Source organism: Streptomyces sp. NPDC052036, from assembly GCF_040680495.1.
Lineage (GTDB): Bacteria > Actinomycetota > Actinomycetes > Streptomycetales > Streptomycetaceae > Streptomyces.
On the sequence record NZ_JBFAWW010000044.1, the window covers coordinates 1 to 57,671 of the forward strand.

General features: G+C 70.5%; 36 protein-coding genes and 2 pseudogenes (1 of these 38 running past the window's edge). 29 read left to right on the top strand and 9 right to left on the bottom strand.

Features of this window, described 5'->3' with window-relative positions:
- The 13 genes and pseudogenes from AB0L95_RS36040 to AB0L95_RS36100 all read left to right on the top strand — a co-directional run.
- On the top strand, positions 1-999 hold a 999-nt coding region (locus AB0L95_RS36040; RefSeq protein WP_365169527.1), incomplete at its 5' end, for a KR domain-containing protein.
- A 62-nt stretch (positions 1,000-1,061) separates the two neighbouring features.
- Entirely contained in the window at positions 1,062-10,430 is a 9,369-nt protein-coding gene (locus AB0L95_RS36045) for an SDR family NAD(P)-dependent oxidoreductase (protein WP_365169530.1), read from the top strand.
- Positions 10,427-14,422, top strand: coding sequence for an acyltransferase domain-containing protein (locus tag AB0L95_RS36050; RefSeq protein WP_365169533.1), 3,996 nt, complete (start codon positions 10,427-10,429; stop codon positions 14,420-14,422). The genes AB0L95_RS36045 and AB0L95_RS36050 overlap by 4 nt, the downstream gene beginning before the upstream one ends.
- A complete protein-coding gene (locus tag AB0L95_RS36055) occupies positions 14,419-15,180 on the top strand; it encodes an alpha/beta fold hydrolase (protein WP_365169536.1) in 762 nt (253 codons plus the stop codon). Before AB0L95_RS36050 ends, AB0L95_RS36055 begins: the two co-directional genes overlap by 4 nt.
- 60 nt (positions 15,181-15,240) lie before the next feature.
- Positions 15,241-16,671: an MFS transporter gene (locus AB0L95_RS36060; protein WP_365169539.1), complete on the top strand. Its 1,431-nt coding sequence runs from the start codon at positions 15,241-15,243 to the stop codon at positions 16,669-16,671.
- Positions 16,672-16,699: 28 nt separating this feature from the next.
- Positions 16,700-17,893 carry a cytochrome P450 gene (locus tag AB0L95_RS36065; RefSeq protein WP_365169542.1) on the top strand — a complete coding sequence of 398 codons (1,194 nt, stop codon included), beginning with the start codon at positions 16,700-16,702 and terminating at the stop codon, positions 17,891-17,893.
- Between the two features lie 75 nt (positions 17,894-17,968).
- Positions 17,969-19,312, top strand: coding sequence for a crotonyl-CoA carboxylase/reductase (ccrA, locus tag AB0L95_RS36070; RefSeq protein WP_365169545.1), 1,344 nt, complete (start codon positions 17,969-17,971; stop codon positions 19,310-19,312).
- 76 nt (positions 19,313-19,388) lie between these two features.
- Positions 19,389-20,600: a cytochrome P450 gene (locus AB0L95_RS36075; RefSeq protein WP_365169548.1), complete on the top strand. Its 1,212-nt coding sequence runs from the start codon at positions 19,389-19,391 to the stop codon at positions 20,598-20,600.
- Between the two features lie 286 nt (positions 20,601-20,886).
- A complete protein-coding gene (locus AB0L95_RS36080; protein WP_365169551.1) occupies positions 20,887-21,972 on the top strand; it encodes an S-(hydroxymethyl)mycothiol dehydrogenase in 1,086 nt (361 codons plus the stop codon).
- Positions 21,969-22,108 (top strand): annotated as a pseudogene (locus tag AB0L95_RS36085) (MBL fold metallo-hydrolase); the annotation flags it as partial. The gene AB0L95_RS36080 and the pseudogene AB0L95_RS36085, both read left to right, overlap by 4 nt.
- Before the next feature lie 308 nt (positions 22,109-22,416).
- A complete protein-coding gene (locus AB0L95_RS36090) occupies positions 22,417-22,779 on the top strand; it encodes a bifunctional 3-phenylpropionate/cinnamic acid dioxygenase ferredoxin subunit (protein WP_365169554.1) in 363 nt (120 codons plus the stop codon).
- Positions 22,776-23,939 (top strand): FAD-dependent oxidoreductase, encoded by a 1,164-nt coding sequence (locus AB0L95_RS36095; protein ID WP_365169557.1) that lies wholly within the window; start codon positions 22,776-22,778, stop codon positions 23,937-23,939. Before AB0L95_RS36090 ends, AB0L95_RS36095 begins: the two co-directional genes overlap by 4 nt.
- A 131-nt stretch (positions 23,940-24,070) precedes the next feature.
- Positions 24,071-25,204, top strand: coding sequence for an aromatic ring-hydroxylating dioxygenase subunit alpha (locus tag AB0L95_RS36100; RefSeq protein ID WP_365169560.1), 1,134 nt, complete (start codon positions 24,071-24,073; stop codon positions 25,202-25,204).
- Positions 25,205-25,273: 69 nt separating this feature from the next.
- Here AB0L95_RS36100 and AB0L95_RS36105 read toward each other — a convergent pair whose 3' ends face one another.
- Positions 25,274-26,071: an IclR family transcriptional regulator gene (locus AB0L95_RS36105; protein WP_365169563.1), complete on the bottom strand. Its 798-nt coding sequence runs from the start codon at positions 26,069-26,071 to the stop codon at positions 25,274-25,276.
- Positions 26,072-26,222: 151 nt separating this feature from the next.
- On the opposite strand from AB0L95_RS36105, the gene betA reads away from it, so the two are divergent.
- The 7 genes from betA (at position 26,223) to AB0L95_RS36140 (ending at position 37,075) form a co-directional block, all read left to right on the top strand.
- A complete protein-coding gene (gene betA, locus AB0L95_RS36110) occupies positions 26,223-27,893 on the top strand; it encodes a choline dehydrogenase (RefSeq protein WP_365169566.1) in 1,671 nt (556 codons plus the stop codon).
- Positions 27,894-27,896: 3 nt separating this feature from the next.
- Positions 27,897-28,733, top strand: coding sequence for a methylenetetrahydrofolate reductase (locus tag AB0L95_RS36115; protein WP_365169569.1), 837 nt, complete (start codon positions 27,897-27,899; stop codon positions 28,731-28,733).
- A 140-nt stretch (positions 28,734-28,873) separates the two neighbouring features.
- The gene (locus AB0L95_RS36120; RefSeq protein WP_365169572.1) at positions 28,874-30,343 is read left to right on the top strand and encodes an aldehyde dehydrogenase family protein; all 1,470 of its coding nucleotides are present in this window, start codon (positions 28,874-28,876) and stop codon (positions 30,341-30,343) included.
- 20 nt (positions 30,344-30,363) lie between these two features.
- Entirely contained in the window at positions 30,364-31,455 is a 1,092-nt protein-coding gene (locus AB0L95_RS36125) for a glycine betaine/L-proline ABC transporter ATP-binding protein (protein WP_365169575.1), read from the top strand.
- Positions 31,455-33,431: an ABC transporter permease subunit gene (locus tag AB0L95_RS36130; RefSeq protein ID WP_365169578.1), complete on the top strand. Its 1,977-nt coding sequence runs from the start codon at positions 31,455-31,457 to the stop codon at positions 33,429-33,431. The genes AB0L95_RS36125 and AB0L95_RS36130 overlap by 1 nt, the downstream gene beginning before the upstream one ends.
- Positions 33,432-33,444: 13 nt before the next feature.
- The gene (locus tag AB0L95_RS36135; RefSeq protein ID WP_365169581.1) at positions 33,445-34,410 is read left to right on the top strand and encodes an ABC transporter substrate-binding protein; all 966 of its coding nucleotides are present in this window, start codon (positions 33,445-33,447) and stop codon (positions 34,408-34,410) included.
- A 226-nt stretch (positions 34,411-34,636) separates the two neighbouring features.
- Complete coding sequence (locus AB0L95_RS36140) at positions 34,637-37,075, top strand: FAD-dependent oxidoreductase (protein ID WP_365169584.1); 2,439 nt, start codon at positions 34,637-34,639, stop codon at positions 37,073-37,075.
- Between the two features lie 396 nt (positions 37,076-37,471).
- On the opposite strand, the pseudogene AB0L95_RS36145 reads toward AB0L95_RS36140, so the two are convergent.
- Positions 37,472-37,777, bottom strand: a pseudogene (locus AB0L95_RS36145) (pyridoxamine 5'-phosphate oxidase family protein); the annotation flags it as partial.
- Between the two features lie 221 nt (positions 37,778-37,998).
- On the opposite strand from AB0L95_RS36145, the gene AB0L95_RS36150 reads away from it, so the two are divergent.
- Positions 37,999-38,460: a GNAT family N-acetyltransferase gene (locus AB0L95_RS36150; RefSeq protein ID WP_365169630.1), complete on the top strand. Its 462-nt coding sequence runs from the start codon at positions 37,999-38,001 to the stop codon at positions 38,458-38,460.
- A gap of 154 nt (positions 38,461-38,614) precedes the next feature.
- On the opposite strand, the gene atpF is transcribed toward AB0L95_RS36150, so the two are convergent.
- The 3 genes from atpF to AB0L95_RS36165 form a co-directional block, all read right to left on the bottom strand.
- Positions 38,615-39,127, bottom strand: a complete 513-nt coding sequence (gene atpF / locus AB0L95_RS36155; RefSeq protein ID WP_365169586.1) for a F0F1 ATP synthase subunit B — start codon at positions 39,125-39,127, stop codon at positions 38,615-38,617.
- A gap of 202 nt (positions 39,128-39,329) precedes the next feature.
- On the bottom strand, positions 39,330-40,325 hold the full coding sequence (locus AB0L95_RS36160; RefSeq protein WP_365169589.1) for an SGNH/GDSL hydrolase family protein: 996 nt from the start codon (positions 40,323-40,325) through the stop codon (positions 39,330-39,332).
- A 267-nt stretch (positions 40,326-40,592) separates the two neighbouring features.
- Positions 40,593-41,639, bottom strand: coding sequence for a LacI family DNA-binding transcriptional regulator (locus AB0L95_RS36165; RefSeq protein ID WP_365169592.1), 1,047 nt, complete (start codon positions 41,637-41,639; stop codon positions 40,593-40,595).
- 110 nt (positions 41,640-41,749) lie between these two features.
- Between AB0L95_RS36165 and AB0L95_RS36170 the strand changes: the two genes are divergently transcribed.
- The 4 genes from AB0L95_RS36170 to AB0L95_RS36185 are packed head-to-tail and all read left to right on the top strand — an operon-like array spanning position 41,750 to position 45,759.
- Positions 41,750-42,958 carry a phytanoyl-CoA dioxygenase family protein gene (locus AB0L95_RS36170; protein ID WP_365169595.1) on the top strand — a complete coding sequence of 403 codons (1,209 nt, stop codon included), beginning with the start codon at positions 41,750-41,752 and terminating at the stop codon, positions 42,956-42,958.
- Complete coding sequence (locus AB0L95_RS36175; RefSeq protein WP_365169598.1) at positions 42,945-43,706, top strand: SDR family oxidoreductase; 762 nt, start codon at positions 42,945-42,947, stop codon at positions 43,704-43,706. The genes AB0L95_RS36170 and AB0L95_RS36175 overlap by 14 nt, the downstream gene beginning before the upstream one ends.
- Before the next feature lie 32 nt (positions 43,707-43,738).
- Positions 43,739-44,743, top strand: a complete 1,005-nt coding sequence (locus tag AB0L95_RS36180) for a Gfo/Idh/MocA family oxidoreductase (RefSeq protein WP_365169601.1) — start codon at positions 43,739-43,741, stop codon at positions 44,741-44,743.
- A complete protein-coding gene (locus AB0L95_RS36185; protein WP_365169603.1) occupies positions 44,740-45,759 on the top strand; it encodes a Gfo/Idh/MocA family oxidoreductase in 1,020 nt (339 codons plus the stop codon). The genes AB0L95_RS36180 and AB0L95_RS36185 overlap by 4 nt, the downstream gene beginning before the upstream one ends.
- Positions 45,760-45,903: 144 nt before the next feature.
- On the opposite strand, the gene AB0L95_RS36190 is transcribed toward AB0L95_RS36185, so the two are convergent.
- A complete protein-coding gene (locus AB0L95_RS36190; protein WP_365169606.1) occupies positions 45,904-46,647 on the bottom strand; it encodes a TetR/AcrR family transcriptional regulator in 744 nt (247 codons plus the stop codon).
- 828 nt (positions 46,648-47,475) lie between these two features.
- On the opposite strand from AB0L95_RS36190, the gene AB0L95_RS36195 reads away from it, so the two are divergent.
- Both AB0L95_RS36195 and AB0L95_RS36200 read left to right on the top strand, forming a co-directional pair.
- Positions 47,476-48,222: an AfsR/SARP family transcriptional regulator gene (locus AB0L95_RS36195; RefSeq protein ID WP_365169609.1), complete on the top strand. Its 747-nt coding sequence runs from the start codon at positions 47,476-47,478 to the stop codon at positions 48,220-48,222.
- On the top strand, positions 48,219-51,032 hold the full coding sequence (locus tag AB0L95_RS36200; RefSeq protein ID WP_365169612.1) for a BTAD domain-containing putative transcriptional regulator: 2,814 nt from the start codon (positions 48,219-48,221) through the stop codon (positions 51,030-51,032). The genes AB0L95_RS36195 and AB0L95_RS36200 overlap by 4 nt, the downstream gene beginning before the upstream one ends.
- Positions 51,033-51,346: 314 nt before the next feature.
- On the opposite strand, the gene AB0L95_RS36205 is transcribed toward AB0L95_RS36200, so the two are convergent.
- Positions 51,347-51,979: an NAD(P)H-dependent oxidoreductase gene (locus tag AB0L95_RS36205; protein ID WP_365169615.1), complete on the bottom strand. Its 633-nt coding sequence runs from the start codon at positions 51,977-51,979 to the stop codon at positions 51,347-51,349.
- A 265-nt stretch (positions 51,980-52,244) separates the two neighbouring features.
- Here AB0L95_RS36205 and AB0L95_RS36210 point away from each other — a divergent pair, with 265 nt between their 5' ends.
- Positions 52,245-53,429 (top strand): acyl-CoA dehydrogenase family protein, encoded by a 1,185-nt coding sequence (locus AB0L95_RS36210; protein WP_365169618.1) that lies wholly within the window; start codon positions 52,245-52,247, stop codon positions 53,427-53,429.
- Between the two features lie 60 nt (positions 53,430-53,489).
- Here AB0L95_RS36210 and AB0L95_RS36215 read toward each other — a convergent pair whose 3' ends face one another.
- Together AB0L95_RS36215 and ccrA (AB0L95_RS36220) are read right to left on the bottom strand one after the other, a co-directional pair.
- On the bottom strand, positions 53,490-55,574 hold the full coding sequence (locus AB0L95_RS36215) for an aminotransferase class III-fold pyridoxal phosphate-dependent enzyme (protein ID WP_365169621.1): 2,085 nt from the start codon (positions 55,572-55,574) through the stop codon (positions 53,490-53,492).
- A gap of 13 nt (positions 55,575-55,587) precedes the next feature.
- Complete coding sequence (gene ccrA, locus AB0L95_RS36220) at positions 55,588-56,880, bottom strand: crotonyl-CoA carboxylase/reductase (RefSeq protein ID WP_365169624.1); 1,293 nt, start codon at positions 56,878-56,880, stop codon at positions 55,588-55,590.
- A gap of 191 nt (positions 56,881-57,071) precedes the next feature.
- Between ccrA (AB0L95_RS36220) and AB0L95_RS36225 the strand changes: the two genes are divergently transcribed.
- On the top strand, positions 57,072-57,671 hold part of the coding region annotated (locus tag AB0L95_RS36225; protein ID WP_365169627.1) for an SDR family NAD(P)-dependent oxidoreductase (this coding region is incomplete at its 3' end). The annotated region continues 8,384 nt past the right edge of the window; 600 of 8,984 annotated nt are visible.

A 57,671-nucleotide genomic window follows, 5' to 3' on the forward strand; every position in this document is an offset into this window, starting at 1 on the left:
CAGTTGGACCGTGTCCTGCGTTCGAAGATAGACGCCGCGTTCAACCTGCACGACCTCACCCAGCACCACCCCCTCAACGCCTTCGTCCTCTTCTCCTCCGCGGCCGGTCTTCTCGGCAGCCCCGGACAGGGCAACTACGCAGCGGCCAACGTGTTCCTGGACGCCCTCGCCGCACACCGAGCCGCGAGCGGACTGCCTGCGCAGTCGCTGCCGTGGGGACTGTGGAGCGAGCGGAGCGAGCTGACCGCGTCCCTCTCGGACGGGGAGCGCGAGCATACGGGACATTCGGGTGTACTCGGTCTGTCGTCCGGGGAGGCGCTGGACCTCTTCGACGCCGCACGGAGTTCCGACGAGCCCGTACTCGTGCCGATCCGCCTCGACCACACGGTACTTCGGCGCCAGGACATACCCCCGGTGCTGTGGCACGAGGTGCGCCGCCCGGGGCAGGCCGCAGGGCCGGGGTCCGCGCGGCCGGCGGTCGCATCCGCCCGGGAGCGTCTGCTGGGACTGCCCGAAGAGGAGCGCCCGGCGGGCCTGCTGGACCTGGTACGTACCCATGTCGCCGCGGTGCTGGGTCACTCCACCACCGGCTCGGTGACGGCGGAACGTGCGTTCAAGGAGCTGGGCTTCGACTCGCTCACCGCCGTTCAGCTGCGCAACCAGCTGGCCGCGGCGACCGGTGTGAAGCTCGCGCCGACCGTGGTGTTCGATCACCCCACCCCGGCCGCCCTGGCCGAACATCTCGGGGGTGAGCTCTTCGGCGAGGCGCCGGACCCGGACTCGGTCGCCGTACTGCAGGAACTCGACCGCCTGGAGTCGGCCCTGCTCTCCTCCTTGTCGCGGCTCCCCGACCCGGAGCAGGTGTCGTCCCGGCTGCGCGCACTCGCCGCGAAGGTCGCGGGAACGGGCGACGGCAGCCCGGACATGGACCAGGAGATCGCCTCGGCCACAGCTGACGAACTGCTCGGCCTCATCGACAAGGAATTCGGCTCCGTATGACGCGGACCGGTTCGAGGCGATGAGTGGCACTTCCTACGTTCTGAAAGGCGATGGACAAGGCGATGGCGGAGCAGGAAAAACTCCTCGAGTACCTCAAGCGCATGACGGCCGACCTCCGACAGGCGAACCAGAGGCTCAGCGACGTCGACGCGAAGGCGCACGAGCCGATCGCCATCGTGGGCATGGGCTGCCGTTTCCCCGGCGGGGTGCGTTCCCCGGAGGAGTTGTGGCAGCTGGTGGCCACCGGCTCTGACGCGATCTCGGGCTTCCCGGCGGACCGTGGCTGGGATCTGGACGGCCTCTACGACCCGGATCCGGAGGTACGCGGGAAGGTCTACACGCGCGAGGGCGGGTTCCTGCATGACGCGGCGGAGTTCGATGCCGGGTTCTTCGGGATCTCGCCGCGTGAGGCGTTGGCGATGGACCCGCAGCAGCGGTTGCTGCTGGAGACGTCGTGGGAGGCGATCGAGGGGGCCGGTATCGACCCGGCGTCGCTGCGGGGCAGCCGTACCGGCGTCTACACGGGCCTGATGTACCACGACTACGCCGTGCACACCTCCGGTGTTCCGGAGGACCTGGAGGGCCATCTCGGCACCGGCACCGCGGGCAGCATCGCGGCCGGGCGCGTCGCCTACACCTTCGGCCTGGAAGGGCCCACGCTCACGGTCGACACGGCGTGTTCGTCGTCGTTGGTGACCCTGCATCTGGCGGTGCAGGCGCTGCGGCGCGGCGAGTGTGCGATGGCGCTGGCGGGTGGTGTGACGGTGATGTCCTCCCCGGCCGCCTTCCTGGACTTCAGCCGGCAGCGCGGGCTGTCTCCCGACGGCCGCTGCAAGGCGTTCGACGAGCAAGCAGACGGTACCGGCTTCGGCGAGGGCGTCGGTGTGCTGGTGGTGGAGCGTCTGTCGGACGCGCAGCGGCTGGGGCACCCGGTGCTGGCCGTGGTGCGGGGGAGTGCGGTCAATCAGGACGGTGCGAGCAATGGTCTGACGGCGCCGAACGGCCCGTCGCAGCAGCGGGTGATCCGGCAGGCGCTCGCCGATGCGCGGCTGAGTGCCGCGGATGTCGACGCCGTGGAGGCGCACGGCACCGGCACCCGGCTCGGTGATCCGATCGAGGCCCAGGCACTCCTTGCCACGTACGGTCAGGAGCGTGACGACGAACAGCCTCTGTTCCTGGGGTCGTTGAAGTCGAACATCGGGCACGCACAGGCGGCCGCCGGTGTCGGTGGGGTCATCAAGATGGTGATGGCCCTGCGGAACGGTGTGCTGCCCAAGACGCTGCATGTGGATGCGCCGTCGTCGCATGTGGATTGGTCGGCGGGTGCGGTGGAGCTGCTGACCGAGCAGCGGGCGTGGCCGGAGTCGGACCGGCCGCGACGGGCGGCGGTCTCCTCCTTCGGGCTGAGCGGTACCAACGCCCACGTCATCCTCGAACAGATCACGGCACCCGAGCCGGAGGCCGTCTCGCGTGCGTCGCACGGGCTGCTCCCCTTGGTGCTGTCGGGCAAGACGGAGGCGGCGCTGTGCGCGCAGGCCGAACGTCTGCACTCCTTCGTCACCGAGCATCCCGGGCTCGACCTGGTCGACACGGCGTACTCACTCCTGCGCCGCCGCACCGGATTCGAGCACCGGGCCGTTGTCCTGGCCCAGGACCGCACGGAGTTGCTGGCCGGTCTCGCCGCGCTGGCGGCCGGAGAGCCCGCGCCCGGAGTGGTGCGGGGCGTACGCGGTGACGGCGGGCTGGCCTTCCTGTTCACCTTCCAGGGCAGCCAGCGCCTCGGCATGGGACGCGAGTTGTACGAGGCGTTCCCGGTCTTCGCGGCGGCCTTCGACGAGGTGTGCGCCGAACTGGACCGGCATCTCGGCCGACCGATCAAGGAGATCGTCTTCGCAGCCGAGGACAGCACCGAGGCCGCGCTGCTGGCCCAGGCCGAATACGGGCATCCCGCCGTGTTCGCCCTGGAGGTCGCCCTCTACCGGCTGATCGAGCACTGGGGGATCCGCCCCGACGTTCTCTTCGGCGGCTCCAACGGCGACTCCGCCGTGCTCCATGTGACCGGCATGCTCTCCCTCGCGGACGCGGCGGCCTTCGTCACCACGCGGGGCCGGCTGCTCCAGGAGACGCCGCAAGGCGGCACCATGGTCGCGATCGAGGCGTCCGAGGACGAGGTGCGCGCCTCCCTGCGTGGCCGTTCCGGCACGGTGGACGTCGCCCTGGTCAACGGCCCGCGGCAGGTCGTCGTCTCCGGCGACGAGGAACTCGTCGCGCGGATCGGCGACGAGTGGCAGGCCGACGGCCGGCGCACCCATCGGATGTCCTTCGGCCGGGCGTTCCACTCCGCTCATATGGAACCGATCCTGGACCGGTTCGTGGCGGCGGTCCGCGCCCTGGAGTTCCACCAGCCGCGCATCCCCGTGATCAACTGCCTGGACGGCCGGCTCGCCGATCCCGCCGAGCTCTGTTCCCCGGAGTACTGGGGGCGTCATGTCCGCGGCGCCGTCCGCTTCCTGGACGGCATGCGCACCCTGGAGGCCGACGGCGTCCGCACCTACCTGGAACTCGGTCCGGTCGCCATGCAGTCCCTGATGGGACGCGAGTGCCTCGCCGAGGACAGCGACGCGGTGCTGCTGCCCACCCTGCGCGAGGGGCGCCCCGAGCCCGTCAGCCTGCTGACCGCGGTGGCCCATCTGTATGCGGGCGGCGCCGACTTCGACGCCGACGCCTTCTTCGGCCACCTCGGCCCGCGCCGTGTCGAACTGCCGACGTACGCCTTCGAGCGCACGCACTACTGGCTCGCCGACTCCCCGGCCGCCGCCGGTGCCGCCCGCCCGGGCGACCTCGGCCTCGGCGCGGCCGTCCACCGGTTGCTGGGCGCGGCGGTGTCGGTGGCCGGCGCCGACGAGCTGCTGCTCACCGGCCGCCTGTCGCTGCGCACCCACCCATGGCTCGCGGACCACGCGGTGGCGGGGAGGGTGCTGCTGCCCGGCACCGCCTTCGTCGACCTGGCGCTGCACGCGGCCGACCTGTCCGGCTGCCGACTCATCGAGCAGCTGACCCTGGAGTCCCCGCTCGCACTGCCCCAACAGGGCGGTGTCCAGGTCCAGCTGGCGGTCGGCGCCGCAGACGCGACCGGCCGACGCGCTCTGACCGTCTTCGCCCGGCCCGACGACCTGGCCGACCGGCCATGGACCCGGCACGCCACCGGCACCCTGGCCACTGACGCCGAGGACCCCGCCTTCGATCTGACCCAGTGGCCCCCGCAGGGTGCCCGTCCGGTCCCGGTGGACACGCTCTACGACGGCCTCGCCGCCGCAGGACTCGACTACGGCCCGGCGTTCCGGGGTGTGCGCGCGGCCTGGCGGCGCGGGACCGAGGTCTTCGCGGAGGTCGCCCTGTCCGAGGAGACCACCGACGGCTACGGCGTGCACCCCGCGCTCCTCGACAGCGCGCTGCACGCCTGGAGCCTGGCCGGACCCGGTGAGTCCGATGGGCCGCGGCTGCCGTTCCACTGGTCGGGTGTACGGCTCTTCGCGACCGGCACGGACACCCTGCGGGTACGGCTGAGCCCGTCCGGCGCCGACGCGATGGCGCTGGCGGTGGCCGATCCGACCGGGCTCCCGGTGGCATCGGTGGAGTCGCTTGCGGTGCGGCCGGTCACGGCCGAGGCGCTGCGCGCGCCGGCCGTGTCCGACGCGCTGTACCGGCTCGACTGGGTACCGGTGGACACGGCGGAGCCGCTGGCGCCGGGCAGTTGGGCCTGTGTCGGCGCCGCCGAGGACGACGACTACCCCTCCCTGGCGGCCCTCGCCGCCGCCGTCGACGCCGGTGCGGCCGTACCGGACGTGGTGGTCGTACGCGAGCAGCCCGCGCTCGACGCCCTGCACGACGCGGTCCACCGCACGCTGCACCTGCTGCGGGTGTGGCCGGCCGACGAACGGTTCGCCGCCGCCAGGCTGGTCCTCGTTACCAGTGGTGCGACGGGCGAGCAGGTCACCAGCCCGTCCGGTAGCGCGCTGCACGGCCTGGTGCGATCGGCGCAGACCGAGCACCCGGGGCGGTTCGTCCTGGTCGACACCGACCGTCCGGGGGAGCCGCTCACGGCCGCGGTGCTCGGCGCCGAGCCGCAGTTCCTCGTCCGAGACGGCGTCTGGTCGGTGGCCCGGCTCGCGCGGGCCGAGGCGAGCGCCGACGCGTCCACGTTCCGTCCCGACGGGACGGTCCTGGTCACCGGCGGCACCGGCACCCTCGGCGCGGCCGTCGCCCGGCACCTCGTGGCGGAGCACGGCGTCCGCCAACTGGTGCTGACCAGCCGTCGAGGTCCGGCCGCCGAAGGCGCCGAGGCTCTGGCGGCCGAACTCGGCGAGCTGGGTGCCACGGTGTCGGTCGTCGCCTGCGACGCGGCCGACCGGACGGCCCTCGCCGACGTCCTGGCCCGGATCCCGGCCGAGCACCCGCTCACCGGCGTGGTGCACGCGGCCGGGATCGTGGCCGACGGACTGCTGGAGTCCCTCACCCCGGAACAGGCCGACTCGGTGCTGCGCCCCAAGGCCGACGCCGCGCTCCACCTCCACGAACTCACCCAGGGACTGGACCTGGCGCACTTCGTCCTGTTCTCCTCGGCCGCCGGAGTCTTCGGCGGCGCGGGACAGGGCGCCTACGCGGCGGCCAACGCCTTCCTGGACGGACTGGCTGCCCACCGTCGCGCGAACGGGCAGCCGGCGCTCTCGCTCGCCTGGGGGCTGTGGGCCGAACGCAGCGGCATCACCGCGCAGTTGACCGAGGCGGACCTCGCACGCATCGAGCGGGCCGGTTTCGCCCCGCTCGCCGTCGAAGAGGGACTGGCGCTCTTCGACGCCTGCCTCACCGCCGACCGCGCGGCCCTGCTCCCGATGCGCCTGGACACCACGCCCCGGCCGGGGCGGGAGGTACCGCCGCTGCTCAGCGGCCTGGTGCGGACGCGCCGTACCGCCCGCACGGCTGCCGTGCCCACCGCGACGCTCCGCGAGCGGCTGCTCGCGCTGCCCGCCGCCGAACGCGACGGGATGCTGCTCGACGTGGTCCGCTCGCACGCCGCGACCGTCCTCGGTCATACGACGGGCGACGCCATCGGCGCCGAGCTCACCTTCCGTGACCTCGGCATCGACTCGCTGAGCGCCGTCGAACTGCGCAACGCGCTCGGCCCCCTGACCGGCCTGGCGCTGCCTCCCACCCTCGTCTTCGACTACCCCACGCCGGCCGCGCTGGCGGCGTATCTGCGCCGCGAACTCCTCGCGGAGAGCACCGACACCGCCGTGCCCGTCGCGGCGGCCCCGGACGACGAGCCGATCGCCATCGTGGGCATGGGCTGCCGCTACCCCGGCGGAGTGCACTCACCGGAGGAGCTGTGGCAGCTGGTGGCCACCGGCTCTGACGGCATCTCGGGCTTCCCGGCGGACCGTGGCTGGGATCTGGACGGCCTCTACGACCCGGATCCGGAGGCGCGCGGCAAGGTCTACACGCGCGAGGGCGGGTTCCTGCATGACGCGGCGGAGTTCGATGCCGGGTTCTTCGGGATCTCGCCGCGTGAGGCGTTGGCGATGGACCCGCAGCAGCGGTTGCTGCTGGAGACGTCGTGGGAGGCGGTCGAACGGGCGGGCATCGATCCCGCGTCCCTGCGCGGCAGCCGTACCGGCGTCTACATGGGTCTGATGAACCGCGACTATCTGACCAGGCTGCGCGCCATTCCCGAGGAGTTGGAGGCGTTCCGTGGCACCGGCACCGCGGGCAGCGTGGCAGCGGGCCGGCTGTCGTACACCTTCGGGCTTGAGGGTCCGGCCGTCACGGTCGACACGGCGTGTTCGTCGTCGCTGGTGACCCTGCATCTGGCGGTGCAGGCGCTGCGGCGCGGCGAGTGTGCGATGGCGCTGGCGGGCGGTGCGACGGTGATGTCCTCCCCGGCCGCCTTCCTGGACTTCAGCCGGCAGCGCGGGCTGTCTCCCGACGGCCGCTGCAAGGCGTTCGCGGAGGGCGCGAACGGCACGGGCTGGGCCGAAGGTGTCGGTGTGCTGGTGGTGGAGCGTCTGTCGGACGCGCAGCGGCTGGGGCACCCGGTGCTGGCCGTGGTGCGGGGGAGTGCGGTCAATCAGGACGGTGCGAGCAATGGTCTGACGGCGCCGAACGGCCCGTCCCAGCAGCGCGTGATCCGGCAGGCGCTCGCCGACGCCGGACTGAGCGCGGCGGATGTCGACGCCGTGGAGGCGCACGGAACCGGCACCCGGCTCGGTGATCCGATCGAGGCCCAGGCACTCCTTGCCACGTACGGTCAGGAGCGTGGCGGCGAACAGCCTCTGTTCCTGGGGTCGTTGAAGTCGAATATCGGGCATGCGCAGGCGGCCGCCGGTGTCGGTGGGGTCATCAAGATGGTGATGGCCCTGCGGAACGGTGTGCTGCCCAAGACGCTGCATGTGGATGCGCCGTCGTCGCACGTGGACTGGTCGGCGGGTGCGGTGGAGCTGCTGACCGAGCAGCGGGCGTGGCCGGAGTCGGACCGGCCGCGACGGGCGGCGGTCTCCTCCTTCGGGCTGAGCGGTACCAACGCCCACGTCATCCTCGAACAGGCGCCCGGGGTCGAGGACGTCCCCGACGCGGAGTTCGGCCCGATCCCCTGGATCGTCTCGGGCCGTACGGAGACGGCGCTGCGTGCCCAGGCCGAGCGCCTGCACTCCTTTGTCGGCGAGCGCCCCGGACTCGACCTGGGTGCGGCGGCGTACGCGCTGCTGACCACACGCAGCGCGTTCGACCACCGGGCTGTGGTGGTGGCCGAGGACCGCGACGGACTCGTACGAGGACTGGCGGCCGTGGCCGCCGGGGAGCCCGACACCGCAGTGGCGCAGGGCCGCCGGCACCCGGGCCGGCTCGCCGTCCTCTTCACCGGACAGGGCAGCCAACGCCCGGGCATGGGGCGCGAGTTGTACGAGGCTTTCCCGGTCTTCGCGGCGGCCTTCGACGAGGTGTGCGCCGAACTGGACCGGCACCTCGACCGTCCGCTCAAGGAGATCGTCCTCGCGCCCGAGGGCAGCCCCGAGGCGGCCCTGATCCACCGGACCGGCTTCACCCAGCCCGCGGTGTTCGCCCTGGAGGTCGCCCTCTACCGGCTGATCGAGCACTGGGGCATCCGCCCCGACGCCGTAGCCGGGCACTCGATCGGCGAGCTGGCCGCCGCCCATGTCATCGGACTGTTCCCGCTGCCCGACGCGGCCGCGCTGGTGGCGGCCCGCGGACGGCTGATGCAGGAGCTGCCGGCGGGCGGGTCCATGGTCGCCGTTCAGGCCACCGAACCGGAAGTGCTCGACCTCATCGGGGACTTGACCGACCGGGTCGGTGTCGCCGCCGTCAACGGGCCGTCCGCCGTCGTCCTGTCCGGTGCCGCCGAAGCCGTGCTCGACATCGCCGGGCAGCTGCGCGCCATGGGCCGCAAGACCAAGCGCCTGGAGGTCAGCCATGCCTTCCACTCACCGCTGATGGAACCGATGCTGGACGGTTTCACCGACGTGGCGCACGGTCTCCGGTTCGCCCCGATTGCCACGCCGTTCTTCTCCACCCTGACCGGCGGCCCGGTCACGGCGGACGAACTCGGCAGCCCCGAGTACTGGGTGCGGCATGTCCGGCAGGCCGTGCGGTTCCACGACGCGGTGGCCGCCCTGGCGGCCGACGGCGTGACCACCTTCCTGGAACTCGGCCCGGACGGCGTGCTGTCCGCGATGGGCCCCAACTGCCTGCCGGCGGACGCGGAAACCATCACCTTCGTCCCCTCCCTTCGCGGCGGCACCCATGAGGCCCAGAGCCTCACCAAGGCCGTCGTCCAGCTGCACACGCGCGGTGTCGCGGTGGACTGGCCGGCGTTCTGCGGCACCCCGGTGGACTGGTCGGCGGCGTTCGACGGACCCCGCCCGCCCCGCACAGAGCTGCCGACCTACGCCTTCCAGCGGCAGCGGTACTGGCTCGACGCGCTGCCCGCACAGCCCGAGGACCTCGGCGCCGCCGGACTCGTCCCGGCGGACCACCCGCTGCTGGGCGCCGCCATCGAACTGCCCGGCTCCGACGGCCTGTTGTTCTCCGGCCGCCTCGCCGCCCACACCCACCCCTGGCTCGCCCAGCACACCGTCGGCGGGACACCGGTACTGCCCGCCTCGGCCGTGGTCGACCTCGTCCTGCGGGCGGGCGACGAGACCGGCTGCGCCCTCGTGGAGGAACTGGTCCTGGAGGACCCGCTGATCCTGCCGGAACAGGGCGGCACACAGCTCAGGCTGACGGTCGTCCCGTCCGGCGAGGGGTACGCCGTCGAGCTGCACTCGCGGCGCGAGGGAACGTCCGGTCCCGGCGGATGGGTCCGCAACGCCCACGGCATGCTGCGCGCCGCAGGCCCGGCGCCGGACGCCGGCCTGACTGTGTGGCCGCCGGAGGGCGCCGTACCCGCTGCGGCCGAGGACCTGTACGAGCGCCTGGCCCAGGCAGGGCTCGACCTTGGGCCGGCATTCCAGGCCGTCCGGATCGTCTGGCGCCGCGACGCCGAGCTCTACGCCGAGCTGGCTCTCGGCCCGGCCGAGGCGCAGGAGGCGGACCGGTACCGCGTGCACCCCGCACTGCTGGACGGAGCGCTGCACGCACTCGGCCTGACGGACACGGCCGGCGAGCTGCCCGGGACCTGGTCGGGCGTGTCCGTGTACGCCACCGGCGCCGCGGCCGCTCGCGTCCGCCTCACCCCCGCCGGGCCGGGCACGGTCTCCCTGCTGCTGACCGATCCGGCCGGGCTGCCGGTCGCGTCGGCGGACGCCGTGCGCCTGCGTCCCGCACCGGCCGACCTGCCCCGTCCGACGGCCCCGCGTGCCGCCCCGGCCGCCCGCCCGGCCCGGCGCACGGTCGCGGCCGAGCCCGCCGTGGAGCCCGGCGCCAGGGACCGGCTGCTGGCCCGGTCACCGGACGAACGGACCCGCACGCTGCTCGACATCGTCCGCCGCTGCACCGCGGTGGTCTTCGGGTACCCCGGGGCCGACGACGTGGACCCGGGGCAGTCGTTCAAGGACATCGGCATCGACTCGCTCACCGCGGTCGAACTGCGCAACCACGTCACGGCGGCCACCGGCCTGCGGGTGCCGCCGACCGTACTGTTCGACTGCCCCACCCCGGCCGCGCTCGCCGCCCGGCTGGACGAGGAAGCGGCCGCCGAGCTGTCCGGAGTGCCCGAACTCCACCGTGAACTTGACCGGTTGGAGGCACTGCTCGCCGCGCTGCCCGACGAGGGCACGGAACGCGAGGGGATCTACGCCCGGCTGCGCGCCCTGACCGGCTCCCGGGAACGGCCGGCGAACCGCACGGCGGACGCCGACCTCGAGTCCGCCACCGCCGAGGACATCTTCGACCTGCTGGATGCCGAACTGGAGTCGTCGTGAGCCCGGAACCCGTGACCGACGAGGCGAAGTACCTCGACTACCTCAAGCGCGCGACGACCGACCTGCGCGAGGCCCGCAGACAGGTGCGTGAGCTGACCGACCGGCAGCACGAACCGGTGGCGATCATCGGTATGAGCTGCCGCTACCCCGATGGTGTCGCCGACCCCGACGGGCTGTGGGAGCTGGTGTCGGAGGGACGGGACGCCATCTCCGGCTTCCCCGACAACCGCGGCTGGCCCGACGACAAGACCGGCCATGGCGGATTCCTGCACCACGCCGACGAGTTCGACGCCGACTTCTTCGGCATCTCACCGCGCGAGGCGCTGGCCATGGACCCCCAGCAGCGGCTGCTGCTGGAAGCGGCCTGGGAGGCGTTCGAGGCGGCCGGCCTCGACCCGTCCACGGCCCGGGGCGAGCAGGTGGGCGTCTTCACCGGCCTCAACCTGCACGACTACGCGACCCGGGCCGAAGCCATCCCCGCCGAGGCCATGGGCTACCTCAGCACCGGCAACGCGGGCAGCGTCGCCTCTGGGCGGATCGCGTACTTCCTCGGCCTGGAGGGCCCGGCCGTCACGGTCGACACGGCCTGCTCCTCCTCCCTCGTGGCCCTGCACCTGGCCGCACAGGCACTGCGGCGGGGGGAGTGCGGGATGGCCCTGGCCGGCGGTGCGACCATCATGAGCTCCCCCGGCGCGTTCGCGGACTTCGGTGCCCAGGGCGGTCTGGCCGCGGACGGCCGGTGCAAGTCGTTCGCCGCGTCGGCCGACGGCACGGCCTGGGGGGAGGGGGTCGGACTGCTCCTGGTGGAGCGGTTGTCCGACGCCCGGCGGCTCGGGCACCCCGTGCTGGCCGTGGTGCGCGGCTCGGCCGTCAACCAGGACGGCGCCAGCAACGGCCTGACCGCACCCAACGGCGGCGCCCAGCGGCGAGTGATCCGGCAGGCCCTCGCGGACGCCCGGCTGGACCCCGTGGACGTCGACGCCGTCGAGGCGCACGGCACCGGCACCCGGCTCGGCGACCCCATCGAGGCCCAGGCCCTGCTGGCCACCTACGGCCAGAACCGGCCGGCCGGCCGCCCGCTCTGGCTGGGCTCGCTCAAGTCGAACATCGGGCACACGATGGCGGCGGCCGGCGTGGGCGGCGTGATCAAGATGGTGCAGGCCATGCTTCACGGCACCCTGCCGAGGACCCTGCACGTGGACGCGCCGTCGCCGCAGATCGACTGGTCGGCGGGCTCCGTCGCGCTGCTGACCGAGGCACGCCCCTGGCCGGTGACGGACCGTCCCCGCCGCGCGGCGGTCTCCTCCTTCGGGATGAGCGGCACCAACGCCCACATCATCCTCGAACAGGCCGAGGAGCGACCCGAAGAAAAGCCCGTGGAACCGTGCGACCAGCCCGAGGGGAAGACCGCGGACCAGTCAGCCGCACACCCCGAGCCGCCGGGCAGCCAACGGCCCCTGCCCGTAGCCGTACCGTCCAAGGCCCCCTCCGACCCCCTGCCCTGGGTCCTCTCCGCCCGCACCCCGCAGGCGCTGCGCGCCCAGGCCGCCCGGTTGGGCACCCATCTGCTCGCCCACCCGGAGCAGCGTGGTGCCGACGTGGCCTGGTCCCTGGTCACCGGCCGCGCCGCACTGGACTACCGCGCGGTCGTGGTCGCCGACGGCCGGGAGGATCTGCTGGACCGCCTCGGCGCCCTCGCGGACGACCGGGACGCCCCGCACACCGTCCGGGGCACGACGGCCGCCCGCCCGGCCGGCCGCACCGCCTTCGTCTTCCCCGGCCAGGGCTCCCAATGGCGCGGCATGGCAACCGAGTTGATCGCCTCCTCCGCTGTCTTCCGGAACCGCCTCACGGCCTGCGAGGAGGCGCTCGCACCCCATGCCGACTGGTCGCTGACCGAGGTACTGCGCGGCGACCCGGACGCGCCTTCCCTCGACCGGGTGGACGTGGTCCAGCCGGCCCTGTTCGCCGTCATGGTGTCGCTGGCGGCCCTGTGGCGGTCGTACGGCATCGAACCGGACGCCGTCGTCGGCCACTCGCAGGGCGAGATCGCGGCCGCCTGCGTGTCCGGCGCTCTCTCGCTGGAGGATGCCGCGCTGGTGGTCGCCCTGCGCAGCCGGGTGCTGAGGCAACTGGCCGGACGCGGCGGCATGGTGTCCGTCGCGCTGCCCGCCGATCAGGTGGCGCCCCGGCTCACCCCGTGGGCGGACCGGATCGCGGTCGCGGCGGTCAACGGCCCGAACGCGACGGTGGTCGCCGGTGACGCCGACGCCCTGGACGACTTCCTGGCCCGCAGCGAGGCGGACGGGCTGCGGGTACGCCGAATACCCGTGGACTACGCCTCCCACTCGCCGCACGTCGAGGCCGTCCGCGAGGAGTTGCTGACGCGGCTGTCGGCCGTCGCACCGAAGCCCGCCGAGGTGCCGTTCTACTCGGCGGTCACCGGCACACCGCTGTCCGGGACGGAGCTGGACGCCGACTACTGGTACCGCAACCTGCGCCGGACCGTGCGCTTCGAGGACACCGTACGCCTGCTGATCCAGGACGGCTTCCGGTACTTCGTCGAGGCGAGCCCGCACCCCGTGCTCGTCGGTGCCGTCGAGGAGACGGCCGAGACGACGGAGGCCGGCCGCGCCGTCACGGCCGTCGGCTCGCTGCTGCGCGAGGAGGGCCGCCTCACCCGTTTCCTGCAGTCGGCGGGCGAGCTGTACGTCCGGGGCGCGGACGTCGGCTGGACCGACACGCTGCCGCCTGCCCGCCGCGTCGAGTTGCCGCGCTACGCGTTCCAGCGGCGTTCGTTCTGGCTGGCATCCACCCCCGCCACGACGCTCCCCGCGGCCCTCGCGCCCGTGCCCGCCGCCGAGGAGGACAGCGGGGCGTTGCAGCGGACCCTGGCCGGTCTCGCCGACGACGCGCAGCGGGCCGCCGCCGTCGCCGACCACGTCCGCGCGGCCGCCGCCGCCGTACTGGGACACGCCGAGCCCCAGGACGTCGACCCCGACCGGTCCTTCGTCGAGCTGGGATTCGAGTCCCTGACGGCCCTGCAACTGCGTAATCGGCTACGGGACTCCACCGGGCTGTCCCTGCCGCCGACCCTTGTCTTCGACCACCCGACGGTCACCGCGCTGGCCGCACATCTGGCGGAGCGACTGGGACAGACGCCCGGCGAGCCCTCGGACGACCCGCTGACCGGCCTGTTCCGCCAGGCGTACCGTACCGGCCGGCTCATGGAGGGCTTCCAGCTGCTGAGCGCCGCCGCGGCGCTGCGACCGGACTTCGCCACGCGCGCCGAGGCGGACCGCCTGCCCACGCCGGTGCGTATCACCGCCGGAACCGGCGACCTCGCCGTGCTGTGCTTCCCCTCGCTCAGCGCCGTCTCGGGACCGCAGGAGTATCTGCGGCTCGGCGCGGCGCTCGGTGCCGCGGGGGAGGTCTGGGCACTGCCGCACACCGGCTTCGCGGCTGGTGAGCTGCTGCCCCGCTCGGCGCAGGCACTGGTCGGCGCCCAGGCGGAGACCGCCGTCGAACTCGCCGCAGGCCGCCCGATCGTGCTGCTCGGCCGCTCCTCCGGCGGATGGATCGCCCACGCGGTGGCCGAGCACCTGGCCGCGCTCGGCATCCCGGCCGCCGCTGTGGTGCTGGCCGACACCTTCTCCCGGACCGCGGACCGTTCCAGCACCCAGCTGATGGTCGCGCAGCTCCTGGAGAACGAGGAGGCCGCCGAATTCCTCGACGACCAGCGGCTGGTGGCGATGGGCGGCTACTTCCGGGTGTTCGCGCACTGGACCCCGGGGCCTCTGAAGACCCCCGTGCTGCTGCTGCGTGCCACCGACGACGTCCCCGGAGCGGCTCCGGGCGGACGAGGGGCCGGCTGGGAGCACGCCCACCACGTGATCGACGTACCCGGAGACCACTTTTCGATGCTCGACGAACACCATCGGACTACCGCCGACGCCATCGCGTCCTGGCTGCGCACGGAGGTACGGGGATGAACAACTCCCTTGCTGCACAAGAACTCTGGATCCACCGTTACCACCCGGCGCCCGAGGACACCGATGTGTCGCTGGTCTGCTTCCCCCACGCGGGCGGCTCCGCCAGCTACTTCCACCCGCTCGCCACCGCCCTGGCGGGCGTCGCGGACATCCTGCCGGTGCAGTACCCGGGGCGGCAGGACCGCCGCGCCGAACCGCCGATCACCTCGATCTTCCGCCTGGCCGACGAGATCGTCACCGTGCTGGAGTCGCTCCCGCGGCGCCGGCTGGTGTTGTTCGGGCACAGCATGGGGGCCTGCGTGGGCTTCGAGGTGGCCCGCCGGATCGAGCAGCGCTCCTCGCTCGACCTGCTGGGTCTGGTCGCCTCCGGCCGCACCGCCCCGCCCAAGCTGCGCGACCGCGGGGTCCGCTCGATGGACGACGACGGCGTCATCGCCGAGATCCGACGGCTGAACGGCACCGACGACCGGCTGCTCCTCGACGACGACATCATCCGGATGATCATGCCCGCCATCCGTGGCGACTACGAGGCGGTGGAGTCCTACCGCTACGAGCCGGGACCCCGCCTGCGCTGCCCCATCAGCGTGCTGGTGGGCGACGACGATCCGCAGGTCACCCTCGCCGAGGCCGAGGAGTGGCGGGACCACACCGAGGGCGGCTTCACCCTGCGCAGCTTCCCCGGCGGTCACTTCTATCTGGCCGAACAGAACGCCCAGGTGGCCCAGGCACTCGCCGAGGACCTGGCGCGCTTCCGCTGACCGATTCCCCGCCGGCGCCGTCGTCGGCGGCGTTCTCCCCCCAACACAGAAAGAACTGGTATGGCAAACGAACCGGCTGTCCCGGCACGACCGTCGTTCGGACTCACCGTCCTGGCCGTGTCCCTGCCGATGTTCATGGTGGCCTTGGACAACCTGGTGGTCACCAACGCCCTGGCGTCCATCCGACGTGACCTGGGTGCCTCGGTGCAGGGCCTGCAGTGGGTCACCAACAGCTACATCCTCGGCTTCGCCGGCCTGCTGCTGGTCGCGGCGGGCCTCGGAGACCGGTACGGACGGCGCAAGGTGTTCGTCTGCGGGCTCTCCTTGTTCGTGCTGTTCTCGGTCGGCTGCGCACTGTCCACCTCCACCCCGGCCCTCGTCGCCCTGCGCGCCCTTCAGGGCATGAGCGCGGCGGCCGTCCTGCCGCTGTCGCTGACGATGCTGACCGTGGCCGTGCCGCCGGAGAAGCGGGGCGTGGCGATCGGGGTCTGGTCCAGCATCAGCAGCCTGGCGGTCGGCATCGCTCCGCTGATCGGCGGCGCCATCACCACCGGCATCGGCTGGCACTGGCTGTTCTGGCTGAACGTCCCGATCGGCCTCATCGCCGTGCCGCTGGTGCTGCGCGTCCACAGCGAGAGCCGCGGTGCGGCAGCCGGACTCGACCTCCTTGGGCTGCTGCTCGGCGCCGTCGGTGTGCTCGCCCTTGTCTGGGCCATCGTGGACAGCAGCGAATACGGCTGGACCTCGGCCCGTGTGCTCGGGATGTACGCCTCGGCCGCCGTACTGCTGGTGCTGTTCGTCCTGTGGGAGCGCCGGGCCGCCGAGCCGCTGCTGCCGCTGCGCATCTACCGCGTCCGCGCCTTCACCCTGACCAACATCGCCTCCCTCGCCGTGTACTTCGGCCTGTTCGGTTCGATCTTCTTCCTCGCCCAGTACCTCCAGGTGGTCCGCCACCACTCGCCGTTCGTGGCCGGCCTGTGGACCCTGCCGTGGGCCGTCATGCCGACGATCTGCGCTCCGTACGCCGGCAAGCTCATCCCCAAGGTCGGGGCCAGCAAGCTGATCGCCGCCGGGCTGGGGCTCGCCGCCCTGGGGCTGGCCTGGTGCGCGCTGATCTCCGACCCGGGCACCGCCGACTGGCAGATGGTGGTGCCGTACATGCTGTGCGGCATCGGCACCGGTCTGATTTTCGCGCCGAGCGCGACGGTGGTGGTCACCTCCGTTCAGCCGCAGGACATAGGCAAGGCGTCCGGCACCAACGCGACCGTCCGCGAGATCGGCAGTGCCCTGGGTATCGCCGTTCTCACCACCGTGTTCATCAGCCGGGGCGGCAACTACCTCTCGCCGGCGGCCTTCAACGACGCGATGATCCCCGGTCTGTGGATCTGTGTGGTGGTCCTGCTGGCCGGCGGCGCGGTGGCGCTGGGCATCCCGGCGCTGAACCCGTCCGCCCCCGCCCCTGCCGCCACCAAGCAGCCGGCTCTCGACTGATCTCCCATCCCACAAGGAGCACACGCACATGGTCACTTTCACCGACCTCTACGCCGAGTACGGTGTGAAATCCCCGCACGATCTGTTCGAGCAGCTGCGCGAGGAACGCCCCCTGTTCCAGGTCGAGTTGCCCAACGGCGTGCCGCTGTGGCTGGTCACCCGGTACGCCGACTGCCGGGCAGGGCTCGGCGACGCGCGGCTGTCCAACCGGATCGGCACCCGGATCGTCGCCCAGGACATCCTGCCCGCCGAGATCCGGGCCAGCATGGGCACCCATATGCTGCGGGTCGACGGCACCGACCACACCCGGCTGCGGCGGCTGGTCTCCTCGGTCTTCACGGCCAAGCGGATCGAACGGCTCCGGCCGATGATCGAGCAGATGACCAGCGACCTGCTCGACAAGATGGCCGTCCAGGAACACCCGGACGCCATCCACGATCTGGCCTACCCGCTGCCGATGCAGGTCATCTGCGAACTGCTCGGTGTTCCCGTGTCCGACCACGAGCGCTTCCGCACCTGGTCGAACGCCTATCTCGCCGGGGTCGGCACACAGAACTTCCCGGTCGACGTGGTGACGGAGTTCGTCCACTACGTCCGGGAACTCGTCGAGCAGAAGCGGGCCGAGCCGGACGACAAGCTGCTGTCCGCGATGATCTCCGCCCGGGACAACGAGGACCGGCTCGCCGAGAACGAGCTGACCTCGATGTGCTTCCTGCTCATTATCGCCGGCTATGAGACCACGGTGAACCTGCTCGGCAACGGCACGGCCATGCTGCTCGCCGACCGGGAGCTGGCCGCCCGGCTGCGGGCCGACCACGAGGCGATACCGGGGGCCGTCGAGGAGTTCCTGCGCTTCGAGAGCCCGGTGCCCGGCGCGAGCTTCCGGGTCGCCACCGAGACCCTGGAGCTCGGCGGCCGGACCATCGAGGAGGGCGAACTCGTCCTGATCTCCCTGCTGTCGGCCAACCGCGACGAGCGGGTCTTCGCGGACTCAATGACCTTCGACGCCGAGCGCAACCCCAATCAGCACATGGCCTTCGGCTACGGCATGCACTACTGCCTGGGCGCCCCGCTGGCCCGGCTGGAGGCCCACATCGCCTTCCGTCAACTGCTGGAGCGCTTCCCCGAGATGGAACGCCTGGACCCGACGGCCGAGCTCAAGTGGCGGCCCGGTCTGGTGATGCGCGGTCTGACCGAACTCCCGGTGAAGCTCAACCAGTAGACACACCGACGGTGGTGGCCGGCCGATACGGCCACCACCCGCCGGACCCCAAGCCCTCTAGACCCCTGGGAGTCTGTGGTGACAGCCGACCTGGTGGCGGCGATCGAGTCGCCGGACGCAGTGTCACGCGACTTCGCGTCCCTGCCGGTACCGGAGACCTATCGCGCCGCCGTGCTCTTCAAGGACGAGCAGCACATGTTCGACGGACTGCCGGTCACCGACCGGGAGCCCGCGAAGGCCCTGCACATCAGTGACGTGGCCACCCCGGAGCCCGGACCCGGCGAGGCCCTGATCGCCGTCATGGCGAGTTCCGTCAACTACAACACGGTGTGGAGCGCCTTGTTCTCGCCCGTGCCGACCTTCGCCTTCCTCGAACGCTACGCCCGCACCGGAGGACCGGCCGCGCGGCACGACCTTCCCTACCATGTGATCGGCTCCGACCTCTCCGGCGTGGTGCTGCGCACCGGACCCGGAGTACGCCGCTGGCAGCCCGGTGACCGGGTGGTCGCGCACTGTCTGTCCGTCGAACTGGAGGACGCGGCGGGCCACAACGACACGATGCTGGACCCCGAGCAGCGGATCTGGGGCTTCGAGACCAACTTCGGCGGCCTGGCCCAGCTGGCGCTGGTGAAGTCCAACCAGCTGATGCCGAAGTCCGCCCACCTCACCTGGGAGGAGGCGGCCGCACCCGGCCTGGTCAACTCCACCGCCTACCGACAGCTGATCTCGCGCAACGGCGCTGGCATGAAGGTGGGCGACAACGTGCTGATCTGGGGCGCGGGCGGCGGTCTCGGCTCGTACGCCACCCAGTACGCGCTGGCGGGGGGCGCGATACCGATCTGCGTGGTCTCCAACGAGCAGAAGGCGGCGATCTGCCGTGCGATGGGCGTCGAGGCCATCATCGACCGCGGCGCGGAGGACTACCGGTTCTGGAAGGACGAGCACACCCAGGACCCCAGGGAGTGGAAGCGCTTCGGCGGCAGGATCCGCGAGCTGACCGGCGGCGAGGACGTGGACATCGTCTTCGAGCACCCGGGCCGGGAGACCTTCGGTGCCTCCGTCTACGTCGCCCGCCGCGGCGGGACCGTCGTCACCTGCGCCTCCACCTCCGGCTACCGGCACGAGTTCGACAACCGCTATCTCTGGATGCACCTCAAGCGGATCATCGGCTCCCACTTCGCCAACTACCGCGAGGCCTGGGAGGCCAACCGCCTCGTCGCCAAGGGCCGGATCCATCCCACCCTCTCCCGTACCTACCCGCTCGCCGAGGTCGGCCAGGCGGCGACCGACGTCCACCGCAACCGGCACCACGGCAAGGTCGGCGTGCTGTGCCTGGCCCCCCAGGAGGGCCTGGGCGTCACCGACCGCGAGCTGCGGGCCGAACACGAACCGGCCATCAACCGGTTCCGCACCGACTGAGCCCGGCGGCACCGCCGCCCTCCCCGCCTCTCACCCCCCACACCCATCCGCGATCACACAGATTGGCAGTACGTACGTGACGGACACCCCGGTCGACAACAGCCCCCTCACCTACCCGTTCGAGCGGCCCTCGGCGCTTGAGGCGTGCCCTCACTACAAGCGGCTGAGGGAGACCGATCCGGTCGCGGAGATCCGGATGCCCAGCGGCGACCACGCCCTCTTAGTCACCGACTACGAATCGGTGCGAACCGTGCTGTCCGACGCCCGCTTCAGCCGGGCCGCCACCGCCCAGCCCGGCGCCCCCCGGATCGGGACCGAGCCGCAGAACGCCAAGAACCTGCTCAGCATGGACCCGCCGGAGCACACCCGGGTACGCCGGCTGGTCTCCCGGGAGTTCACCGCCCGCCGGGTGGCGGCCCTGCGGCCGCGCATCCAGAGCTGCACCGACGAACTGCTGGACGCGATGGAGAAGGCCGGGTCCCCGACCGACCTGGTCCCGGCCCTCGCCTTTCCGCTGCCCGTGACCGTCATCTGCGAGCTGCTCGGGGTCCCGCTCGACGAACGGGAGCAGATCGCCGAATGGTCCGGCACCGTTCTGTCGACCGTCTCACTGCCGGTCGAGCAGATCATGGCCGCCCACATGGGCCTGGCCACCTATCTGGGCAAGCTCATCGCCGTCAAGCGGGAGAAGCCGGGCGACGACCTCCTCTCCGCCCTGGTGTCGATCCACGAGGCGGACGCCGAACGACTCGACGAGGAGGAACTGCTCCACCTGGCGATCACTCTCCTCATCGCCGGACACGAGACCACGACCAACCAGATCGCCAACGGTGTCCTGGCGTTGTTGACGCACCCCGAACAGTTCGAGGCGGCCCGCCGTGACCCCGGGAGGGTCCCCGCCGCCGTGGAGGAGCTGCTGCGCTTCGTCCCCCCGGGAGACGAGGCGACCCTGCGCATCGCCATGGAGGACGTGAAGCTGGGCGACACTGTCGTGCCCGCGGGCACCGCGGTGCTCGCGTCCCTGGCCTCCGCCAACCGTGACGCCGGGCAGTTCACCGATCCCGACACCCTCGATGTCACCCGCGTCCCGGACGTCCAGCACCTGACGTTCGGCTACGGCATCCACTACTGCCTCGGCGCGGGCCTGGCCCGTCTGGAGCTGGAGATCGCCATCGGCAGCCTGCTGCGCCGCTTCCCCACGCTTCGGCTGGCTGTGCCGGCGCAGGAGGTGCCGCGCTCCTCCGGTCGCCTCATCCACGGCGTGACGTCGTTGCCCGTCGCCTGGTAGGGGAGACGGGGAGTCCGCCAGGGCGGCCGCGCCGGAGTGCCGGCCCGGCCGCCCTCAGGTTTGTCCTGGTCGAGAACATCGCGATCCTGACCGACCGGTTCGCGGGGGCACCTCGCCGTGGTCGCCGTACCGATGTCAACTCGTAGCGCCTCGCTGTCTCTCGTCGCGCGCGACCCCCGACCGGATTCTTGACCCCTGCTGTGGCCTCCGCGATGCTGTGTTGCGATGCACGAGATGCGTACCGTATTAGGCAACGTCTCGTCCCTCTGTCAGCCGAGGAGTGACCATGTCACAGCAGGTCCGTGCTGTCGTCGCGAGGAGCAAGGGCGCCCCTGTCGGTCTGGAGACGATCGTCGTGCCCGACCCCGGCCCGGGTGAGGCGCTGGTCAAGGTCGAGGCCTGCGGCGTCTGCCACACCGATCTGCACTATCGCGAGGGCGGTATCAGCGACGACTTCCCGTTCCTGCTGGGGCACGAGGCGGCGGGGGTGGTCGAGGCGGTGGGTGACGGGGTCACCGATGTGGCACCCGGTGACTTCGTGATCCTGAACTGGCGTGCCGTGTGCGGCCAGTGCCGGGCCTGTCTGCGAGGGCGGCCCTGGTACTGCTTCAACACCCACAACGCCCGGCAGAAGATGACGTCGGCCGACGGCACGGAGCTCTCGCCCGCTCTGGGGATCGGTGCCTTCGCGGAGAAGACTCTGGTGGCGGCCGGGCAGTGCACCAAGGTGGACCGGGCCGCGTCGGCGGCGGCCGCCGGACTGCTGGGCTGCGGTGTGATGGCAGGCATCGGCGCGGCCCTCAACACCGGCAACGTCGGGCGCGGGGACACCGTAGCCGTGATCGGCTGCGGTGGCGTGGGGGACGCGGCGATCGTCGGGGCGAACCTGGCGGGTGCGGCGAAGATCATCGCCGTGGACATCGACGACCGGAAACTGGCCACGGCGAGGAGGCTGGGTGCGACGCACACGGTCAACTCCCGGCAGACCGACGCGGTCGACGCGGTGCGCGAGCTGACCGGAGGGTTCGGCGCCGATGTGGTCATCGAGGCGGTGGGCCGTCCGGAGACCTACCGGCAGGCCTTCTATGCGCGCGATCTCGCCGGGACCGTGGTGCTGGTCGGCGTACCGACCCCACAGATGCAGCTGGAGCTGCCACTGCTGGACGTCTTCGGCCGGGGCGGGGCGCTGAAGTCGTCCTGGTACGGCGACTGTCTGCCCTCGCGCGACTTCCCGATGCTCATCGACCTCTATCTGCGGGGCCGCCTCGACCTGGACGCCTTCGTCACCGAGACCATCGCCCTGGACGAGGTGGAGAAGGCCTTCGAGCGCATGCACCAAGGCGACGTTCTGCGGTCCGTGGTGGTCTTCTGACGGTCGGAGCCCGCATCGACCGCCTCGTCACATCGGGGACGTTCTCGCCGGACGGCGGCGCCTGGGACGTCGACGACCACGTGTGGCTCGTGCGAACGACGACGAGGCGGTCGTCATCGACGCCGCCCATGTCGCGCCGCACCTCTTCGCGCACTTCAGCGGCGACACGCTGACCGACCCCGGTTTCTGACCGCCCCGGCGGCGCGAGGCGGCCCTGCCCGGCGACGGGTCCCTTGGGGGCGCCGGGCAGGGTCGTCGTCGCCTCTGTGAGGCCCCGGTTCCGCCTGTTCACCTGTGCTTTCGAGGTCGCTTCGACGTGCCCGGAGAACCGCCGTCGCACCCCACGCACCCCGGCCTGTGGATGCCTTGACAAGGGTTCAGAACGGCCCGCAGACTGACGTTGCGCTAACCGCAATCCGTTTCGTTATACGCACCCGAGGTGTCATGATGATTCCCGCGTGCCGTCTTGCGGATCTGCCGCGAGGCGAGGCCCATCGGCTCGACATCGACCCGCCGGTGTCGGTGTTCCACACCGACGACGGCGAGCTCTTCGCCATCGACGACACCTGCACCCACCAGGACGCCTCGCTCGCCGACGGCTGGCTGGAGGGCTGCGAGGTCGAATGCCCCTTGCACGCCTCCAAGTTCGACCTGAGGACCGGAGCCGTGGATGCACCGCCGGCAAAGCTTCCGGTCCGCACCCACGAGGTCGTCGTCGAGGACGGCATGGTCTACGTCCGGCTGTCCGCTCAGGCGCCCAACCTGCCGCCGTGCGTCGCCGCCCGCCTGGCCGGAGGCGCGGCGTGAGGACCGTGGCCGTGGTGGGCGCCTCACTGGCCGGTCTGTCGGCCGCGCGCTCGCTGCGGCAGCGCGGCTACGACGGCCGGCTGGTCGTCATAGGCGAGGAACCCCATCGCCCGTACGACAGGCCGCCGTTGTCGAAGGAGTTCCTGGCCGGCACCATCGGCGAGGCGGAACTGGCGCTGGAGCGGGACGACGAGGACCTCCGGGCGGAGTGGGTGCTCGGTGCCCGTGCCATCGGACTCGACCGCACCGAGCGAGCGGTCCGGCTCGCCGACGGCCGGGGGATACGCGCCGACGGCGTGGTCGTCGCGACCGGAGCCGCCGCCCGCACCCTGCCCGGCACCAAGGGCCTTGCCGGGGTCCATGTGCTGCGCACCCTCGACGACGCCCGCGCTCTGCGGGAGGACCTTGCCCGGGGCGGACGGCTGGTGGTGGTCGGCGGCGGGTTCGTCGGCGCCGAGGTCGCCTCCACGGCGTACGCCCTCGGCCTCGACGTGACCGTGATCGAGGCGGCGCCGACGCCGCTGGCCGGACCGCTCGGCGAGACCATGGGCCGGGTCGTCGCCGCCCTCCACACCGACCACGGTGTACCGCTGCTGTGCGGGGTGGGGGTCAAGGGGCTGAGCGGGGAGCGCCGGGTCGATGCCGTACTGCTGGAGGACGGGCGCGGCGTTCCCGCCGACACGGTCGTCGTCGGTGTCGGTGCGCGTCCCTGCGACGAGTGGCTCCAGGGCTCCGGTATCGCGCTCGACAACGGCGTGAAGTGCGGCGCCGACGGGCGCACCAGCGTGGCCGGGGTGGTCGCCGTGGGCGACTGCGCCAACTGGTACGACCCGAGCGCCGGCACCCACCGCCGGGTCGAGCACTGGACCGGCGCGCTGGAACGCCCGGACGCCGCCGTCGCCGCGCTGCTCGCGTACGGTGCGAGGGAACCGGCCGTCCCCCGACCTCCGTACTTCTGGTCCGATCAGTACGGCGTGAAGATCCAGTTCGTGGGCTGTGCCGCCGGGGCCGACAGTGTGGCCGTCGAGGAGGGCGCGATCGACGACCGCAGCTTCCTCGCCGTCTACCGGAGGGGCGGCCGGCCGGTCGCCGTGCTCGGGATGAACCAGCCGCGGCTGTTCACCCGCCGACGCAAGCAGTTCACCGCCACGGCATCTTGACACCGTGTCGGCGGGCTCTCATGCTGCGTTGCACATGACACGGAGGGTTGCCCTATATGCAACCGCTGGGTGAAGTCGCCCTTCCCGGCACGTGACTGAACTTTCCACGGCGTTCCCCGAGGAGTGAAGCGTTGACCTCGACAAGCCTGCCGGACAGCCTGATCGCCACCCTTCCCGGCGCCGCCTACACGGACCCCGCAGTCTTCGCCCAGGAACAGGAGCGCATCTTCGAGACGATGTGGTTCTGCGTCGCCCGCGCCGCGGACCTGCCGAGGCCCGGTGCCTTCCGCACCGTCGACGTGGGGCGTGAGAGCATCCTCGTCACCCGGGCCCGGGACCACTCGATCCGCGCCTACTTCAACGTCTGCCGGCACCGCGGAGCCAAGCTCTGCACCGATGGGGCGGGTGAGGTCAAGCGCGCCTTCCAGTGCCCGTACCACGCCTGGACCTACGGCCTCGACGGCTCGCTGGTCGCGGCGCCCAACCTCACCAAGATGCCCGACGTGGGCCGCACGCGGTACGGCCTGGTGAGTGTGGCCGTCCGCGAATGGCTCGGCTATGTCTGGGTGTGCCTGGCGGAGAACCCGCCCTCCTTCGAGGAGGACGTCATCGGCGAGGTGGTCACCCGCCTCGGCGACGTGGAGTCGATCGAGCGCTATGACGTCGCCCGCCTCGCGGTGGGCGAACGGATCGTCTACGACGTCAAGGCGAACTGGAAGCTCATCGTCGAGAACTTCATGGAGTGCTACCACTGCGCCACGATCCATCCCGAACTCACCGAGGTGCTGCCCGAGTTCGCCGACGGTTACGCCGCCCAGTACTACGTGGGCCACGGCGCCGAGTTCGGCGAGGACGTCCAGGGCTTCACCGTCGACGGCTCCGAGGGACTGGACCGCATCCCGGGGGTGTCCGAGGAACAGGACCGCCGGTACTACGCGATCACCGTCAAGCCGCAGGTGTTCATCAACCTCGTGCCCGACCATGTGATCTTCCATCGGATGTACCCGGTCGCCGTCGACCGCACGGTCGTCGAGTGCGACTGGCTCTATCTCCCACACGTCGTGGAGAGCGGCAAGGACGTCAGCCGGTCCGTGGAACTCTTCGACCGGGTCAACCGCCAGGACTTCGACGCCTGCGAGCGCACCCAGCCGGGGATGAGCTCACGCCTGTACGCCAAGGGCGGCGTGCTCGTGCCCAGTGAGCACCACATCAGCGCCTTCCATGACTGGGTTCAGGAGCGTCTCGGTACCCGTCACCCCGAGTGAAGGGGGCCGGGTGCCCGTGGCCCGCGGGGAGGGCGCACGCGGGCCGTGCCGCCGTCGTACTGTGTGCGGTCAGCCCAGGTGACCCATGCGACGACTGATCTCCTGCGCGCCCTTGACCAGCACCGGAGCCAGCTCGTGCATGCGCTCCTCGGTGAACCGGTACGCAGGCCCGGAGGCGCTGATCGACGCGATGACCTCGCCTTCCCGGTCGCGGATCGGTGCGGCCATGGCGTGCAGCCCGATCTCCAGCTCCTCCAGCGTCCAGGCGTAACCGCGCTCGCGGGCCTCGGCGAGGTTCTTCTCCAGCTTCGCCTTCGAGGAGATCGTGTGCGGGGTCAGCTTCTTCAGGCCGGCCTCCGTCAGCAGCGCGGTGCGGTCCTTGGCCGGCAGATGGGCCAGCATGATCTTGCCGCTGGAGGTGGCGTGCAGGGGTGTCAGCTGGCCGACCCAGTTGTGCGCGGTGACCGCGGCCTGACCGCGCACCTGGTAGAGGTTGATCGCATAGTGCTCCTGCATCACGGCGATGTTGACCGTCTCACCGATGCTCTCGGCCAGGCGCTCGCACACCGGCCGGCTCTGCTGGGTGATGTCGATGCGTCCCGTGACAGCGCCCGCCAGACGGACGATGCCGAAGCCGAGGCTGTACTTGCCCCGTTCGCCCGACTGCTCGACAAGACCTCGCGACTCCAGGGCGCCGAGCAGTCGGAACGCGGTCGACTTGTGCACATCGATCTCGGCGGCCACCTCGCTCACGCCCGCCTCGCCGCGCTGGGCGAGGATCTCCAGGACGCTGATGGCCCGGTCCACGGACTGCACCCCGCCGGACGGCGACCCACTGGTTTCGGTATCCGGACTGTAGTTGCTCATAACGGAACTATACGCGCAGTAAACAACGCTCTAGCAAGCAACGCGGCGTGAACAAAGGGCGTTCAAGTTGCGTGGTTCGCAACCTAGAGCGTATTGCGATACCCGTACTAACATGCCCCGCATATCGACGGCGCGAGCGAGACGAGGCACCATGGCTCTCCTGCACTACGACTTCGTCATCGTCGGCGGTGGATCAGCCGGCAGCGCACTGGCGAACCGACTCTCGGCCGACCCCGCGAACCGGGTGCTCGTACTGGAGGCGGGCCGCCCCGACTACCCGTGGGACGTGTTCATCCACATGCCCGCAGCGCTGACCTACCCCATCGGCAGCCGCTTCTACGACTGGAAGTACGAGTCCGAGCCCGAGCCCCATATGGGCGGCCGGCGCATCTACCACGCCCGCGGCAAGGTGCTCGGCGGCTCCAGCAGCATCAACGGCATGATCTTCCAGCGCGGCAACCCCCTGGACTACGAGCGCTGGGCGGACGGGCCCGGGATGGAGACCTGGGACTACGCCCACTGTCTGCCGTACTTCCGCCGGATGGAGAACTGTCTGGCGGCCGACCCGGACGACGAGTTCCGCGGCCATGACGGTCCTCTCGTCCTGGAACGCGGTCCGGCCGCCAACCCGCTCTTCACCGCCTTCCTCAAGGCCACCCAGCAGGCGGGCTACGCGCCCACGGACGACGTCAACGGCTACCGGCAGGAGGGTTTCGCCAAGTTCGACCGCAACGTCCACCGCGGTCGCCGTCTGTCGGCCTCGAAGGCGTATCTCCGGCCCGCGATGAAGCGGCCGAACCTCACCGTGAAGACGCGTGCCCTCGTCACCCGGGTCCTCTTCGAGGGCACGCGCGCCGTCGGCGTCGAGTACCAGCAGGGTCGCCGTGCGCCGCAACAGGTCCGGGCCCGTGAGGTCATCCTGTGCGGCGGCGCCGTCAACACCCCGCAGCTGCTGCAGCTCTCCGGCGTCGGCAACGCCGCCGAGCTGTCCGCCCTCGGCATCGACGTCGTCCACGACCTGCCGGGCGTCGGCGAGAACCTGCAGGACCACCTGGAGGTGTACGTCCAGTACGCCTGCAGACAACCCGTCTCCGTGCAGCCGTACATGGCGAAGTGGCGCGCCCCCTTCATCGGGCTGCAATGGCTGTTCCGCAAGGGCCCCGCTGCCACCAACCACTTCGAGGCGGGCGGCTTCGCCCGCAGCAACGAGGACGTGGACTATCCCAACTTGATGTTCCACTTCCTGCCGGTCGCCGTCCGCTACGACGGCTCCTCGCCGGCCGGCGGTCACGGCTACCAGGTGCATGTGGGGCCCATGTATTCGGACGCCATCGGATCGGTGAAGATCAAGAGCAAGGACCCGCGCGAACGCCCCGCGCTGCGCTTCAACTACCTCTCCACGGAGCAGGACCGCCGTGAGTGGGTCGAGGCGATCCGCGTCGCACGCAGGATTCTCGACCAGCCCGCCCTTGCCCCCTACAACGGCGGCGAGACCTCGCCCGGCCCCTCGGTCGAGTCCGACGAGGAGATCCTCTCCTGGGTCGCCGAGGAGGGCGAGACGGCCCTGCACCCCTCGTGCACCTGCAAGATGGGCACCGACGAGATGTCCGTCGTGGATCCGCTGAACATGAGAGTGCACGGACTGGACGGGCTGCGCGTGGTGGACGCGTCGGTGATGCCGTACGTCACCAACGGCAACATCTACGCTCCGGTGATGATGATCGCCGAGAAGGCGGCCGACCTCATCCTCGGCAAGGAGCCGCTGCCGCCCTCCAAGGCCGTGTACTACCGTCATCGCGACGCCCGGAAACAGGCCGGGTGAGCGGTGGGTGCCGAGGTCCTGCGGGCGCTGCTCGCTCGCGTCCGCTACGAGGTGCTGCCGACGAGGGCGACGGAGGAGAAGGTCCTCGCCCATGTGCCGCGCGACGTCGTGGTCACCGTCACCGCGTCGCCGGTCAAAGGCCTGGAGCCGACCCTCGGCCTCACCGAGCGGCTCGCGGCACACGGTTACCGCGTCGTCCCTCATGTCCCCGCGCGGCTGCTGCGGGACGACGCGCACCTGAAGGACGTCGCGGAGCGGCTGCGCGCGGCAGGGGTCGACGACGTCTTCGTCCCGGCGGGTGACGCCGACCCGCCGGCCGGGCCGTACGACGGAGCGCTGCCGGTGCTGCGCCGACTGAGCGACCTGGGCGGGCCCTTCGCGGACATCGGCATCACCGGCTATCCGGAAAGCCATCCGCTCATCCACGACGACGTCATCGTCCAGTCGATGGGGGACAAGCAGGCGCACGCCACCTACATCGTCAGCAACCTGTGCTTCGACACGCGCGTGCTGGCCGACTGGATCGCCCGGATCCGGCGCCGCGGCGTGACACTGCCCCTGTACCTGGGCGTCGCCGGGCCCGTCGAGCGGGCGAAACTGCTGTCCATGGCGACGAAGATCGGAGTCGGGGAGTCGGCCCGCTTTCTCACCCGGCACGCGTCCTGGTTCCTGCGGTTCGCGGCACCTGGCGGATACGCCCCGGAGAGGCTGCTCGCGCGCGGCGCGGAGCGGTTCACCGAGCCGTCGGCGGGAGTGGCCGGCCTGCACCTGTTCACCTTCAACCAGATCGCTGAGACGGAGCGTTGGCGCCGCGCCCTGCTGGACCGGCTGGGCGGCTGAGACGCGTGCGCGAGCGTCGCTCCGACTACGGGATCGGGACCCGCCGCCCTCTTGACGGGTGTCCTTCCCTTCGGACAGGGTGTTCCACCACAAACAATGCAGTGCACAATGCGCAACGACTTCGTTCGAAGGGCGCGGCCGTGGCAGATCTGTATGTGGACGGAGAGTGGCGCGCTCCGGTGGCGGGCGGCCATCGGGAGATCCGCTGTCCGGCGGACGGCACACTGGTCGCGACGGTCTCCGAGGCGACCCGCCCCGACACCGAGGCGGCGATCGCTGCGGCCCGGCGTGCCTTCGACGACGGCCCCTGGCCCCACACCCCCGAGCGTGTACGCGGCGCACTGCTGCTGCGCACCGCCGACATCCTGGAACGCGACGCCAAGGACTTCGCCCGCGCGGAGTCGCTCGACACCGGAAAGCGTCTGGTGGAGAGCGAGTACGACATCGCCGACGTCGTCTCCTGCTTCCGCTACTACGGCGGTGTCGCCGGCACCAGCGCCGGCCGGGTGGTCGACACCGGCCGCGACGACGCGCTCAGCCGGGTCGCCTACGAGCCCGTCGGTGTCTGCGGACTGATCACTCCCTGGAACTACCCGCTGCTGCAGGCCTCGTGGAAGGTCGCCCCGGCCCTGCTCGCGGGGAACACCGTGGTCCTCAAGCCCAGCGAGCTGACTCCCTCCACCTCGATCCTGCTGATGAAGGCCCTTGAGGAGGCGGGCCTCCCGGCCGGCGCCGCCCAACTCGTCCTGGGCGCCGGAGCCGAGGTGGGCGCGCCGTTGGCCGAGGACCCGGCCGTCGACATGGTGTCGTTCACCGGAGGCGTCGAGACCGGGCGGCGCATCATGGCCGCCGCCGCCGCGACGGTGAAGAAGGTCGCGCTGGAACTCGGCGGCAAGAACCCGAACGTCGTCTTCGCCGACGCCGACTTCGAGACCGCCGTCGACTTGGCCCTCACCGCCGTCTTCCTGCACTCCGGACAGGTGTGCTCGGCCGGCGCCCGCCTGATCGTCGAGGACTCGCTGCACGACGCCTTCGTCGACGAACTCGTGCGCCGCGCACGGCTCATCCGCCTGGGCGGCCCCTTCGACCCGGAGGCCGAGACCGGTGCGCTGATCTCCGCACAGCACCGGGAGAAGGTCGAGGAGTACGTCGCCGCCGGCCTCGCCGAGGGCGCCGTACTGCGCTGCGGCGGCGCGCGCCCCGACGATCCCGCGCTGGGAGGCGGCTTCTACTACCCGCCCACCGTCCTCGACGAGTGCCGACAGGACATGCGCGTCGTGCACGAGGAGTCCTTCGGCCCCGTGCTCACCGTCGAGCGCTTCCGTGACGAGGACGACGCGGTCCGCATCGCCAACGACACGCAGTACGGCCTCGCCGGAGCCGTCTGGACGCAGGACGCGGGCAAGGCCCAGCGGGTGGCGCGCAGGCTGCGCCACGGCACCGTGTGGATCAACGACTACCACCCCTACGTGCCGCAGGCGGAATGGGGTGGCTTCGGACACTCCGGCGTGGGCCGTGAGCTGGGGCCGACCGGCCTTGACGAGTACCGGGAGCCCAAACACGTCTGGCAGAACATCCAACCCCGGCCGCAGCACTGGTTCCGCGGCTGAACGCCGAAAAGAGGCTGATCATGACCCCAGCCCAGACCGAGGTGTCGCAGCGGCGCGACACGTCCCAGGACCCCCCGGAGCGCACCCCGGTCATCTCCGTACGCCGGCTGTGGAAGGTGTTCGGACCGAAGGCCGACGAGGTGCCGGGATCCGAGGAGCTGTGCGGCCTCACCCGCCGCGAGCTCATGGACCGCACCGGATGTACCGCTGCCGTACGGGACGTGAGCTTCGAGGTGTCGCCCGGCGAGGTCTTCGTCGTCATGGGCCTGTCCGGCTCCGGCAAGTCCACCTTGGTGCGATGTCTGACCCGGCTGATCGAACCGACCGCCGGGGAGGTCGTCTTCGAGGGTGAGGACATCCGGGACGCCGACGCCAGGCGGCTGCGCGAACTGCGGCGCAGCAAGTTCTCCATGGTCTTCCAGCACTTCGGTCTGCTGCCGCACCGCAGGGTCGTCGACAATGTGGCGTTCGGCCTGGAGATCCGGGGCATGGGCAAGGCCGAGCGCACCAGGCGCGCACTGGAGACCGTCGAACTGGTGGGCCTCGCCGGATACGAGAACTCCTACCCCGACCAGCTCTCCGGCGGTATGCAGCAGCGCGTCGGTCTCGCCCGCGCTCTCGCCGGCGACCCCGACGTCCTCTTCTTCGACGAGCCGTTCTCGGCGCTCGACCCGCTGATCCGCCGCGACATGCAGAGCGAGGTCATCCGGCTGCACCGCGAGGTCGGCAAGACCATGGTGTTCATCACCCACGACCTCTCCGAGGCGCTCAAGCTGGGCGACCGCATCCTGATCATGCGTGACGGCAGGACGGTCCAGTGCGGCACCGGCGACGAACTGGTCGGCGCCCCCGCCGACGACTACGTACGGGACTTCGTCAGGGACGTGCCGCGCGGCGACGTCCTCACCCTGCGCTGGATCATGCGCCCCGCCGGACCCGAAGACGCCCTCGACGGGCCCGAGTTGGGGCCCGACATCGTGGTGCGCGAGGCCACCCGGGCGGTGCTCGCAGCGGAGAAGCCGGTCAAGGTCGTCGAGGACGGCAAGCTGCTCGGCATCGTCGGCGACGAGGAGATCCTCTCCGTCGTCGCCGGACAGGAAGGCGGTGCGTGATGGCCGTCGCCGCCGACGCGACCGCGCCGGTCGCGACCCCGCGCCGGAAGATGAGCCGCCGTACGGCGGTGGCGGCGATCCTGATCGCCTGGCTGGTGCTCTTCGCGGTGCTGCGCGGCCGGCAGACGCTGACCCTCGCGGCGGCCGACCTCACCGGTCTGCACCGTTGGCTGAACGACGTCAACGACAGCATCGGGGCCAACCGCAACTCCAACCCGCTCTTCCTGTACTTCTTCAACGAGATCCGCCTGGCCATCGACAACCTGGTGACCTTCGTCCAGTCCCTGATCTCCCAGCCCACCGGCAACCGCCCGGTCCCGCAGATCGGGTGGCTCGGCGTCGTCGGACTCGCCGGCTATGTCTCCTGGGCCCTGGGCAACTGGCGGGTCGCTCTGCTGGCCGCGGCGGGCTTCACCTTCTTCGGGCTGCAGGGGTTGTGGCAGGAGAGCATGGACACGCTGGCGCTGACCCTGTCGGCGGTCCTCGTGGCCCTGCTCATCGGCATCCCGCTCGGTCTGTGGGCAGGGCTCTCCGACCGGTTCAACCGGATCATGACGCCCTTCCTGGACTTCATGCAGACGATGCCGACCTTCGTCTATCTCGCCCCGCTGACCCTGATCTTCCTCATCGGCGGGGCCTCCGCCGTGATCACCACGGTCATCTACGCGGCTCCGCCCGCCATCCGTATCACCGCGCATGCCATCCGTTCCGTGCCCGAGACCACCGTCGAGGCGGCGGACTCGCTCGGTACGACACGGTCGCAGCAACTGCTGAAGGTGCTGCTGCCGATGTCCAGGCGCACGGTGGTCATGGGCGTCAACCAGACCATTATGGCCGCTCTCGCCATGGTGACCATCGCCGCCCTGATCGACGCCCCCGGCCTCGGCAAGACCGTCGTCCAGGCCCTGCAGTCGCTCGACGTCGGCACCGCGTTCAACGCGGGCCTCGCCATCGTCGTCATGGCCATCGTGCTCGACCGGGTCACCACGGCGGCGGCCGTGCGCACCGAGGCGGCCCGCCGCACGGGCGGCACCCTCCCCAGATGGCGCCGGCCGCTGCTGGCGGCGGGCGGGATCGCGGTCGTGGTCCTGGTGCTTCTGTCCCACACCTACGTCTGGGCGGCCGAGTTCCCCGGCAACGGCAGCACCGGCACTCATATCGCGAGCGCGGTCGATGCGGCGACCACCTGGCTGCAGGACCATCTCTCGGGCCTGACCAACGCCCTTCGCGACGCCCTCACGGGCGGCCTGCTCGACCCGTTCCAGACGCTGCTCACCGATTCCCCGTGGTGGCTGGTCGGCGTCACCCTGGTCGCACTCGGCGCGGTGCTCGGCGGATGGCGCGCCGGGGTGACGGCCGCCGTGTGTGTCGGGCTGCTGGTCGGCACGGGCCTGTGGTCGGACAGCATGACCACGCTCGCCTCGACCGCCGTGGCCACGGTGCTGGTGATGCTGCTCGGCGCCGGGTTCGGTGTGTGGATGGGGCGCAGCCCGCTCGTGGACCGGCTGGTGCGCCCCACTCTGGACGCCGCACAGGTCATGCCGCCGTTCGTCTATCTCGTGCCGTTCCTGGCACTCTTCGGCGCCACCCGGTTCACCGCGATCGTCGCGGCCGTCGTCTACGCGGCGCCCGTCGCGATCAAGATCATCGCGGACGGTGTGCGGAACGTGCCGGAGTCCACCGTGGAGGCGGCCACCTCGGCAGGGTGCAACACCTGGCAGATCATCACCAAGGTCCAACTGCCCATGGCGCGAGGAGCCCTGACACTCGCGACCAACCAGGGTCTGATCTACGTGCTGTCGATGGTTGTGGTGGGCGGCCTGGTAGGGGCCGGCGCCCTCGGCTACGACGTCGTGGCCGGGTTCTCGCAGGGAGAGCTGTACGGCAAGGGGCTGGCGGCGGGACTCGCCATCGTACTGCTCGGAGTCATGTTCGACCGGATCACTCAGGCTGCGGCACGACGCACCAGGGCATAAGGAGCACGACACCATGGCAAGACACTGGCGAGCCGGCGCGGCCGGCCTGGCCGTCCTCGGCCTCACCCTCACGGCCTGCTCGGGCGCGAAGGTCGGCGACAGCACCTCTGCCGGCTCGAAGGCCTCGGGCGGCAAGTGCGGCACCTTCAACCTGGCCGTCAACCCGTGGATCGGCTACGAGGCGGACGCGGCGGTCGTCGCGTACGTGGCGCAGCACGACCTCGGCTGTACGGTCGAGAAGAAGGACCTGAAGGAGGAGATCGCCTGGCAGGGCTTCGGGACCGGTGAGGTCGATGCCGTCCTGGAGAACTGGGGCCACGACGATCTGAAGAAGAAGTACATCACCGAGCAGAAGACGGCCGTCGGGGCGGGCTCGACCGGCAACCAGGGCGTCATCGGCTGGTACGTGCCGCCGTGGCTGGCCAAGGCGCACCCGGACATCACCGACTGGCAGAACCTCAACAAGTACGCCGACAAGTTCAAGACCTCCGAGTCGGGCGGCAAGGGCCAGTTGCTCGACGGGGACCCGTCCTATGTCACCAACGACGCGGCTCTGGTGAAGAACCTGAAGCTGAACTTCAAGGTGGTGTACGCGGGCAGCGAGACCGCGCTCATCCAGGCCTTCAAGACGGCCGAGAAGAACAAGCAGTGGATGGTCGGCTACTTCTACGAGCCGCAGTGGTTCATGTCCGAGGTGCCGCTGGTCAAGGTCAGCCTGCCCAAGTACACGACCGGTTGCGACGCGGATGCGGCAAAGGTGGCCTGCGACTACCCCGTCTACGACCTGGACAAGATCGTCAGTGCCACGTTCGCCAAGTCCGGCAGTCCGGCGTACGACCTGGTGAAGAAGTTCCACTGGACGAACGACGACCAGAACACCGTGGCCAGATACATCGCGGTGGACAAGATGTCCGACGAGGCGGCGGCCAAGAAGTGGGTCGAAGCGAACCGCGACAAGGTCGACGCCTGGCTGAAGTAGCGGAGGCGGCTGACGCAACCGGAGCGGGGGAGAAGGCGGTTGAGGACGCCCGGCGGGTGGTGCGCACAGGTGCGCACCACCCGCCGGGCGTTGCCGTGTTCCGGGCTGTTCTCCGAGGTCACCGACCCCTTGACACCCTTCATGGCGACGGGCACATTGAGTTGCACAACCTGAATCAAGTTGCGTAAAGAGCAACTGGACCGTTCTCGAGTTCGGAGGTTGGGCGATGGCGGGACCCCGAGTGGTCATCATCGGAGCGGGCGTCGTGGGAGCGGCCCTCGCGGACGAGATCTCCGCACGCGGCTGGACCGAACTGACCGTGGTCGACCAAGGACCCCTGCCGGCCACCGGGGGATCCTCCTCGCACGCGCCGGGCCTGGTCTTCCAGACGAACCCCTCGAAGACCATGACGGAACTGGCGCGCTACACCGTCGAGAAGCTCCGCTCCCTCGACGTCGACGGCAAGCCCTGCTTCCTCCAGGTCGGCGGCCTCGAAGTGGCGACGAGCCCCGAGCGCCTCGCCGAACTCCGGCGCCGCCACGGCTGGATCACCGCGTGGGGCATCGAGGCACATCTGCTGACCCCCGACGAGTGCGTGGAGCGGCATCCGCTGGTCGACCGGGACAAGGTCCTCGGTGGTCTCCTGGTCCCCACCGACGGCCTCGCCAAGGCCGTCCTGGCCGTCGAGGCCCAGATCCGCCGGGCCGCCGAGCGCGGTGTGCGCTTCCTCGCCCGTCATGAGGTCCTCGACGTGCGGCAGAGCGAGGGCCGCGTCACCGGCGTGCTGACCGACCAGGGCCAGATCCCCGCCGACATCGTCGTGTGCTGTGCCGGCATCTGGGGGCCGAAGATCGCCCGCATGGTCGGAATGAACCTGCCGCTCACCCCGCTCGCCCACCAACTCGCCTGGACCGGCCCGATCCCCGCCCTCGCCGGCCAGACGCAGGAAGCGGTCCGCCCGATCCTGCGCCACCAGGACGCCGACCTCTACTACCGCGACCGCTTCGACGGACTCGGCATCGGCTACTACGGACACCGCCCCATGCCCGTCTCCGCCGACGACATCCTCTCCGTGGACGAGGCCGAGGAGATGCCCTCGGTTCTGAAGTTCACCGAGGGGGACTTCGAGGACGCCTGGACCGAGACCCGGTCGCTGCTCCCCGCGACCCGCGAGGCCAAGATCGAGGAGGGCATCAACGGCCTGTTCTCCTTCACCACCGACGGCTACCCGCTGCTCGGCGAGTCCCCGGACGTCAAGGGCTTCTGGGTCGCCGAGGCCGTGTGGGTCACCCACTCCGCGGGCGTCGGCCGGGCCGTCGCCGAATGGCTGGTCGACGGCCACTGCTCCTCCTTCGACCTGCACGAGTGCGACGTCAACCGCTTCGAGCCGCACCAGCTCTCCCCGGAATACGTCCTGGCCCGCGACTGCCAGAACTTCGTGGAGGTCTACGACATCCTCCACCCCCTCCAGCCGGCCGGGAAGCCGCGCCCGATCCGCACCAGCCCCTTCCACGCCCGCCAGCGAGAACACGGCGCATTCTTCCTGGAGGCGAACGGCTGGGAGCGCCCCCAGTGGTACGAGGCCAACGCGTCCCTGGTCGAGGGCCGCACGATCCCCACCCCCAACGACTGGGCCGCCCGCTACTGGTCGCCCGTCGTCGGCGCCGAGGCCCAGGTCACCCGCGAGACCGTCGCCCTGTACGACATGACCGCCCTCAAGCGCCTGGAGGTCAGCGGCCCCGGTGCCGCCGACTTCCTGGAGCGGCTGGTCACCGGCAAGGTCGCCAAGTCCGTCGGCTCGGTGACGTACACCCTGCTCCTGGATCACGACGGCGGCATCCGCAGCGACATCACCGTCGCCCGCCTGGCCCCCGGCCTCTTCCAGATCGGCGCCAACGGCAACCTCGACCTCGACTGGCTCACCCGCCACCTGCCCGCCGACGGAACCGTTCAGGTCCGCGACATCACCGCCGGCACCTGCTGCATCGGCCTGTGGGGCCCGCTCGCCCGCGAGGTCCTCCAGCCCCTGACCGACGAGGACTTCTCCAAGGACGGCCTGAAGTACTTCCGCGCCCAGCGCGCCCACATCGGCAGTGTCCCGGTGACCGCCATGCGCCTTAGCTACGTCGGCGAGCTCGGCTGGGAGCTGTACACCACCGCCGACCTGGGTCAGAAGCTGTGGGACACCCTCTGGGCCGCGGCCGAGCCGCTGGGCGGCATCATCGCCGGGCGCGGCGCCTTCAACAGCCTCCGCCTGGAGAAGGGCTACCGCTCCTTCGGCACCGACATGACCTATGAGCACGACCCCTACGAGGCGGGCGTCGGCTTCGCCGTCAAGCTCGACAAGGGCGACTTCATCGGCAAGGCCGCACTGGAGCGCCGCAGGACCGACGTGCGCCGCAGGCTGAGCTGCCTCACCATCGACGATCCGCGCGCGGTGGTGATGGGCAAGGAGCCGGTGTACGACGGCGACCGTGCCGTCGGCTACGTCACCAGCGCGGCCTACGGCTACACCATCGGCAAGGGCATCGCCTACGCCTGGCTCCCGGCGGAGCTGGCCGCCCCCGGAACCACCGTGCACATCGGCTACTTCGACCAGCGCATCGAGGCCGCCGTGGCCGAGGAGCCCCTGTTCGACCCCACCATGTCCCGCCTTCGTGGTTAGCCCTGAAGAAGGTGCACGGTCGGCGACCGCACAAGCGGCGGCCACCATGCTGCGCTTCGGGCGTTGCGCCGCCGGCTGCTGTGATCCGCGACCCTTGGAAAATGGTTCGATGGCTTCGCGGAGCCCCGGCACAGTGGCGCACCATGGATGACCCCGAGCTCGTGACCGCTGCGGACGTGCAGCTCGTGCAGGGCCTGCCGCAGCGGGTCACTGCCGTCCGTCCCGAGCTGGTGAACAGCGACGCGACATAAGGAGAGCTGGCTTGGAACTGGGGCAAAGGGCACGCCGGCTACGGCGAGAGCTGGCGGCGTCGGCTGTGGTTCTCCGGTGCCGATCTGGTCGCGTGGGGCTGGGTGCGCCAGGGCGTCCCGAGGCGCGCGGGCTGTACGACAGCGGATAGCGCGCGAGCTTACGCCGTCCCCTCGGCACATCGAAGGGCACGAGCTCGGCCCGCCCCCGAGCGATCACCTGCCGAACACGCCCCGAGGCGAGATCGCATTCGTCCACCACGAGGGCGACGCTCGCGTCCTCCTTCACGCGGTCGAACAGCCGGGCCCACGGACCCGTCAGAATCCAGAAGGCGTCCTCTTCCCAGAGAAACCAGACGGGGCGCACGGTCGGCCCGCTCGTCGCGATGCGAGCGGTGAGCGGCCGCTGCAGGAACGTGTCCACATCGAAATCAGGAGATGCCACATCTCCCATCTTCCGGTGTCACACGCCCCTGCCTACCGACCTCCGACGCGGGGGCATGTACCGAGAGACTCCTCAGAGTGGTTGCCAGGCGGCGCCGCCTCGAAAGTGATTGGTTGTGACCTTGTGGCCTGTGTTTTCATTTCGTAGTGAACATCGAGAGCCTTGGCGTACCTGAGGAGAGGCCGAGCACCCTCGTCCGGCGGAGGGCCGATGGCGATGTCGAGGAGTGCGTGCGCGTTCTCACGGAAGTCCATCGGCGTGACGGCTATCCGGTGAACTGGCCCGAGCGGCCCGGCGAATGGCTGTCGTACGGCCCCATGCTGGGCTCTTGGGTCGCCGAACTCGAAGGCCGCCTCGTTGGGCATGTCAGTCTGTCGCAGGGCGGTGAGGGCGACCTGGCCCCGAAGCTGTGGCGTGAGCGGAGCGGGGCGACGCGGGGTGCGACCGCCGTGGTCAGCAGGCTGTTCGTTGCCCCGCAGGCGAGGGGACATCGGATCGGTGCACTGCTCATCGGCCGAGCAGTGAAGGAAGCGCGGCGTCGGGGCCTGCATCCGGTGCTCGACGTTGTCGCATCCGATACTGCCGCGGTAGCCCTGTATGAGCGGCTGGGCTGGGAGCTGATGGCCACAGTCGAGCAGCAGTGGGGCCCGCACCAGATGGTGGACATCCGCTGTTATGCGGCGCCCTCGTGAGTCGTGGGGGTTCGGTCGGTAGCCGGACGTCCGGGTTCGCCCTGGAAGGCACCATGCGAAGCACCCTGCTGCATGCGGACGGGTGGCACGATGAACACCTCCACGCCCGCCTGCGAGGCGACGAATGGCCCTCCTCACGGAGAAACCTTGAGGACTATGGCAAGCCTGCCGCGTTCCGCGCATCAAGGTCCGTGAAGTAGCGGTCCACGAGGTCGCTTTCGTGGGCGAAACTGTCGATCGGCTCGCCAACTATCCGGCCGGCCAGCTCCGTGGCCAGCGTCACGACGACACCTCGAAGCTCTGTTGCCGCGATCACGCGGTCGGCCGCGAGCCGCGCCTGAGCCTCCGCGATCATCTCCTCGCGTTCCCGCAGGCCCTCGGCGCGAATCTCAGCGATCAGTTGCGTGCCCTGCTCCAGAGCCTCTTGGCGCAGGCGAGCCGCCTCATGCCGAGCTTCAGCCAGTTCCTCGCGGTACTTGGCGAGCACTTCACCGGCCTCGGTCGCCGTCCGCTCAGCCCGTTCCCGCTGACCGTCGACAGCGTCCTGCCGTTCGGCCAGGACCTTGTTGATCCGGGGCAGAAGGATCTTGGTGAAGGAAACGAAGATCACGGCGAAGGCCAGCACGCACACGAGTGTCGGGGCGAGCCGGGGTATGAGAATTCCCATGCCACGATCTTAGAGAATTGTTGAAGCGTTGATGAGCCCCAGGCCGGCGCTCTTGCCCAACTTGGCTGTTTTTTCACGCTCCTGAAAGCGCCTCAGCGATCTGCGAGGTCCGCCGCAGAGGGCTGCGGCGGACCTTTCCGTCTGCTGGAGGTGTGTCAGGACGCGCGGGACGGGCTCGTCGCCCCGTGTCCGGCCATGGCGGTCAGCCGCCCAGGATGGCGTCCTCGACGCGGGCGGCGGCGTTGGCATGGCCGCGGCTGTTGGGGTGGACGAGTGCCCAGGTGTTGGGGTTGTCGTCGTCGCCCAGGCGTTCCTTGATCCCTTCGATCCACTTGTCCTGTCCGCCGGCGCACACGCTGTGGCCCTTGCTGGAGGTGTAGACGTCCACGTAGGTGTCGCCGTGCTTGCCGGACTCGCTGTGAATTGCGGCGTTGAGCGGCTGGAGCACGGAGTCCCGCAGCCAGTTGAGGTCGGCGTGCCGGATGGTGGCGAACTGCAGGAGGTTGCCGTAGAGGCAGTTGGCGGCGTTGTCGGGGATGACTGCCGGGTAGCCGACGGTCACCACTCTGGCGAACGGCGCCCGGTGGTGGATGGCGGTGAGCATGACGTCGTACTCGTGGGCGACATGCTGGAGCCGGTCCTCGATGGTCTCCGTGGTGCCCGAGGTGTAGTAGTCCTTGCAGGGGCTGGAGCCGATACCTCCGGTGGGACCGAGGGAGACGCACTTGCCCAGGATCTCGCCGAAGCCGAGGCTGTTGCCGCCGACGCCCACGGTCACGACGTCGGTGTCGGGGTCCAGGGCGTCGACCTGCGGGGCGACCGGGTCGAACGGGTAGTCGGGGTCGTGGATGTCGACGACGCCGGGGATGTGCAGCTGGTACCCGATGGGGGTCTGCCGGTTGTGCGTCACCTCGGCGATGGTCGCGTTGCCGCAGCTGACGTTGCGCAGATCGATCTGAGGGCCCAGGTGCCGCTTGATGACCTCCGGGTAGGAACCGGTGGTGCGCTGGCAGCCGTCTCGCGGCTGCTCGAAGGTGGGCCCTGTGGCGTGGATGACGCCGGCCGTGTACGAGTCGCCGAGCGCGACCCATCGCAGGGAGCCTGCGGCTTCTGCGTGGGTGGAGGCGGTGGTGCAGTTGAGAAGGCAGAGAGCTGCGGCGGCTGTCATGGCTGCCAGCCGTGCGCGGAATCGAGGCATGTCGAACCCTCATCAGGTCAGGTGGGACGTGGTGCGGACAAGGTCTGGCCTCGGCGCCGAGAGACCGCGACGAACCCCAGAATGGTTGCTCGGAGTAGTCGCGTGAATACTAAGAGTATTCATCGTGGTCCCGGTAGGGGGCTTGAAATGCTCGTCTTTTCATACCGAGTCACTGGTCTTGCGGCAGTGCGTGCTGAACACGTGGATCGGCGAAGTCTGTTTCGTCCTGTTTCATTTGGGGGCGATCGGGTGCGATCGGGCTGGGCGTCACGCCATGAGCGGCACCGGCGGAACGTCGGGTGGCAGGTTGAACGGCGTGACCACCTGGATCGCCGAGGGGAGGGGCGGACCGTCGTCCGGCAGTGCCTTGTTCGCCCGCATGATGGTCTGGCAGGCGCGGCGCATGTCCTGGCGCAGGTCGTGGTGAAGGACTGCGGAGATTCGGCGCTCGCTGAGCAGGCGTGTGTTGTCGTGGTCGAGGTCGTGGGCGACGAACACGGCACACGACCTGCCCAGGGCGTCGAACGCGTCCAGGGTGGCGAGGTTGCCGCCGCCCATGGAATAGACCGCGACGATCTCCTCGTCGCGCTGGAGCGCCTCGAGAACCAGATCGCGCTGGGTGGCGTCCAGGCCGTCGCTGTCGGTGACCTCCACCAGGGAACGCCTGGGGTCCGTGAGGCGCATCGCGCCGCGAAAGCCCATGTCGCGCTCTTCCTCGCCGCGGAAGGAGCCCCGGCTGATGGTGGTGAGCACGTTCCCGGGCCGGTCGCCGAGCCACTGTTGGAGGAGGTATGCGGCGGTGGCGCCCGCCGCACGGTTGTCGATGCCGACGTACGCCAGACGCGCGCTGTGGGGCAGGTCGGTCACCAGCGTGACGACCGGGATGTCCGCCGCGACCAGTCGCCCGACGGCGGCTGCGATCTCCGGCACGTCGGGCGCCTTGAGGATCACGCCCTGCGAACCGCGCTTGGCGATCTTGTCCAGCGTTCCGATCAGTTCGCCGGGCGGACAGCTCTCGCGGAAGTGGGAGCGCGAACGTACGACGGCGGGTTGCAGGGAGGGCAATTCCGCTTCGAGCGCCTCGCGGACCGCGGTGGAGAACCGCTCCGGTGTCTGCATCACGATGTCGATCATGAAGGTGCGGCTGCCGATACGGACCTGGGTCTGCTGACGGTCCAGGTCCTTGATGGCTTCCTGCACCTCCCTGATCGTGCTCTCCCGGACGTTGCCCCGACGGTTCAGCACACGGTCGACCGTGGCCGTGCTCAACCCGGCCTGACGGGCGATTTCCCTGATCGGATAGGGGTGTCGCATGACGGATCCCAAACGATGATGATGGATTTTTGATGTGTTGCCGAGCATTGATTGATGGGTTCGGGTTCTCAAGACTGACAGAAGAGCGAGAGCCGAGAAAGGACCCCAGGATGTCCACCACAGCCGCAGGACAGCGGACTTGGCTGACCGAGGCCGACTGTGATCTCGATGCGTTCCGATCACTCGTCGAGGAACAGACCCACGCCGGCGACTACCCCTCGGCCGAACAGGTGCAGCAGAACGTGCTGCTTTACGACAGCAGCCGGCTCCGTCACCTCACGGCCACCGCCGAGGACCGCCGGGAGGTGCAGAGCGAACTGGTCCGGGCCCTGCTCGACGGACCCGGCATCGTGGTCCTCAAAGGCGCCTTCGCCGACGCGGCCGTCGTGGACCGGGCATCCGAGGCCTACGACGCGCTGATCGAGGAGCAGCGCGCCGGCGGCGCCGCCCGCGGTGACCACTTCGCCGCGCCAGGCGCCAACGACCGGGTGTGGAACGCCCTGGACAAGTTGGCCCTGCGGGCTCCGGAGGTGTTCGCCGACTACTACGCCAACGACGTCCTGGCGCTGATCGCCGAGGCCTGGCTCGGCCCCGCCTACCAGGTGACCTCACAGGTCAACGTCGTCAATCCGGGCGGCGCCGCGCAGAGTGTGCACCGCGACTATCACCTCGGTTTCCTCGGCCAGGACCGCGCCTCGGCCTACCCTGCGCACGTCCACCGCCTTTCCCCCGTGCTGACCCTGCAAGGTGCGGTGGCCCACTGCGACATGCCCGTCGAGTCCGGCCCCACGCTGTACCTGCCGCACTCGCAGAAGTACGAGCCCGGCTACCTCGCCTGGCGACTCCCGCAGTTCGTCGCGTACTTCGACACCCATCACGTCCAACTCCCGCTCGACAAGGGTGATGCGGCGTTCTTCAACCCCGCGCTGTTCCACGCCGCCGGGCACAACCGCTCGGCCGGCATCCGGCGCATGGCCAACCTGTTGCAGATCTCCTCCGCCTTCGGGCGCGCGATGGAGACGGTGGAACGCGAGGCGATGGCGAACGCGCTCTTCCCGGTGCTGCTGCGCCGCAAGGCGGACGGCGCCTCGGAGGACTGGCTGCGCCGCGTGATCGCAGCCACCGCCGAGGGCTACCCCTTCCCCACCAACCTGGACCTCGACCCCCCGGTGGACGGTCTGGCACCTCGCTCCCAGGCGGACACCGTATGGCAGGCCGTGGCCGAGGGCTGGATGCCCGAGCGGCTGCGTCAGGAACTGCGGGCCGGCACCGAGCGCCGCCACAGCCGAAAGGGACACAGCGCACATGGGACTTCTTGAGGACAAGGTCGTCCTGGTCAACGGCGGCAGCCAGGGCGTAGGAGCCGGCATCGTGCGGGCGGCCGTACGGGAGGGCGCGACCGTCGTGGTCACCGGCCGCCGGGCCGAACCGGGCGAGAGACTCGCCGGGGACACGGGTGCGCACTTCGAGCGGGCGGACCTCGCCGATCCGGCACAGGCGCGCGAGTCCGTCGTACGGACCGTCGATGCGTACGGCCGCATCGACTGTCTGGTCAACGCCGCCGGACTGACCTCGCGCGGCTCGCTGCTGGACACCACGCCGGAGTTGTTCGACCAGCACATGGCGATCAATCTGCGTGCACCGTTCTTCGCGATGCAGGCGGCGGTGGCCGACATGACGGCCCGCAAGGCTCCGGGCACCATCGTCAACATCATCTCCAACTGCGCCCACGGCGGACCGCCCCACCTCGCGCCCTACTCCGCGGCCAAGGCCGGACTGGCCGGACTGACCCGCAACGCAGCCCACGCCCACCGCTGGGACCGCATTCGGATCAACGGGCTCAACATCGGCTGGACGGACACCGAGGGCGAGGACGCGACACAGCGTGCCTTCCATGACGCGGGCGACGACTGGCGGGAGAAGGCCGCCGGATCACTGCCCATGGGCAAGCTCGGGCAGGTCGACGAGATCGCCGACTTCGTCGTCCTCCTGCTCTCCGACCGCAGCGGCGTGGTGACCGGCTCGGTCATCGACTGGGACCAGAACATCCTCGGCGGCCAGGACTGAGCCGCCCACCTCGGGCTGAAGGAGCACGATTCATGCGTTTGGGCATCATGGGGCTGGGCCGCATAGGAGCATTCCACGCGGAGACTCTCGCCGGGCTGGAGGTGGTGGACTCCCTCGTGGTCACCGACCCGGTGGCCGCGTCAGCCGCTTCCGCCGCCGAGCGGTTCGGGGCCACCGTCGTGGACACCCCCGAGGCCGTGTTCGCCGCCGCCGTCGACGGCGTCGTGATCGCCGCCGCGACCGACGCGCACCCGCATCTCGTCCTCGCGGCGGTCAAAGCGGGGATCCCGGTCTTCTGCGAGAAGCCGGTGGCCCGCGGCGTCGACGAGAGCCTGGAGGTGCTGCGTGCGGTGGACGGCGGCGGCGTCGAGGTGCACATCGGGTACAACAGGCGCTTCGATGCGGGCTGTGTGGCCGCCCGCCGGGCCGTGGCGAGCGGTGAACTCGGCAAGCTGCACACCGTACGGTCGACCACGCTGGACCCCGCGCCACCGCCGCCCGCCTATGTAGCCGTCTCAGGCGGCATCTTCCACGACTGCAGCGTGCACGACTTCGACATCGTGCGCTGGGTGACGCGCCGCGAGGTGGTCGAGGTGTACGCGACCGGCGGCAACGGCGGCGCGGATCACATCCGTGAGGCGGGCGACGTCGACACGGCGTCCGCGCTGCTCACGCTCGACGACGGCACCATCGCGGTCATCTCCAACTCCCGCCACAACCCCCGTGGTTACGACGCCCGCCTGGAACTGCACGGTATGAAGGACAGCATCGCGGTGGGCCTGGAGGACAGACTGCCGCTGCGTTCCGTGGAACCGGGCGCCGCATTCCCGGCCGGGAAGCCGCACATGTCCTTCATGGACCGCTTCGCCGCTGCCTACCGCGCCGAGCTCACCGCGTTCACCGAGGTCGTCGCCGGTATCCGCCCGTCGCCCTGCACGGTGGCCGACGCCGTCGAGGCGAGCTGGATCGCCGAGGCATGCACCCTGTCGCTGCGCGAGCACCGGCCCGTACGGCTCGACGAGGTGCGCAGGGGATGACGGACGAACCGCTGCGGATCGGGGTCCTGGGCGCCGCCCGGATCACCGAACTGGCCCTCGTGGGGCCGGCCCGTGCGGGCGGCCACCGCCTCGTGGCAGTGGCCGCCCGCGACCGAGACCGGGCCGGGGCCTTCGCCGCCCGGCACGGCGTCGAGCGTGTGGTGGACTCCTATGCCGATCTGGTCGCCGACCCGGAGGTCGAGGTCGTCTACAACCCATTGGCCAACGGCCTGCACGGGCCGTGGAACCTGGCCGCGCTCCAGGCCGGCAAGCACGTCCTCACCGAGAAACCGTCCGCGAGCAACGCGGAGGAGGCGGCCGAGGTGCGCGAGGCCGCAGCCAAGGCCGGCACCGTGTTCATGGAGGGCTTCCACTACCTCTTCCATCCGGTGACCCGGCGGCTGCACGAGCTGCTCGACAGCGGGGAACTGGGCGACCTCCGGCACGTCGAGGCCATGGTCGCCATACCGGCACCCGCGGCGGACGACATCCGCTGGTCGCTTCCGCTCGCCGGTGGCGCGCTCATGGATCTCGGGTGCTACAGCCTGCACGCGCTGCGGATGCTCGCTCCCTGGGCCGGTGGTGTCCCGCGGCTCGTCGCCGCACGCGGCGGGGAGCGGGACGGGGCGCCGGGCGTCGACGAGTGGCTCTACGCCGACCTGGAGTTCCCGGGCGGCGCCAGTGGTACCGCCCGCTGCCATATGGCGTACCACACGGGGCAGATGAGCTGCCGCATCGTCGGCACGCATGGGGAGGTCACGGCTGTGAACTTCGTGCAACCCCACCGGGACGACCGGGTGGTGGTGCGCACAGCCGCCGGTGAGCGCACCGAGGAACTCGGCCGGCGGTCCTCGTACGCCTACCAGCTCGACGCCTTCACCGCGCGTCTGCGCCGCGGTGTACCGCCGGCGCTCGACGCCGGGGACGCGCTGACCACCATGCGGCTCATCGACGAGTGCTACCAGAGCGCCGGATTCCCTGTCCGCCCGCGAAAGGCCCTTCCGCCCAGCGTCTGAACGACGGTACGTGCCGGAAAACGGGCACGGATCGGGCACCGCGGTCACAGGAAACGGGCGTGTGTCTCCCCGTGTCGACCGTGCAGTCGTCCGGGCGATTGCGCCGCCCGTAGCCTTTACAGCCACTTGGATTTCGTCACGAAGTCACCGGCTTGTCTGAGTGGGACGGTTGTCTGCGGGGCGGCCGGCGTTGCGCGCCGCGAGATAGGTGAGGCCGGCGACGAACATCTCGACGGCGAGATCGAATCGTTCAGGAGCGGTCTCGGCGCTGAACAGCTCAGAAGTCTGCAGCATGTTGGGGAACTCGGCGGGGAATGCGTTCATGTACTCCCGTATCTCCTGCTCACGCTGGGACGGGACGTCGTCTTCGCTGCGGTCGATGGTGTCGAAGGTCCACATGCTCATCGCGTAGGCGAAGGCCCGGGTGTAGAGGCAGAGCATGTCGGTGGCCTGGGCCGCCTGCCGGATGGACAGTCCGCCCGCCCGCAGGATGGCGATCATCCTCTCGGCCTGCAGCAGGTCGTTCGGCCCGACCGGGGTGATGGTCTGGCACCTCACCCGGGCGATGCCCGGATAAGCGGTCATGACCCGGACTTGGTTTCGCAGGACTTCGGAGATCTGCTCGGTCCACCGCTGCGGGTCGGGATCGGGTACCGGTGCCATCTCCAGGACTCGGTCCAGCATGAGCTCGCTCAGCTCGGTCTTGTTGGATACGTGCGCGTAAAGCGAGGCAGCGCCCGTCTCGAGAGCCTGGGCAACGCGCCGCATGTTAACGGCTTCCATGCCTTCCGTTGCCAGAATTTCCAACGCGGTGTTGACAATGAGTTCCCGGGACAGCCGTTTGACTGCACGTGGTTCGCGGTTCCAGGCGGACCTAGGTGTCTCCACTTGATCACCTCCGATCTGACTGAGTGTAACGAATCCCGCACTGGACACGAACGCTGTTCGTCGCTTAGAACTATGTTCGTAAGGCGGAATGGCGTTCGGGATGGGGTGTGGATCATGAACGACCGATGGAGAGCTCGTCCTGGATGTGCCGGAGAAGGCCGCTCCCGTCTGGAACCGGGGAGATTCAGCGGGCTGTGCTGAGCGCCGCACCGAGGGTGCCGAGCGGGCCACGGTCTTCGGCATGAGCTTCACCGGATGCCGGACCTTGGGGTCCGCGCATCGCGAGCGGCCCGAATGCGTGCGCCGACCGGGAGTGGGGGTTCCGGCCGCAAGGTGACCCTGCTGTGCAGGGGGTGCCGCACTGAAGGGCGGCGCGTCGAGTCCTTCCAGAACACCCGTGTGAACGCCCCGGGTCGGGGCTGACGGCCCGCCGCCGGTCTCGGGCGCGGGGGTGCGGTGGAGACACCGAGCCCGGACGGGCGTGCAGGCGCCGGCGAGTGACGTTTCTGGCAGACAGAGCCGTTTGCCCGACGGTCACGTTCACTTCTCAACCCGACTTCGCCTGGCTTCGTGGCGGACCGACCGCGGTCGCCGGATATCAGAAGTTCCAGACTTTCCCATCTTGCTCAACAATTCGATCTCACCTGCATATTGGTACGCCATACCTGAAGATCTACCTTCCCCGGCGTCCAAAGTGTTCCGGGTCGACCTCGGTTGACTTGCCGGGGCAGGGCGGTGGAATTCAAGACGGGAAGTAGTGCCGTGAAGTTCAATCTGCTGGGTCCTTTAGAAGTAGTACGCAACGGCGTCCCCTTACGGTTGGGTGGCGTGAATCAGCGTGCCGCATTAGGTTTTCTGCTGTTGCACGCCAACACGCCGGTCTCCACGAGCAGACTCATCAGCGCGCTGTGGAACTGGGACGAGCCGGCCACCGCTCGAAAGATCCTCCAGAACGCCGTGTCCGGACTGCGCAGGATGCTGTCGACCGGGGAGCGCTCGTACGGCCCGTCGTGCTCGCTGACGACCAGTCGTGGCGGCTACCTGCTGCAGGTGCCGTCGGAACACGTCGACCTGTCCCGCCATGCTCGACTCGTCAAGCACGGCCGGCAGGAACTGGCGGACGGCCTGTGGGAACAGGCAGCACGTACCCTGCGCGACGCCCTGGGACTGTGGCGGGGAGAGGCGCTGGCGGATCTGATCGAGGCCGGCGTGGAATGGCCCGAGTTGACCCCGCTGCGGGAGGCGAGGTGGGCCGCGCTCGAAGGCAGGTTCACCGCCGATCTGATGCTCGGGCGCCACCGGGACGTGATCGCCGAGCTGAACGTCGTCGCCGACATCGAACCCGCACGGGAGCGGCTTTTCGCGCTGCTCATGCTCGCGCTGTACCAAAGCGGCAGACAGGCCGACGCGCTGGAGGTGTACCGGCACGCCCAGGCCGCGATCGTCGATGGTTCTGGGGTCCTTCCCAGCCGGGAACTACGAAGGCTGGAGCAGGACATTCTCACTCATTCCCCGGCGTTGAACTCGCCTGCCGCAGTGACCGGTTACTCGATGGACTCCCTGGAGATGCGATGAACGGGCGGATTCAGTTCAAGGTATTGGGGCCGCTCGAGGTCGTCCGGCGGGGCAGCGAGATCAACCTTGGCGGAATAAAGCAGCGGGCCGCTCTGGGGTATCTGCTCCTCCACGCGAACGAGGCCGTGGCCACGAGCAAGCTGATCGCCGCGTTATGGGACGGACCCGCACCGGCCTCGGCCCGCAAGGTGGTCCAGAACGCGGTGTGGCGATTACGTCGGCTCCTGGAGTCGGACGAGGGCGAGCAGACGACCGACGGTTCGGTGGCACTGCTCACCCGTACACCCGGCTACATGCTGCGGATCGAGCCGCAGACGGTGGATCTGTACCGCTTCCGGGCGCTGGTGGCGGAGGGACGCGCGGAGATGGAACGCGGCGCGCCGGATGCGGCATCGGCGCTACGCCGCGACGCGCTCGCCCTGTGGCGAGGCCCCGTGCTGGCCGACCTGGCGGAAACCGGTGTGCCCTGGCCGGAACTGAAGGCCATTCAGAACACGCGCCTCGACGTGCTGGAAGACTATTTCGAAGCCGAACTCGCGCTGGGTCACCACGACGTGGTGCTGCCCGAACTCCAGGCGACGGTCTGCGCCGAGCCGCGGCGCGAACGACTGCTCGGGCAGCTCATGCTCGCGCTGTACCGGAGCGGGCGGCAGGCCGACGCGCTGAGCACCTATGCCAGGGCCAGGACGTCGCTGATCTCGGACCTCGGCCTTGAGCCGGGCCGCGAACTGCGCGATCGCCAGCAGGCGATCCTCACCCACGACCCGGCACTGCTGTACGTGCCGGCCTCGGCACGCGCCCGGACGCCGGGGGCGGCGGAGCCGCTCGGCTCGCGGCCACTCGCAGGTTCCCGGGACGAGCCTTTGTCCGCACCGACCACCACGCCCGACCTCCGAGCCCCCGTGCGGGAACGCAGGGAGGTCAGTGTGGTACTGCTCCGCGCCACGATCGACGCGGAGGGCGGACGCCCCGACCCCGAGCATGTCGACACGGCGATGGAGACGGTGAACGAGGTGGTCACGGCCGAGGCGCACCGCTTCGGGGGGACCGTCGCGGCCAAGGTCGGATCGCTGTGGCTGCTGATCTTCGGCGCGCCGCGCAGCCGCGACAACGATGCCATGCGGGCCGTGCTGACCGCACTGGCGATCCGGCACCGCTTCGGCCGCCCGCACCCCGCGCTGCTCGGCGTCGGCGTACGAGCGGCGGTGGACACCGGGGAGGCACTCGTCCGGTACGCATCCGACGAGGACAGCCCGCCGTCGGCGACCGGGACCGCGTTGGACAGATGCCACTCCATGCTGCCGCTCGTACCGACCGACGAGGTGTGGGTCGGCGACGACGTCCGCAGGCACACCACATCGAGGATCGACTACCAGCGGGCTCGTGTGTCGTCCGCCCTGTGGGCCGTGGCGGGCGTCCGTCCCGCGAGCCCGCAGGACCACGGCGTGCCGCTGCTCGACCGCGGGCGGGACCTTGACGTGCTGCTCGGCCTGCTGGACCGGGCGGGCCCCGGACAGCGTCCGCCCATCGCGTTGGTGGTCGGCGAGCCGGGCCTGGGCAAGAGCCATCTGATCAGTGAGTTCGAGAAGGTGGTCCGCCGACGCGACGGCGAGGCCGGCCCCTTCGTGGCGCATCTATTCCCCTGCCAGGTCGATGACAGCCCGTTGGCCGTCGTGGCGGAGGAGTTGTCGCGCTGCTGCGGCATCGTGCCGCACGACCAGCCGGAGCAGGCGAGGGAGAAGCTTTGGGCGGCCGTCCGGCGGACGGCGGGCACCGCGGAGGAGGCCGACTGGATGTTCTCCCAGCTGCTGGTGCTCATCGCGGGCGTCCACGGTTTCGACCCCACGGCGGCGCTCGGTGAGGTTCTGGCGGCATGGTTGCGGTTCCTGGAGCGGTTCGCCGCGGAACGACCCGTGCTGCTGGTCATCGACGATCTGCACGCCGCCGACGAGACACTGCTGGACTTCGTCGACCGGCAGACCGATGCGTCCGTCCGGTCCCGGCTGTTCGTGCTCGGCGGGGCGAGGCCGGAACTGTTCGAGCGCCGGCCTCGGTGGAGCTCGTCAGGAAGCGCCGTGGTGACCATCCCGCTCACGCGTCTGCCCGACACCGTGGTGGCGCAGCAGGTGCGGCTGCTGCTCGACGCTCACGGGATACGTACCGGGCCGGAGTCCGCGGTGGGGACCGTGGAGAGGGAACTCATCCACGAGCTGTCCCAGACCATGGTGTCGCTGGCCGACGGAAGCCCCTTGTTCGCAGCGGAGTTCGTACGGTCGCTCGCGGACCGGATCCGTCCCGATCCCGTTGCACCCGCCCAGGGCCCGGCCGAGGCCACGGCAAGTCTCGTGCCGGCGGTGGTCCGGCGGGTGATCGCCGCCCGGCTGGACGAACTGCCGAGCGACGCCCGAGCGGTCCTGGAGGACATGGCCGTGGCAGGAGGCACCGTCAACGCGGACGCGGTGGCGGCGATGCGGCGGTGCGGCAGGGACACGGCCGCCGCGGTACTGGAGGACCTCGCGCACCGCGGCGTGCTGGTCAGGGTGGAGCAGAGCAGGCACGAAGGCGATGTCCAGTACGCCTTCTGGCACGAGCTGGTCGGACGCGTGGTGTACGCGCGCATTCCGCACGCTCGACGGGCCGCCCGGCGGCTCGTGTTCGCGGCCTGGGCGGACCGCCAGAGGAAGCAGCACGGCAGAAGAGACCCGTGGGCTTTGGCGCCGGACGGGCCCGTGGCACGGGGGCTCGCCCGGTTGGAGCGGCTTGTGCGGAGGCTGGAGGTCCGGCTGAAGGGGGCCGCAGCTGCGGCCTGAGCCGGGCATGCACCACCGCCCGGCAGACCGATGCGGTCTGCCGGGCGGACGCCCTCCACCCGTGCGTGCCGGGGGAGTGGGCCGCTTCCGGCGTGGGGCGGCGGCCGTTGTCGTAGAGCCTCCGGCGTGGGGCGGCGGCCGTCGTCGTAGAACCTCCGGCGTGGTGCGATCCCGCGAACGCCCCGGCGCGGCTCCGGGAGACGGCACCGGGCGGTGACCCGGCGAGCACACCCGCATCCCGGCGCACCGTCAATCGACCACCATGCCAGGCAAGTCGGGTCGGCACTGCCGGAGAGGATGTGCCGAGAACGCGGTCACCGTGCGGTCTGCGGCCCGACCAGGCCGCCGAGGACCGCCGGCTCGGCGTCGTCAGGTGTCGCGTCGCCACCGGCGTACATCCGGGCGAACTCCACTACCTGCCGTGCCATCGTCTCCATCTGCTCCTGCAGTCGGGGATCGGCGCAGCGGCCGTCCGACGTGAAGCCCGTCGCCGAGGTGTTCACGACCACGCCCATCGGTGTCGGCCAGCCCCGTAGCGCGTGCACGATCGTCCGCAGGGCGCCCAGAGTGGACACGCCGCTCTGCCAGCCCTGCGCCACGGTCACACAGCCCACGGCACGCCCACTGAGGTAGGGGCGTTCGTCGGTGCGCAGTTCCTCGATGTGGTCCAAGGCGTTCTTCAGCAGTCCGGACGTGCTGCCGTGATAGGCGGGACTGGCGATCACCACGCCGTCCGCCCGGGCCAGCGCGGCCAGGAGCCGCCGGGCGGCCGGCGACACCGCCTCGGCCTGGTCGTAGAGCGGCATCATCAGGTCGGCGCCGGCGATGACCGTGACGGTCGCGCCGAGGCGTTCCGCGGCGGCCAGCGTCGCGCGCAGGGCCCGCTCGGCGGTCGAGCCCGGCCGGGTCGAACCACCGATACCGAGTACGTTGACAGGTCGCTGCATGGTTCTCCCTCGGTCCACGCGCACACCCTACGGACGCGCCTCCATTACCCGTTCTATGGCAGGTAACGGCGAATTCCAGCGGAGCGGGACGCGCGATTACAGCGCCGTGGGCGGATTCCCGGAACCGCTCGCTAACGTTTGCCGCCGTGGGCATGTCGCGCAAGGTCAGGCACGCCATTGCCGATCGCCTGGTGACCATTTCGCGGAACTGCCCGCAGGCGTGGGACGAAGCCATCCCGCGAAATGGCCCCGAGGAGGAATCGCGATGTCCCTGATCACCGTCGAACGGGTACCCACCCGCGAGGAGCTGATCGACCGGGCGCGGGAGCTCATCCCGCTGCTGCGACGCAACGCCGAGCAGACCGAGAAGGAGTCGAAGGTCCCGGACGAGAACATGTCCGCCCTGCGCACCGCGGGCCTGCTGCGCCTGAGCACGCCGCGCCAGTGGGGCGGCTGGGAACTGTCGATGCGTCACCAGGTGGAAATTCTCTGTGAGTTGGGTCGAGGCTGCCCCTCCACGGGCTGGATCGCCGCCAACCACGCCGCCTCCGTGGACCTCGTGATGCTGATGCCCGAGGCCGGTCTGCAGGAGATCTACGGCGACAACCCGGACACGGTCATGCTCTCGGCCGCCAGCCTCGACCCGGCGCTGCGCGCCGACAAGGTGGACGGCGGACTGAAGGTCAACGGCCGCTTCCCGTACGCCTCGGGCTGCGAGCTGTCCGACTGGGCGTTCCTCGCCTGGGTGCCGGTGTACGACAACGGCGAGCAGACCGGCGTGGCCAACCTGATGGCGCCCCCTACCGACCTGCGCATCGAGTACACCTGGAAGGTGGCCGGACTGCTCGGCACGGGCACACACGCGATGGTGGCCGAGGACCTGTTCGTCCCGGACCGCTTCGTGCAGTTCGCGCCGCTCAAGGCGGACGGCGAGGCCGAGTCGCCGGTGCCGGCGACCGTCCTCATCAAGGGCAATCTGCACTCGCTGTCGTCGCTGGTGGGCGGCGCCCGCGGGGCGCTGGACGTGGTCCGCGAGAAGCTGGAGGAGCACAAGCCGCTCGCCTTCTCCACCTACTCCCGGGCGATCGACTCGCTCTCGGTACAGCAGGAGTTCGCCGAGGCGACGCACCTGATCGACACCGGCATGCTGCACATGCTCGCGGTGGCCGACGGATTCGACGCGGTAGCGGAGGGCGAGGAGGCGACCCCGGCGGAGCGGGCCCGGCTCCGGATGCACATGGTCACCTCGCTGGAGCGCTGCCGCGAGGCGATGCAGCGCCTGCTCGACCTGGCGGGCACGAGCGGCTTCGCGCAGACCAACCCGGTCCAGCGGTACTGGCGGGACCTGGAGATCGGCAGCCGGCACACCGCGCTGAACCGGCCGATGATCTTCGAGGACTACGCGCGGTCACTGCTCGGCATCGGCGCCCCCGTGTCGCTGCTGTTCTGACCCGGCCAGGCAGCACCACGGCCCCGCCCGATACGGGCGGGGCCGTTCGTCGGTCGCGGCTCAGGAGCGCAGAGCCTCGGCCAGCTCCGTCGGCAGCAGGCCGGGGTCCGCGTCGACACCGAAGCCCGGCGGCAGCTCGAAGCCGTTCGGACCGCGCACCCCCGTCGTCGGCGCGTCCGTACCCGTCAGCCGCCGCAGCGCCGGGCTGACCACCACCGTCGTGTGCCCCCCGGCGTGTGCCGCGCCGATCTGCCCCGCGACATCGGCCGCGAGGGTGCCCGCGCTGTCGCCGACCGCCTCGTCGACCAGGAGCGGGAGGACGGTGACGTCCACGGTGGTGCCGTCCGCGGTGCGGCACTGTACGGGCGGCAACGGGGCCATGGCGCGCACCGGGGCCGACCGGGCCACGAAGGCCCGTAGCGTGGTGTCGTCCAGGTCGGCCAGGGACGGATCGAAGCGGCGGAGCGCCGCCGGAGTGCCCAGCTCGGCGACGAACGCGACCCGGGCGGCGGCCGGCTCGGCGTCGGGGCCGGGCAGCGCCGTGGACCGGAAGTCCCGCACATGGTCGCGCGGCGCCGGGCCGTCCACCGCGGTCAGCGGGTGCACCAACTGCAGTGCGTCCTGGTGCCGCAGCACCGCGCAGATGTCTTGGAGCCCCGCCGCCAACCGGGCGATCGCAGCGTCGTCGATTGCATAGGACGGCTGGATGCGCAGCGTGTTCGGCGCGCTGCCGGTCGGCATCAGCCGCAGACCGTACTTGCGCAACAGAAAGCCCGAGACGGCGAAGCCGAAGAATCCGCTGCGCGCGTAGTTGCGGATCACCGCAGAGCCGGACGCCGACTGGTCGGCGAACTCGAACCCGAGCAGCAGCCCCCGCCCCCGCACCCTGCGCACCACATCGCCGAACTCGGTACGGACCTCTTCCAGGGCGCTGCGCAGCCGTGTCCCGCGCTCGGCCGCCTGCCGGTAGGCCGCCCCGTCGTCGCGCTCCAGCATCTCCAGCACCTTCTCGGTGACCGCACACGAGAAGCTGTCCTTGGCATACGTCGAACTGTGCAGCAGCTCGAACTCCTTGACGTACGACGACTGCCGCACCAGGAGCATCGACGTCTTGGCCAGACCGCCGCCGATGCTCTTCGCCAGCGTGTAGTAGTCGCCGGTCAGGCCGATGCGCGCGCTCGCGAAGAAGGACCCGGTGCGCCCCGCGCCGGTCTGGATCTCGTCGACGATGAGCGGGCAGCCCATCGCGCGGCACACCTCGGTGATCCGCTCCGCTTGCTGCGCGGTGAGCTCGTTGATGCCGCCCTCGCCCTGGATCGGCTCCACGACGAAACCGGCGACGATCGGCACGGCCAGTCGGCGTACCTCCACGACGCCGTTCTCAGCGACGATGTCGAGCACGTACGGCTGCTCGGCCTCGACGTACTTCAGCGCGTCCTCCGGCTGGTCGGCGGGGACGAAGCGGGCGCTCGCCCCCAGCGCCTGGAAGGGCAGACGGAACGTCGGATTGTGCGTGAGTTGCAGACTGCCGACCAACTTGCCGTGGAATCCGCCCTCCAGCGCGAAGAACTCCGGCGCCCGGCTCAACGCCTCCGCGTTGCGCCGCCCCGCCTCCTCCAGTACCGCGTCGATGTCCGCGTCGTGTCCGGCCAGTTCGGCGGCGGCAGATGACAACTCGGCGTCACCGGACTGGACCTGGGCGCGCGCGGCCCGTGCGTGTTCGGCCAACTCGCCGGCGAGCGCGCCGAGACGGAACACCCGGGCCAGCTCGGCGTGCTTCATGGCCGCCTCCACCGCCTCGGCGCCGCTGTTGGCGAAGACCACCTCATACGGTTCCCCGGCATCCAACTCCCGCCGGGCGATCCCGTTGAGCGCCGACGCCACCCGCTGCGCCTCGGTGCGCTTGGACAGTTGAGCGTGGCTGGGCGTGCCCGCGTCGAGCAAGGACCTGGCGTGAGCCACCAACTCCGGGTGGTTGTGGCCGAAGAACAGCGAGCCGAAGCCGCCGACGAAGTCGGTGACCGCCCTCTGCCTGCCGTCATCGCCGACCGGATACATCAGGTCGCCCTCGGCACGGACGTACTCCACGTCCAGCCCCCACGCGGAGAGAGCCTTGCCCAGATAGCGTTCCGCCAACTCGTCCATCACGATGCTCCTCTCACAGGGAGGACGCGGGCGCGAACGCCCGCAGAGGGTTGATGCGGTCGGAGCCGATCCGCTCGCGCAGCTCCGGCGCGGTGACACCCAGGCCCGGTTCCGGCGCCAGGCACAGCACGCCGACCTTGCCGACGTGCTCGTTCTTCTGAACCAGCCGCGTCGCCTCGGCTGCCTCCGCGAGCGGGTACAGAGCGGACAGCGTGGGCGCGATCGCACCCGTCGCGACCAGGCGGGTGGTCTCCACCTGCTCCTGCAGATTGGCGCCGTGGCTGCCGATCACCCGCTTGAGCCGCATCCACAGATAGCGGTTGTCGAACTCGTGGTGGTATCCGGTGCTGGAACCGCAGGTGACCACCGCCCCGCCACGGCCCACGACGAACATCGAGATGCCGAAGGTGGCGCGCCCGACGTGCTCGAACACGATGTGCGGGTCGCTGCCGGTCTCCCGGCGGATGATGTTCCCCAGCCGCTTCCCGGCGGCCACGGTGTCCTCCGGGGACGGGTCGGGGTCGTCGCTCAGCCCGATCTCCGCCCGGTTGATCACCACGTCGCAGCCCAGCCGGCGAACGGCTTCGGCCTTGCGCTCCGAGCCGACCACGGCGACGGGGATCCCGCCTCCGTTCTTCACGAACTGCACCGCGTACGCGCCCAGGCCTCCGGCAGCGCCCCAGACCAGCACCACGTCGCCCTGCTTCATCCGGGCGCCGTTGGACCCGACGAGCATGCGATACGCGGTGCTGCCGCACATCGGGGTGACGGCCGCTTCCTCCCAGGTCAGGTGGGCCGGTTTGGACACCAGCATGCTGGCCCGCGCGATCGCGAACTCACCGAGCCCGCCGTAGTTCGTCTCGTAGCCCCACGCGCGCATCTCGGCGCCCAGCATGGCGTCGGCGTGCGTCACCGGCTCCTGCTCGTCGACGTGCACCGGGTGCACGACGACATGGTCACCCACCTTCCAGCGGCGCACCCCGGAGCCGATCCGCACGACCACTCCGGCGGCATCCGAGCCGACCACCTGGAAGGGGCGGTCGTGCCGGGCCGCCCAGCCGCCCTGCGCGGCGTACTTGTGCAGGAAGGTGAAGGTCGGGATCGGCTCGAACGTCGCCGACCACACCGTGTTGTAGTTGATCGAGCTGGCCATCACCGCGACGACCACTTCGTCCGGGGCCAGTTCCGGCATGCTCACCGGGCCGACCCGCAGCGACTTGCGCACGTCTTTGTGTGCGACGTCAGCGAACATGCCGGTGTCCTCGGCGCGCAAATGAGCCGCGACGAATTCGTCGGGCCATTCCATGCGCTCGATGGCATCCGGTGGTCGGTTCTCGAGAATCGCTTCCAGAAATGGATTCACGGCAGCTCCCGGCATCGTCTGGTCTCTTGCGGAACCTAGTACCGGCCGGGTAATCGTCCGTTCATCGCGTCGGAATCCGTCCGGGATTCCCGCGAGTTGCCGGGCAGTGGATCGCCACGCCTAACGTCGGTGCCGTGGCCGTAGACATGCATGAGGAACACCGTCCCCTGGAGCCCGTGGCCGTCGTCGGAATCGCGTGCCGGTTGCCCGGTGCGGCCGGCCCCGACGCGTTCTGGCAGTTGCTGCGCGCCGGCCGCACCTCGATCACCGAGGCGCCCGCCGACCGGTGGCGCGACGCCTCCGTGCGCCTGCGCCGGGGCGGCTTCCTCGACCGGGTCGAGGAGTTCGACGCCGACTTCTTCGGCGTCACGCCGCGCGAGGCAGCCGCCATGGACCCCCAGCAGCGCCTTGCCCTCGAACTGGGCTGGGAGTCCCTGGAGAACGCGGGCATCGTGCCGGACCGCGTACGCGGCACCCGGCTCGGCGTCTTCCTCGGTGCGATCGCCGACGACTATGCCCGGCTCACGGCGAACGCCGGCCCGGACGCCGTCTCGCCACACACCCTGGCCGGGCTCAACCGCGGTCTGATCGCCAATCGGCTGTCCTATCTGCTCGGTGCGCGCGGCGCCAGCATGACCGTCGACACCGGCCAGTCGTCGTCCCTGGTCGCCGTCCATCTGGCCTGCGAGAGCCTGCGGTCGGGGGAGTCCGACGTCGCGCTCGCCGGCGGTGTG

What these genes read in the sequence shown, in the direction of transcription:
- AB0L95_RS36045 (WP_365169530.1), top strand. Translation starts at nt 1,062, where the DNA reads ATGGCGGAGCAGGAAAAACTCCTCGAGTACCTCAAGCGCATGACGGCC.
- AB0L95_RS36055 (WP_365169536.1), top strand. Translation starts at nt 14,419, where the DNA reads ATGAACAACTCCCTTGCTGCACAAGAACTCTGGATCCACCGTTACCAC.
- AB0L95_RS36060 (WP_365169539.1), top strand. Translation starts at nt 15,241, where the DNA reads ATGGCAAACGAACCGGCTGTCCCGGCACGACCGTCGTTCGGACTCACC.
- AB0L95_RS36065 (WP_365169542.1), top strand. Translation starts at nt 16,700, where the DNA reads ATGGTCACTTTCACCGACCTCTACGCCGAGTACGGTGTGAAATCCCCG.
- AB0L95_RS36080 (WP_365169551.1), top strand. Translation starts at nt 20,887, where the DNA reads ATGTCACAGCAGGTCCGTGCTGTCGTCGCGAGGAGCAAGGGCGCCCCT.
- AB0L95_RS36090 (WP_365169554.1), top strand. Translation starts at nt 22,417, where the DNA reads ATGATGATTCCCGCGTGCCGTCTTGCGGATCTGCCGCGAGGCGAGGCC.
- AB0L95_RS36105 (WP_365169563.1), bottom strand. Translation starts at nt 26,071, where the DNA reads ATGAGCAACTACAGTCCGGATACCGAAACCAGTGGGTCGCCGTCCGGC.
- betA (WP_365169566.1), top strand. Translation starts at nt 26,223, where the DNA reads ATGGCTCTCCTGCACTACGACTTCGTCATCGTCGGCGGTGGATCAGCC.
- AB0L95_RS36125 (WP_365169575.1), top strand. Translation starts at nt 30,364, where the DNA reads ATGACCCCAGCCCAGACCGAGGTGTCGCAGCGGCGCGACACGTCCCAG.
- AB0L95_RS36130 (WP_365169578.1), top strand. Translation starts at nt 31,455, where the DNA reads ATGGCCGTCGCCGCCGACGCGACCGCGCCGGTCGCGACCCCGCGCCGG.
- AB0L95_RS36135 (WP_365169581.1), top strand. Translation starts at nt 33,445, where the DNA reads ATGGCAAGACACTGGCGAGCCGGCGCGGCCGGCCTGGCCGTCCTCGGC.
- AB0L95_RS36140 (WP_365169584.1), top strand. Translation starts at nt 34,637, where the DNA reads ATGGCGGGACCCCGAGTGGTCATCATCGGAGCGGGCGTCGTGGGAGCG.
- atpF (WP_365169586.1), bottom strand. Translation starts at nt 39,127, where the DNA reads ATGGGAATTCTCATACCCCGGCTCGCCCCGACACTCGTGTGCGTGCTG.
- AB0L95_RS36160 (WP_365169589.1), bottom strand. Translation starts at nt 40,325, where the DNA reads ATGCCTCGATTCCGCGCACGGCTGGCAGCCATGACAGCCGCCGCAGCT.
- AB0L95_RS36165 (WP_365169592.1), bottom strand. Translation starts at nt 41,639, where the DNA reads ATGCGACACCCCTATCCGATCAGGGAAATCGCCCGTCAGGCCGGGTTG.
- AB0L95_RS36170 (WP_365169595.1), top strand. Translation starts at nt 41,750, where the DNA reads ATGTCCACCACAGCCGCAGGACAGCGGACTTGGCTGACCGAGGCCGAC.
- AB0L95_RS36175 (WP_365169598.1), top strand. Translation starts at nt 42,945, where the DNA reads ATGGGACTTCTTGAGGACAAGGTCGTCCTGGTCAACGGCGGCAGCCAG.
- AB0L95_RS36180 (WP_365169601.1), top strand. Translation starts at nt 43,739, where the DNA reads ATGCGTTTGGGCATCATGGGGCTGGGCCGCATAGGAGCATTCCACGCG.
- AB0L95_RS36185 (WP_365169603.1), top strand. Translation starts at nt 44,740, where the DNA reads ATGACGGACGAACCGCTGCGGATCGGGGTCCTGGGCGCCGCCCGGATC.
- AB0L95_RS36200 (WP_365169612.1), top strand. Translation starts at nt 48,219, where the DNA reads ATGAACGGGCGGATTCAGTTCAAGGTATTGGGGCCGCTCGAGGTCGTC.
- AB0L95_RS36205 (WP_365169615.1), bottom strand. Translation starts at nt 51,979, where the DNA reads ATGCAGCGACCTGTCAACGTACTCGGTATCGGTGGTTCGACCCGGCCG.
- AB0L95_RS36210 (WP_365169618.1), top strand. Translation starts at nt 52,245, where the DNA reads ATGTCCCTGATCACCGTCGAACGGGTACCCACCCGCGAGGAGCTGATC.
- AB0L95_RS36215 (WP_365169621.1), bottom strand. Translation starts at nt 55,574, where the DNA reads ATGGACGAGTTGGCGGAACGCTATCTGGGCAAGGCTCTCTCCGCGTGG.
- ccrA (WP_365169624.1), bottom strand. Translation starts at nt 56,880, where the DNA reads ATGGAATGGCCCGACGAATTCGTCGCGGCTCATTTGCGCGCCGAGGAC.